At 42.2% G+C, this 56,296-nt stretch carries 52 protein-coding genes, 1 tRNA gene and 3 pseudogenes; 51 read left to right on the top strand and 5 right to left on the bottom strand.

Translation table 11 applies throughout. From position 1 onward, the window contains the following. On the bottom strand, positions 1 to 220 hold a 220-nt coding region (locus ASC42_RS10805), incomplete at its 3' end, for a transposase (RefSeq protein WP_072242741.1). Between the two features lie 156 nt (positions 221 to 376). Between ASC42_RS10805 and cccB the strand changes: the two genes are divergently transcribed. The 5 genes from cccB to ASC42_RS10780 all read left to right on the top strand — a co-directional run bounded on the left by cccB (position 377) and on the right by ASC42_RS10780 (position 5,327). Continuing rightward, a complete protein-coding gene (gene cccB / locus ASC42_RS10800; RefSeq protein ID WP_009362325.1) occupies positions 377 to 703 on the top strand; it encodes a cytochrome c551 in 327 nt (108 codons plus the stop codon). A gap of 161 nt (positions 704 to 864) precedes the next feature. After that, on the top strand, positions 865 to 1,551 hold the full coding sequence (ftsE, locus tag ASC42_RS10795; RefSeq protein ID WP_021093726.1) for a cell division ATP-binding protein FtsE: 687 nt from the start codon (positions 865 to 867) through the stop codon (positions 1,549 to 1,551). Then, positions 1,541 to 2,434, top strand: a complete 894-nt coding sequence (ftsX, locus tag ASC42_RS10790) for a permease-like cell division protein FtsX (RefSeq protein WP_055441758.1) — start codon at positions 1,541 to 1,543, stop codon at positions 2,432 to 2,434. The genes ftsE and ftsX overlap by 11 nt, the downstream gene beginning before the upstream one ends. A 19-nt stretch (positions 2,435 to 2,453) precedes the next feature. Then, positions 2,454 to 3,716: a murein hydrolase activator EnvC family protein gene (locus ASC42_RS10785; protein ID WP_055441757.1), complete on the top strand. Its 1,263-nt coding sequence runs from the start codon at positions 2,454 to 2,456 to the stop codon at positions 3,714 to 3,716. Positions 3,717 to 3,890: 174 nt separating this feature from the next. Further along, positions 3,891 to 5,327 (top strand): S41 family peptidase, encoded by a 1,437-nt coding sequence (locus ASC42_RS10780; protein WP_032101199.1) that lies wholly within the window; start codon positions 3,891 to 3,893, stop codon positions 5,325 to 5,327. Positions 5,328 to 5,367: 40 nt separating this feature from the next. Here the strand turns inward: ASC42_RS10780 and ASC42_RS10775 are convergent, their stop codons facing one another. Continuing rightward, the gene (locus ASC42_RS10775; RefSeq protein WP_055441761.1) at positions 5,368 to 5,793 is read right to left on the bottom strand and encodes a MerR family transcriptional regulator; all 426 of its coding nucleotides are present in this window, start codon (positions 5,791 to 5,793) and stop codon (positions 5,368 to 5,370) included. Positions 5,794 to 5,971: 178 nt separating this feature from the next. On the opposite strand from ASC42_RS10775, the gene ASC42_RS10770 reads away from it, so the two are divergent. From ASC42_RS10770 to ASC42_RS10640, 27 genes are all read left to right on the top strand, one after another. Continuing rightward, the gene (locus ASC42_RS10770) at positions 5,972 to 7,138 is read left to right on the top strand and encodes a PDZ domain-containing protein (protein ID WP_055441760.1); all 1,167 of its coding nucleotides are present in this window, start codon (positions 5,972 to 5,974) and stop codon (positions 7,136 to 7,138) included. A 2-nt stretch (positions 7,139 to 7,140) separates the two neighbouring features. Then, positions 7,141 to 7,365: a CsbA family protein gene (locus tag ASC42_RS10765; protein ID WP_009362318.1), complete on the top strand. Its 225-nt coding sequence runs from the start codon at positions 7,141 to 7,143 to the stop codon at positions 7,363 to 7,365. 108 nt (positions 7,366 to 7,473) lie between these two features. Next, positions 7,474 to 9,447, top strand: coding sequence for an excinuclease ABC subunit UvrB (uvrB, locus tag ASC42_RS10760; protein ID WP_055441756.1), 1,974 nt, complete (start codon positions 7,474 to 7,476; stop codon positions 9,445 to 9,447). 3 nt (positions 9,448 to 9,450) lie between these two features. After that, positions 9,451 to 12,303 (top strand): excinuclease ABC subunit UvrA, encoded by a 2,853-nt coding sequence (gene uvrA, locus ASC42_RS10755; protein WP_055441755.1) that lies wholly within the window; start codon positions 9,451 to 9,453, stop codon positions 12,301 to 12,303. A gap of 80 nt (positions 12,304 to 12,383) precedes the next feature. Beyond that, complete coding sequence (locus tag ASC42_RS10750; protein ID WP_055441754.1) at positions 12,384 to 12,713, top strand: magnetosome magnetite crystal formation protein family; 330 nt, start codon at positions 12,384 to 12,386, stop codon at positions 12,711 to 12,713. Then, complete coding sequence (locus ASC42_RS10745; protein WP_032101194.1) at positions 12,710 to 12,907, top strand: PspC domain-containing protein; 198 nt, start codon at positions 12,710 to 12,712, stop codon at positions 12,905 to 12,907. Before ASC42_RS10750 ends, ASC42_RS10745 begins: the two co-directional genes overlap by 4 nt. Then, a complete protein-coding gene (locus tag ASC42_RS10740) occupies positions 12,904 to 13,248 on the top strand; it encodes a phage holin family protein (RefSeq protein WP_055441753.1) in 345 nt (114 codons plus the stop codon). The genes ASC42_RS10745 and ASC42_RS10740 overlap by 4 nt, the downstream gene beginning before the upstream one ends. Before the next feature lie 80 nt (positions 13,249 to 13,328). Then, the gene (hprK, locus tag ASC42_RS10735; protein ID WP_021093714.1) at positions 13,329 to 14,264 is read left to right on the top strand and encodes an HPr(Ser) kinase/phosphatase; all 936 of its coding nucleotides are present in this window, start codon (positions 13,329 to 13,331) and stop codon (positions 14,262 to 14,264) included. 14 nt (positions 14,265 to 14,278) lie between these two features. Beyond that, positions 14,279 to 15,088 (top strand): prolipoprotein diacylglyceryl transferase, encoded by an 810-nt coding sequence (gene lgt, locus ASC42_RS10730; RefSeq protein ID WP_055441752.1) that lies wholly within the window; start codon positions 14,279 to 14,281, stop codon positions 15,086 to 15,088. 19 nt (positions 15,089 to 15,107) lie between these two features. Then, positions 15,108 to 16,043: a nucleoside recognition domain-containing protein gene (locus ASC42_RS10725; RefSeq protein ID WP_055441751.1), complete on the top strand. Its 936-nt coding sequence runs from the start codon at positions 15,108 to 15,110 to the stop codon at positions 16,041 to 16,043. Beyond that, a complete protein-coding gene (gene ppaX / locus ASC42_RS10720; RefSeq protein ID WP_004892553.1) occupies positions 16,033 to 16,680 on the top strand; it encodes a pyrophosphatase PpaX in 648 nt (215 codons plus the stop codon). The genes ASC42_RS10725 and ppaX overlap by 11 nt, the downstream gene beginning before the upstream one ends. Next, positions 16,677 to 17,165, top strand: coding sequence for an acyltransferase (locus ASC42_RS10715; protein WP_055441750.1), 489 nt, complete (start codon positions 16,677 to 16,679; stop codon positions 17,163 to 17,165). The genes ppaX and ASC42_RS10715 overlap by 4 nt, the downstream gene beginning before the upstream one ends. A 152-nt stretch (positions 17,166 to 17,317) precedes the next feature. Next, positions 17,318 to 18,496 carry an ATP phosphoribosyltransferase regulatory subunit gene (locus tag ASC42_RS10710; RefSeq protein WP_055441749.1) on the top strand — a complete coding sequence of 393 codons (1,179 nt, stop codon included), beginning with the start codon at positions 17,318 to 17,320 and terminating at the stop codon, positions 18,494 to 18,496. Then, the gene (hisG, locus tag ASC42_RS10705; protein ID WP_055441748.1) at positions 18,496 to 19,137 is read left to right on the top strand and encodes an ATP phosphoribosyltransferase; all 642 of its coding nucleotides are present in this window, start codon (positions 18,496 to 18,498) and stop codon (positions 19,135 to 19,137) included. Before ASC42_RS10710 ends, hisG begins: the two co-directional genes overlap by 1 nt. Continuing rightward, on the top strand, positions 19,127 to 20,404 hold the full coding sequence (gene hisD, locus ASC42_RS10700; protein ID WP_055441747.1) for a histidinol dehydrogenase: 1,278 nt from the start codon (positions 19,127 to 19,129) through the stop codon (positions 20,402 to 20,404). The genes hisG and hisD overlap by 11 nt, the downstream gene beginning before the upstream one ends. After that, positions 20,401 to 20,988 (top strand): imidazoleglycerol-phosphate dehydratase HisB, encoded by a 588-nt coding sequence (hisB, locus tag ASC42_RS10695; protein WP_055441746.1) that lies wholly within the window; start codon positions 20,401 to 20,403, stop codon positions 20,986 to 20,988. Before hisD ends, hisB begins: the two co-directional genes overlap by 4 nt. After that, a complete protein-coding gene (gene hisH / locus ASC42_RS10690; RefSeq protein ID WP_055441745.1) occupies positions 20,989 to 21,621 on the top strand; it encodes an imidazole glycerol phosphate synthase subunit HisH in 633 nt (210 codons plus the stop codon). It begins immediately after the preceding gene. Then, positions 21,621 to 22,349: a 1-(5-phosphoribosyl)-5-[(5-phosphoribosylamino)methylideneamino]imidazole-4-carboxamide isomerase gene (gene hisA, locus ASC42_RS10685; RefSeq protein WP_055441744.1), complete on the top strand. Its 729-nt coding sequence runs from the start codon at positions 21,621 to 21,623 to the stop codon at positions 22,347 to 22,349. Before hisH ends, hisA begins: the two co-directional genes overlap by 1 nt. Then, positions 22,346 to 23,104, top strand: a complete 759-nt coding sequence (gene hisF / locus ASC42_RS10680) for an imidazole glycerol phosphate synthase subunit HisF (protein ID WP_055441743.1) — start codon at positions 22,346 to 22,348, stop codon at positions 23,102 to 23,104. Before hisA ends, hisF begins: the two co-directional genes overlap by 4 nt. Further along, the gene (hisIE, locus tag ASC42_RS10675) at positions 23,101 to 23,724 is read left to right on the top strand and encodes a bifunctional phosphoribosyl-AMP cyclohydrolase/phosphoribosyl-ATP diphosphatase HisIE (RefSeq protein WP_055441742.1); all 624 of its coding nucleotides are present in this window, start codon (positions 23,101 to 23,103) and stop codon (positions 23,722 to 23,724) included. Before hisF ends, hisIE begins: the two co-directional genes overlap by 4 nt. 83 nt (positions 23,725 to 23,807) lie before the next feature. Further along, positions 23,808 to 25,256 carry a tetratricopeptide repeat protein gene (locus ASC42_RS10670; RefSeq protein ID WP_055441741.1) on the top strand — a complete coding sequence of 483 codons (1,449 nt, stop codon included), beginning with the start codon at positions 23,808 to 23,810 and terminating at the stop codon, positions 25,254 to 25,256. Positions 25,257 to 25,351: 95 nt separating this feature from the next. Next, positions 25,352 to 26,299 carry a thioredoxin-disulfide reductase gene (trxB, locus tag ASC42_RS10665; RefSeq protein ID WP_055441740.1) on the top strand — a complete coding sequence of 316 codons (948 nt, stop codon included), beginning with the start codon at positions 25,352 to 25,354 and terminating at the stop codon, positions 26,297 to 26,299. 231 nt (positions 26,300 to 26,530) lie between these two features. Then, entirely contained in the window at positions 26,531 to 26,989 is a 459-nt protein-coding gene (locus ASC42_RS10660) for an NUDIX hydrolase (protein WP_032101178.1), read from the top strand. Between the two features lie 17 nt (positions 26,990 to 27,006). Then, entirely contained in the window at positions 27,007 to 27,897 is an 891-nt protein-coding gene (gene rapZ / locus ASC42_RS10655; RefSeq protein WP_055441739.1) for an RNase adapter RapZ, read from the top strand. Further along, on the top strand, positions 27,894 to 28,859 hold the full coding sequence (locus ASC42_RS10650) for a gluconeogenesis factor YvcK family protein (protein WP_055441738.1): 966 nt from the start codon (positions 27,894 to 27,896) through the stop codon (positions 28,857 to 28,859). Before rapZ ends, ASC42_RS10650 begins: the two co-directional genes overlap by 4 nt. A gap of 12 nt (positions 28,860 to 28,871) precedes the next feature. After that, the gene (gene whiA, locus ASC42_RS10645; protein ID WP_055441737.1) at positions 28,872 to 29,834 is read left to right on the top strand and encodes a DNA-binding protein WhiA; all 963 of its coding nucleotides are present in this window, start codon (positions 28,872 to 28,874) and stop codon (positions 29,832 to 29,834) included. Positions 29,835 to 29,853: 19 nt separating this feature from the next. Beyond that, entirely contained in the window at positions 29,854 to 30,108 is a 255-nt protein-coding gene (locus ASC42_RS10640) for an HPr family phosphocarrier protein (RefSeq protein WP_032101174.1), read from the top strand. Between the two features lie 27 nt (positions 30,109 to 30,135). On the opposite strand, the gene clpP is transcribed toward ASC42_RS10640, so the two are convergent. Next, positions 30,136 to 30,726, bottom strand: coding sequence for an ATP-dependent Clp endopeptidase proteolytic subunit ClpP (gene clpP / locus ASC42_RS10635; protein ID WP_004892507.1), 591 nt, complete (start codon positions 30,724 to 30,726; stop codon positions 30,136 to 30,138). Between the two features lie 212 nt (positions 30,727 to 30,938). Between clpP and ASC42_RS10630 the strand changes: the two genes are divergently transcribed. The 9 genes from ASC42_RS10630 (at position 30,939) to eno (ending at position 39,898) form a co-directional block, all read left to right on the top strand. Further along, a tRNA-Arg gene (locus ASC42_RS10630) sits at positions 30,939 to 31,010 on the top strand. Positions 31,011 to 31,235: 225 nt separating this feature from the next. Further along, positions 31,236 to 32,516, top strand: coding sequence for an RNA polymerase factor sigma-54 (rpoN, locus tag ASC42_RS10625; protein ID WP_055441736.1), 1,281 nt, complete (start codon positions 31,236 to 31,238; stop codon positions 32,514 to 32,516). A gap of 12 nt (positions 32,517 to 32,528) precedes the next feature. Then, entirely contained in the window at positions 32,529 to 32,753 is a 225-nt protein-coding gene (locus ASC42_RS10620; protein ID WP_055441735.1) for a glutaredoxin family protein, read from the top strand. A 144-nt stretch (positions 32,754 to 32,897) separates the two neighbouring features. Continuing rightward, positions 32,898 to 33,929: a sugar-binding transcriptional regulator gene (locus ASC42_RS10615; protein ID WP_055441734.1), complete on the top strand. Its 1,032-nt coding sequence runs from the start codon at positions 32,898 to 32,900 to the stop codon at positions 33,927 to 33,929. 36 nt (positions 33,930 to 33,965) lie between these two features. Further along, complete coding sequence (gene gap, locus ASC42_RS10610) at positions 33,966 to 34,973, top strand: type I glyceraldehyde-3-phosphate dehydrogenase (RefSeq protein WP_032101170.1); 1,008 nt, start codon at positions 33,966 to 33,968, stop codon at positions 34,971 to 34,973. Between the two features lie 116 nt (positions 34,974 to 35,089). Then, positions 35,090 to 36,274, top strand: a complete 1,185-nt coding sequence (locus ASC42_RS10605; protein ID WP_055441733.1) for a phosphoglycerate kinase — start codon at positions 35,090 to 35,092, stop codon at positions 36,272 to 36,274. 17 nt (positions 36,275 to 36,291) lie between these two features. Continuing rightward, a complete protein-coding gene (gene tpiA / locus ASC42_RS10600) occupies positions 36,292 to 37,047 on the top strand; it encodes a triose-phosphate isomerase (RefSeq protein WP_055441732.1) in 756 nt (251 codons plus the stop codon). Beyond that, the gene (gpmI, locus tag ASC42_RS10595; RefSeq protein ID WP_055441731.1) at positions 37,044 to 38,579 is read left to right on the top strand and encodes a 2,3-bisphosphoglycerate-independent phosphoglycerate mutase; all 1,536 of its coding nucleotides are present in this window, start codon (positions 37,044 to 37,046) and stop codon (positions 38,577 to 38,579) included. The genes tpiA and gpmI overlap by 4 nt, the downstream gene beginning before the upstream one ends. A 23-nt stretch (positions 38,580 to 38,602) precedes the next feature. Further along, complete coding sequence (eno, locus tag ASC42_RS10590) at positions 38,603 to 39,898, top strand: phosphopyruvate hydratase (protein WP_006322698.1); 1,296 nt, start codon at positions 38,603 to 38,605, stop codon at positions 39,896 to 39,898. Between the two features lie 560 nt (positions 39,899 to 40,458). Here eno and ASC42_RS14375 read toward each other — a convergent pair. Continuing rightward, positions 40,459 to 40,584, bottom strand: coding sequence for a hypothetical protein (locus tag ASC42_RS14375; protein WP_268915863.1), 126 nt, complete (start codon positions 40,582 to 40,584; stop codon positions 40,459 to 40,461). A 678-nt stretch (positions 40,585 to 41,262) separates the two neighbouring features. Here ASC42_RS14375 and ASC42_RS10580 point away from each other — a divergent pair. From ASC42_RS10580 to ASC42_RS10530, 10 genes and pseudogenes are all read left to right on the top strand, one after another. Next, positions 41,263 to 48,198 carry a DNRLRE domain-containing protein gene (locus tag ASC42_RS10580; RefSeq protein WP_425339077.1) on the top strand — a complete coding sequence of 2,312 codons (6,936 nt, stop codon included), beginning with the start codon at positions 41,263 to 41,265 and terminating at the stop codon, positions 48,196 to 48,198. A gap of 2 nt (positions 48,199 to 48,200) precedes the next feature. Then, positions 48,201 to 48,524 carry a hypothetical protein gene (locus ASC42_RS10575; protein WP_006324135.1) on the top strand — a complete coding sequence of 108 codons (324 nt, stop codon included), beginning with the start codon at positions 48,201 to 48,203 and terminating at the stop codon, positions 48,522 to 48,524. Between the two features lie 237 nt (positions 48,525 to 48,761). After that, a pseudogene (locus ASC42_RS13775) lies at positions 48,762 to 49,538 on the top strand (RHS repeat-associated core domain-containing protein); the annotation flags it as partial. An 11-nt stretch (positions 49,539 to 49,549) separates the two neighbouring features. Further along, on the top strand, positions 49,550 to 50,008 hold the full coding sequence (locus ASC42_RS10565; RefSeq protein ID WP_042382768.1) for a DUF4304 domain-containing protein: 459 nt from the start codon (positions 49,550 to 49,552) through the stop codon (positions 50,006 to 50,008). 189 nt (positions 50,009 to 50,197) lie between these two features. After that, positions 50,198 to 51,754: pseudogene (locus tag ASC42_RS10560) on the top strand (RHS repeat-associated core domain-containing protein); the annotation flags it as partial. 23 nt (positions 51,755 to 51,777) lie between these two features. After that, complete coding sequence (locus ASC42_RS10555; RefSeq protein WP_055441729.1) at positions 51,778 to 52,575, top strand: hypothetical protein; 798 nt, start codon at positions 51,778 to 51,780, stop codon at positions 52,573 to 52,575. Between the two features lie 368 nt (positions 52,576 to 52,943). Then, entirely contained in the window at positions 52,944 to 53,492 is a 549-nt protein-coding gene (locus tag ASC42_RS13940) for an RHS repeat-associated core domain-containing protein (protein WP_055441728.1), read from the top strand. 30 nt (positions 53,493 to 53,522) lie between these two features. Then, positions 53,523 to 53,951, top strand: coding sequence for a WapI family immunity protein (locus ASC42_RS10545; protein WP_052351505.1), 429 nt, complete (start codon positions 53,523 to 53,525; stop codon positions 53,949 to 53,951). 287 nt (positions 53,952 to 54,238) lie between these two features. Further along, positions 54,239 to 54,862 (top strand): annotated as a pseudogene (locus ASC42_RS10535) (RHS repeat-associated core domain-containing protein); the annotation flags it as partial. Between the two features lie 23 nt (positions 54,863 to 54,885). Beyond that, a complete protein-coding gene (locus ASC42_RS10530; protein ID WP_055441725.1) occupies positions 54,886 to 55,539 on the top strand; it encodes a hypothetical protein in 654 nt (217 codons plus the stop codon). 556 nt (positions 55,540 to 56,095) lie between these two features. On the opposite strand, the gene ASC42_RS10520 is transcribed toward ASC42_RS10530, so the two are convergent. Beyond that, the coding region (locus tag ASC42_RS10520; protein WP_167338081.1) for an ATP-binding protein at positions 56,096 to 56,296 on the bottom strand (201 nt) is incomplete at its 5' end.

Genomic DNA, 56,296 nt, shown 5'->3' with positions numbered 1-56,296 from the left:
ATTCGACAAGAAGCTGACGATAATCCAAACGCGGAAGCGTTTCGATGACAGGCAGTTCATCGACTTGGAGTTTCTGATACGATTGATTCACCGGTTCTTCGTCATCCCAGTCTGTGAGGGACTTTCCAAAAAGTACACCTAGTAAATAAATAATGATTTGATATTGGATCTTGATTATTTGGAGCATTTTGATTAATAATTGAGGTAACAAGCTTGTCACTCCTTTGTTTTGATTGGGTGTGGGGTTACCTCAATCGTACCAAAAACAGCAGGGGTGGCAAGCTTTTTTTGTCGAAAACCGCATAAAATCAATAAAAACTTAGGGTATGTCTTTAAAACTTTTGACAATACCAAATGTTGACAAGGGGGATTTCGTATGAAGAAAAAGCTACTTAGCTTATTTGCTGGCACAGCAATCGTGTTAGCTGCCTGTGGCGGAGGGGATAGCGCGAGCGAAAAGCCGGCAAATGGTGGCGGGGACACAGCTTCAGCCGCAGAAGCCGTTTACAAAAAATCATGTGCAAGCTGTCACGGACAAAATTTAGAAGGTGGCGTTGGTCCTGCACTTGATAAAGTAGGCGGAAAATATTCACAAGACGAAATTAAAAATATTATCGCAAACGGTCGCGGCGGTATGCCAGGTGGTTTAATCCAAGGCGACGATGTTGATAAAGTAGCGGAATGGTTAGCAGCGAAAAAGTAAGAGGATGCCAATGGGAGCATCCTCTTTTCGTTTGTAACACTCTTGAAATATAACTGTAAATAAAATTCGCCCCCCCTTTTGTCGGAAATGATGATATAATGAACGAGGTAAGAATTTTGCAGGAATATGTAGAAAAACATCGAATACTTAGGTGGTTGCTTATGATTGAAATGCAAGATGTATATAAAACGTATCCAAACGGAGTGATCGCATTAAACGGGATTTCCGTTCGTATTAAGCAAGGAGAATTTGTATATGTCGTCGGTCCGAGCGGCGCTGGGAAATCGACGTTTATTAAAATGATGTATCGCGAAGAAAAACCGACAAGCGGAAAAATTATGATTAACGGCGTGAACTTAGCGAATATCAAAGATAGCAAAGTACCGTTGCTTCGCCGAAACATCGGAATTGTCTTTCAAGACTTCAAGCTTCTCCCAAAGTTAACGGTATATGAAAACGTGGCGTTTGCTTTGGAAGTCATTGAAGAATCGCCAAAAAACATTCGCAAGCGCGTCATGGAAGTGCTTGACTTAGTGCGGCTAAAACATAAAGCGCGCTTTTATCCAGATGAATTATCGGGCGGAGAACAGCAGCGCGTGTCGATTGCGCGTTCGATCGTCAACAATCCGTCGATTGTCATTGCGGACGAACCGACAGGAAATTTAGATCCGGATACATCGTGGGAAATCATGGACATTTTTGAGCGCATTAACGATCGCGGAACGACGATTGTGATGGCAACGCATAACCGTGAAATTGTGAATACGATTCGTAAGCGCGTTATTGCGATTGAACGTGGAAAAATTGCGCGTGATGAAGTGAAGGGGGAATATGGCTATGAAACTTAACACCCTTCGCCGTCATTTTCGTGAAAGCTTAAAAAGTCTCGGACGAAACGGTTGGATGACGTTTGCGTCCATTAGTGCTGTCACGGTGACGCTTTTGCTTGTCGGCGTATTTCTCGTCATTATGCTCAATATTCAACATATAACAAAACAAATTGAGCGCGACGTCGAAATTCGTGTGCACGTCGATTTAAGTGCGACAGAAGCAGATAAAGATGCGCTCAGAGCAAAGTTAGAAGCTCTTTCTGGCGTCGAAAAAGTAACGTATTCATCGAAAGACGAAGAATTGCAAAAGTTGATTGAAAGTTTCGGAGAAGACGGAAAGTCATTCCGCTTATTTGAACAAGATAACCCGTTAAGCGATGTATTTATCGTGAAAGCGAAAAATCCGCTTGATACAGAAAAAATCGCAAAGCAAATTGAACCGTTGCCATCTGTCGGCAAAGTGAAATACGGAAAAGGGCAAATTGAAAAACTATTTGCCGCAACGAAAACGATTCGCAATGTCGGATTAGCGCTTATTATCGGGTTGTTATTTACAGCGATGTTTCTCATCTCGAACACAATTAAAATTACGATTTTTGCCCGCCGTCGCGAAATTGAGATTATGAGATTAGTAGGCGCGACAAACGGGTTTATTCGCTGGCCGTTTTTCCTTGAAGGGCTATGGCTTGGCATTTTCGGTTCGGTCATTCCGATTGTTGTCGTTCTTTCCGCTTACTCGTACGTATTTGATTTATTGTATCCAAAGTTGAAAGATACATTTTTTCAACTTCTCCCATTTTATCCGTTTGCATGGCAGTTGGCAGCTGTGCTCGTCTTATTAGGAGCGTGCATCGGCATGTGGGGAAGCATGATGTCAGTGAGACGATTTTTAAAAGTATAGAAAGAGAGAGGGGTTTACGGTGCGAAACAGATGGGGAACGATCGTTGCAGCTGTAATGCTGTTTACAAGTGTCGCGGCGCCTGCATATGCGGTAACAAAGCGCGACATTCAACAAAAGAAGCAAGAAATTAAAAGCGTGCAACAAAAACAAACATCGCTTGAAAGTAAATTAGAGCAGTCGCAACAAGAAATTGAACGGTTAAAAGCAGAACAAAAGAAACTGGATGAGGAAATCAAAAAGCTCGATTTGGCGGTAGAAGAAACGAGCGCCAACATTCGGGCGAAACAACAAAGCATAGAGGAAACGAAGCAACAAATCGTTGCGCTGAAAAAAGAAATTGAAGAAGTCGTTGCCCGCATTGAACAACGTAATGAATTGTTGAAAGAGCGCGCGCGTTCATTGCAAGAAAGCGGCGGTGTCGTGAGCTATTTAGACGTCTTGCTTGGAGCGAAAAGTTTTAGTGACTTTATCGACCGCATGAGCGCAGTTGCGACTATTTTTGAAGCAGATCGTCAAATCATTAAAGAGCAAGAAGCAGATAAGGCGTTAAAAGAAGCGAAGGAACAACAATTAAACGATCAGTTAGTCAGCTTGCAAAAGCAGCTAACTGAGCTTCAACAATTAAAACAGACGTTAAACAAGCAAATCGCAGCAAAAGAAAAATTAATGGCGCAGTTAAAGGAAGAACAAAAGCATGAAGAAGAAAAACAACTCGCTTTAGAAGAAGAAAAAGAGTTGCTTGAAAAACAAGAAGCGGCGATGAAAAGCCAATTGCAAGAAATGATTCGCCGGCAAAAAGAGCAAGAAGAAGCACGAAAAAGAGCATTAGCGAGCCGCGGTTCGTCTGAAGGCGATGGAGGAAGTTTGCCTCCTGTAACAGACGGGGCGTTTATGCGTCCAGCAAACGGTCCAATTACATCGACATTTGGACCGCGTTGGGGCGAATTCCATTACGGCATTGATATTGGTAAACGTGGTTCTAGCGTTCCTGTCGTTGCGGCAGCTGACGGTTACGTCTATCGCTCATACTATTCATCAAGCTATGGAAACGTCATTTTTATTATGCATTACATTAATGGACAAGTATATACGACGGTATACGCCCACTTAGAATCGCGCCTCGTTGGTGAAGGACAAAACGTAAGCAAAGGACAAATGATTGGCTATATGGGGAATACTGGGCGTTCATTCGGTGCACACTTGCATTTTGAATTGCATCGCGGACCTTGGAATGCGTCGAAATCAAATGCGGTAGACCCAATGCAATACGTTCCGTTTTAAAGCACAGCTTATTTGCTGTGCTTTTGCGCATTAGTTGAGAAAATCAGACGTTCGGTGTAAAATAAATACATCTTTATAAGTTATGAACGGTACAAGCTATTCATATAATGAAAGCAAACAGGCATCGCACACGGTGTGATGCCTTTCATGTATCGAAGGGTGAGGAGGCACAATATGAACAAAAAAACAATCGCAGCACTAATGATTTTATCGATGTTGTTCGGCTCAGGCGTAACGTATGTTGGAATGCAGTCGCTTTCTTCCGAAACATCGACGATTACGATCGATATGCCAACGACAACGGAGAAGCCGTCGAATGAGGAATTTAAAAAAATTGAACAAGCATACAGCATGATTAAACAAAAATATGTTCAAGACGTAGATGACGCACAGCTTATTGATGGTGCGATTCAAGGAATGATTGCAACACTAAAAGACCCATATTCCGTTTATATGGATAAAGAAACGGCGGAGCGGTTTAACGAGTCGCTTGATTCCTCGTTTGAAGGCATCGGAGCGGAAGTCAGCATGGTTGACGGGAAAGTGACGATCGTTGCCCCATTTAAAGGGTCGCCTGCAGAAAAAGCTGGGCTTCGTCCAAACGATCAAATTATTAAAGTGAACGGCGAAAGTCTAGAAGGGCTTGATTTATATGAAGCGGTATTAAAAATTCGTGGAAAAAAAGGAACGGTCGCTCGTTTAGAAATCGTCCGTCCAGGAGTAAGTGGCGTACTAACGATTGAAGTCGTCCGCGATGAAATTCCAATTGAAACGGTATATGCGTCAATAAAAGAAGTAAACGGAAAACAAATTGGCTATATTGAAATTACATCATTTGCAGAAAAAACGGCTGAAGATTTTAAAAAGAAGTTATCTGAATTTGAGAAAAAAGGAATGGCTGGGCTCATCATCGACGTGCGTGGCAATCCGGGCGGCTACTTACAAAGTGTTGAAGACATTTTGAAAGAGCTTGTGCCAAAAGATAAACCGTATGTACAAATTGAAGAACGTGATGGGGACAAACAGCGCTTTTTCTCGAATGCAACGAAGAAAAAAGATTATCCGATTGTCGTGCTTATTGACAACGGAAGTGCTTCAGCATCAGAAATTTTAGCGGCAGCGTTAAAAGAAGCAGGCGGCTATATGCTCATCGGTGAAAAAACGTTTGGAAAAGGAACGGTTCAACAAGCGTTGCCGATGGATGACGGCAGCCATATTAAATTAACGTTATATAAATGGCTGACTCCAAATGGGAACTGGATTCATAAAAAAGGAATTGAGCCAGATGTAAAAGTAAAACAGCCGGACTTTTTCTATGCTCATCCGCTTCAAATCGATCAGCCTTTAGTATATGACATGAATAATGAACAAATTAAGAGTGCACAACAAATGTTAAAAGGTCTCGGCTTTGATCCGGGGCGTGAAGACGGATATTTTAGCAAACAAACCGAACAAGCTGTCCAATCGTTCCAAAAAGCAAACGGCTTACAAGCGACAGGAAAAATTGATAAACAAACGGCGGACGTATTGCAAACAAAAGTGATGGAAGCAGTTCGTGACGAACGATATGACGAGCAATTGAAAAAAGCATTACAGCTTATTGCGAAATAAAAAATCCCCCCTGTCCATTTTGAAGACAGGGGGGATACTTTTATAAGAAGAAGCTAATAATGCCACGTCGTTTTTGTTTTGGTTGCTCATGAATAAGTTTCGTTTGTTGTTGATGTTCGAGGTGAGCAATTCGTTGCTCGAGCTGTTGAATATATTGAAGCATTTCCTCTATTTCGCGGCGATGTTGTAGCAATTGAAAAGAGACAACGTCATCTGCTTTTTGATCAATTTTTCGTTCCAGTTCGTTTAATCGTTGTTCAACTTCTTCCCATTCTGCATGTTCTTTTTCTTCTTCATCGATGCCGAGAAATTTATATTTTTCTAATTGCTCGATCGCTTCGTTTGTAAATACGTAATGCCCTGCTTCATTTTTTGTGCATGGAATGTTGTATTTTTTCACCCAGCGTTGCACCGTCTTTGTCGATACACCAAGTCGTTTCGCGACCGCGCTCGTTTTTAACTCCATCGTTCCACGCTCCTTCCGAATGATATGTTGAAAAAAGTTAGACATTTTTTATGAAACTCCTTGCATGTTGACAAAACTAGTGCTTATTCGGCAAAGAAAGTGAATTTTCGTCAACCATAAACGCTTGAATTTTGTTACAATGAGAAATAGACGATCCGAAAAAATGGAGTTGATGGAAATGGAAGCATGGGGATTTGCGTGGTTGAAAGCGCTCGGAACGTTTTGGTTACAACCGTTATTATATTATGCGATCATATTTGCGTGGTTTATTGGCTGGCTGCGCGTGCAACGAGAACGGCGAGATTTTCATACGCGCGTGTACCGATCATCGCGTGAGTGGCGTGCACTTATTCGCTCGCGCAGCTGGTTTGCGCTCATTTTTTCGCTTGTGACGGTTGGGATTGGGGTCGTTCTTCCGAATGATACGCTTGTCTTTTGGACAATCGTCACGATCGTATGCAGTTTGTTTATGCAGCTTCGGTTATTATCGGCTGCGTATGTCGGGAGTATCGTCATATTTACCGTTAGTTTTTTTGCGCAAACAGAGTGGGCGCAGCCGTTTTTTACGCGTTTTTTCCCGCATATGACAGAAACGAATGTGACAGCTGTCGCGTTTCTCATCGGGTTGCTTTTGTTTATCGAAATGTGGCTCGTTGATCGGGAAGGAGCAGAGCTAAGTTCTCCTCGTCTTGTGAAGAGTAAGCGAGGGCTTGTGATCGGGGAGCAGTTCGTTCAGCGGCTCTGGCTTGTTCCGTTGTTCATCCCTGTGCCGGGGGATGGCGTGCAATCGTTTGCGGCGTGGTGGCCAATCATTTCTAGTGGCGATACGTATTCGTTCGTGCTCGTTCCGTTTTTGCTTGGTTTTTCACAACGTGTGCAAACGGGGCTACCTGTGCATTTAGCGAAATGGACGGCCAAGCGCATCGGTTTGTTAGCGTGTGTCGTCAGTTTATTGGCGATTGCTAGCTATTGGATAAAGCCGCTCGCGATCGTCGCTGCTGTAGTGGCTATTTTATGGAGAGAATGGATTGCTTTATCAGCGAAGTTATATGAACAAAAATGTCCGCCATATTTTACGAAGCGAGCGATGGGGCTTGTCATTTTAGGGGTGTTGCCGAACACGCCAGCGGATAAAATGGCACTTTCCGTTGGAGAAGTCATCGTGAAGGTGAATGGCGCACCAGTGGCGACGGAAGATGAATTTTACGCGGCGTTGCAACAAAATCGAGCGTTTTGTAAGCTAGAAGTACTAAACGAGAACGGGGAAGTTCGTTTTGCGCAAACCGCTTTATTTGAAGGGGAGCATCACGAACTCGGACTGTTATTCGTAAGAGATGAGGGGTAAACATGTGGTTTGTGTTAGCATTAATTGTGCCGGCGTTGTTAGTCATTTTTTTTACGCGGGTTACGTATAACCATTATGTCGGGACATTGCTGACTGTCGCTTTGTTAGTGGCGTCATACGTGAAAGGATATACGGATCAGTTGTATGAAATTGTTGCAGATTTGGCGTCGCTCATTGTCGGATTTTTATATGCAAAACAAATGGTCGAGAAACAAAAACGGTCGTAAACCTGTCCAAATGGGCAGGTTTTTTCATAGAATATTTGTTCGTATTTTTCGCTTTTCGTTCCGTTTATATGGTACAATACGAAGTAGAAATGAAGTGGAGGGACGAATGTGAGCGCATTTCAATTAGTATCCGCTTATGAGCCGCGCGGCGATCAGCCGAAAGCGATTGCGAAGCTTGTCAAAGGGATTCAGCAAGGGAAAAAGCATCAAACGTTGCTTGGAGCAACAGGAACAGGAAAAACGTTTACGATTTCAAACGTCATTCAACAAGTAAATAAACCGACGTTAGTCATCGCTCATAATAAAACGTTAGCGGGTCAGTTGTATAGCGAGTTTAAACAATTTTTCCCGAACAACGCTGTTGAATATTTTGTTAGCTATTACGATTATTATCAGCCGGAAGCGTACGTGCCGCAAACGGATACGTACATTGAAAAAGATGCGAGCATTAACGATGAAATTGATAAATTGCGCCATTCCGCGACGTCTGCGTTATTTGAACGACGTGACGTTATTATTATTGCTAGCGTGTCGTGTATTTACGGTTTAGGTTCGCCGGAAGAATATCGCGAACTTGTCGTTTCGCTTCGCATCGGTATGGAAATCGAGCGCGATCATTTGTTGCGCCGACTTGTCGACATTCAATATGAACGAAATGATATTGACTTCCGCCGCGGAACGTTTCGGGTACGCGGAGATGTCGTCGAAATTTTCCCTGCCTCACGAGACGAGCATTGTATTCGCATTGAGTTTTTTGGTGATGAAATTGAGCGCATTCGCGAAGTGGATGCACTCACAGGACATGTGATGGCAGAGCGAGAACATGTGGCAATTTTCCCAGCATCGCACTTCGTCACGCGCGAAGAAAAAATGAAGCTAGCCATTGAAAATATTGAAAAGGAATTAGAAGATCGGCTTCGCGAGCTGCGTGAACAAGGAAAATTGCTTGAAGCGCAACGACTAGAGCAACGGACGCGCTATGATATTGAGATGATGAAGGAAATGGGCTTTTGTTCAGGTATTGAAAATTATTCACGTCATTTAACATTGCGTCCATCAGGCTCAACGCCTTATACATTACTAGATTATTTTCCTGACGACTTTTTAATTGTCATTGACGAATCACATGTGACGTTGCCGCAAATTCGCGGCATGTATAACGGCGACAAAGCGAGAAAAGAAGTGCTTGTTGAACATGGTTTCCGTTTGCCGTCAGCGCTTGATAACCGTCCGCTCATGTTTGAAGAATTTGAACAAAAAGTAAATCAAGTCATTTACGTATCTGCGACACCGGGTCCGTATGAGCTAGAACATTGTCCGGAAGTCGTTGAACAAATTATTCGTCCGACAGGATTGTTGGATCCGACGATTGATGTGCGACCAATTGCCGGACAAATTGACGATTTAGTTGATGAAATTCAAAAGCGCATTGCTCGCAAAGAACGCACCCTTGTGACGACGTTGACGAAAAAAATGGCGGAAGATTTAACCGATTATTTAAAAGATATCGGTATTCAAGTGGCATATTTGCATTCGGAAATTAAGACGCTAGAACGCATTGAAATTATTCGCGATTTACGATTAGGCAAATACGATGTGCTCGTCGGCATTAACTTATTGCGGGAGGGGCTCGATATTCCAGAAGTGTCGCTTGTAGCCATTTTAGATGCTGATAAAGAGGGGTTTTTACGTTCTGAACGTTCACTCATCCAAACGATTGGACGAGCAGCGCGCAACGCGAACGGTCACGTCATTATGTATGCCGATACGATCACGAAATCAATGGAAATGGCGATCAATGAAACGAAGCGGCGACGCGCGATTCAAGAAGCGTATAACAATGAGCACGGCATCGTGCCAAAAACGATTCAAAAAGACATTCCAGATGTCATTCGTGCCACATTTGCCGCGGAAGAAAAAGAAACGTATGAAACGAAAGATGTCCGTCATTTATCAAAAGAAGAGCGCCTTGCGCTTATTGCCAAACTCGAACAAGAAATGAAAGAAGCAGCCAAAGCTCTTCATTTTGAACGTGCTGCCGAACTGCGCGATCTCATTTTAGAATTGAAAGCTGAGGTGTAATCGATGGATCATATTGTCGTCAAAGGTGCACGAGCGCACAATTTAAAAAATATTGACGTCGTTATTCCGCGCAACAAACTCGTTGTGCTTACCGGATTGTCTGGTTCAGGAAAATCATCGCTTGCATTTGACACGATTTATGCAGAAGGACAACGGCGGTATGTCGAATCGCTGTCGGCATACGCCCGTCAATTTTTAGGGCAAATGGATAAGCCTGATGTCGATTCGATTGAAGGGTTGTCGCCTGCCATTTCGATTGACCAAAAAACGACGAGCCGCAACCCGCGATCAACAGTCGGAACAGTGACGGAAATTTACGATTATTTGCGTTTACTGTTTGCACGCATTGGTCGACCTGTTTGCCCGACACATGGTATTGAAATTACATCGCAAACGATTGAACAAATGGTTGACCACTTAATGCAATATCCAGAACGGACGAAAATGCAAATTTTAGCTCCTATCGTCTCCGGACGAAAAGGAACGCACGTAAAAACGTTAGAGGAGATCAAAAAACAAGGGTACGTGCGTGTGCGAGTTGACGGGGAATTGCGCGATGTATCGGAAGACATCGTGCTTGAAAAAAATAAAAAACATTCCATTGAAGTCGTCATTGATCGCATCATTATGAAAGAAGGCATTCAATCGCGTCTTGCTGATTCGCTTGAAACAGCGTTAAAGTTAGCTGATGGCAAAGTGGTCGTCGATATCATCGGACAAGAAGAGCTGTTGTTTAGTGAACACCACGCTTGCCCACATTGTGGTTTTTCGATCGGTGAATTAGAGCCGCGTTTATTTTCATTTAACAGCCCGTACGGTGCGTGCCCGTCGTGCGATGGATTAGGTGCAAAGCTGGAAGTCGATCTTGATTTAGTCATTCCAAATAAAGAGCTGACGCTTCGTGAACATGCGCTTGCGCCATGGGAGCCACAAAGCTCGCAATATTATCCGCAATTGCTAGAAACGGTATGCCGTCATTACGGTATTGATATGGATATACCTGTCAAACAATTGTCGAAACAGCAGCTCGATCTTTTATTGTACGGATCAAACGGAGAAAAAATATATTTCCGCTATGAAAACGATTTTGGTCACGTGCGCGAAACGTATGTGGAATTTGAAGGTGTCGTACGCAATGTCGAACGTCGTTATCGTGAAACGACGTCCGATTACGTACGTGAACAAATGGAAAAATATATGACTGAACAGCCATGTCCAACGTGTCATGGCAATCGATTGAAAAAAGAAAGTTTAGCTATTTTCGTTGGCGGCAAACATATTGGCGAAGTGACGGCGATGTCGGTCAACGAGGCGCTTACGTTTTTTGAAACGCTTCAGCTAACGGAAAAAGAACAAAAAATCGCTCATCTCATTTTACGTGAAATTGTCGAGCGACTCGGCTTTTTAAAAAACGTTGGGCTCGATTATTTAACGTTAAATCGCGCGGCAGGAACGCTTTCAGGTGGAGAGGCGCAACGCATTCGCTTAGCAACGCAAATCGGATCGCGCTTAACGGGTGTATTATACGTGTTAGACGAACCGTCTATTGGACTTCATCAGCGTGATAACGATCGGTTAATTGCGACGTTGCAAAACATGCGCGACTTAGGCAATACGCTTATTGTTGTTGAGCACGATGAAGATACGATGCTTGCGGCAGATTATTTAATTGACATCGGACCGGGAGCAGGGGCGCACGGCGGACAAGTAGTATCCGCAGGAACACCTGAACAAGTGATGAACGATCCACATTCGTTAACCGGTCAATATTTATCGGGGAAAAAATTTATTCCGCTTCCTGTTGAACGAAGAACGCCAGACGGCCGTTGGCTTGAAGTCATTGGGGCGCGCGAAAACAACTTAAAAAACGTCGATGTAAGCATTCCGCTCGGATTGTTTGTTGCAGTAACAGGTGTATCCGGTTCAGGAAAAAGTACGCTTATTAATGAAATTTTGCATAAATCGTTAGCACAAAAGCTACACAACGCAAAAGTAAAACCGGGAGAGCATACGGACATTCGTGGTATTCATTATTTAGATAAAGTCATTGACATCGACCAGTCGCCAATCGGTCGAACCCCGCGCTCGAATCCTGCGACATATACGGGCGTCTTTGACGATATTCGCGATTTATTTGCGACGACGAACGAAGCGAAAATGCGCGGATATCAAAAAGGACGGTTTAGTTTTAACGTCAAAGGCGGTCGTTGTGAAGCATGTCGCGGCGACGGCATTATTAAGATCGAAATGCACTTTTTGCCTGACGTATACGTCCCTTGTGAAGTGTGTCACGGTAAACGGTATAATCGCGAAACGTTGGAAGTGAAATATAAAGATAAAAATATCGCTGAAGTGCTCGATATGACAGTGGAAGAAGCGCTCACGTTTTTTGAAAACATTCCAAAAATTAAGCGGAAATTGCAAACGTTATACGATGTCGGGCTCGGTTATATGCAGCTCGGACAGCCAGCTACGACGCTTTCAGGCGGAGAGGCGCAACGGGTGAAGTTAGCATCTGAATTGCATCGTCGCTCAACAGGAAGAACGTTATACATTTTAGACGAACCGACAACGGGCTTGCATGTGGATGATATTTCCCGTTTGTTACATGTTCTACAACGGCTTGTGGAACAAGGAGATACGGTGCTTGTCATTGAGCACAATTTAGATGTCATTAAAACGGCAGACTATATTATTGATCTTGGACCAGAAGGCGGCGATGGGGGCGGACAAATCGTTGCGACAGGTACGCCGGAGGAAGTCGCTCAAATCGAGCAGTCATATACAGGACGATATTTACAACCGATTTTAGCGCGCGATCGCGAACGCATGCGTCAGCGTATACCGAGCGTCTAGCACGCTCGGTTTTTTTTTGTACGAAACTTTTCTTTCAAACAATCGTATGTATTAAGTAAAGGAAAAAGGAGTTGATTTCGATGGAAGGAAATAAGTTGCTTGCGGCGTTATGTTATTTCAGCGTATTTTTTGCCCCGTTTTTATTTCCAATCATCGTTTATTTTGTCACGAAACATGAACGAGTAAAGGAGCATGCGAAAAAATCATTTTTGTCCCATCTTATTCCTCTTGCCATTGTGGTTGCTACGGGTGGGTTATTTATGATTTTCGCCATCGCAGGTGTGGACGGGTGGATTGGTCTTCCATTCATCGGACTGGTTATCGGGGGCATCGTGCATGTCGTTGTTATTGTTTGGAATATTATTAAAGGGATTCAAGTGTTACAACAGCCGGGAGGGATGTATGAATGAAAAAGCTTGTAAGGCTTCGCCATCATCGCATGCTTGCGGGCGTGTTAAGTGGATTAGCAGCTTATATGAATATGGACGCCACAGTAGTACGTTTATTATTTGTCGCGTTATTATTCATTACTGGCATTATGCCGTTTGCCATTTTATACGTGCTTGCGGTATTCATTATTCCAAGTGAGGAGAACGTCATATGAGATGGCTTGCACATATCGCCATCAACGCCGTTTTATTATTGGCGCTTGCTGGGTATTTTGATTCGATTTATTTATCAAGTGTTTGGGCAGCGCTCGTTGCAAGTATTCTTTTGTCTTTTCTCAATACGTTCGTTCGACCGCTACTTATTCTACTGACACTTCCTGTCACTGTATTGACGTTTGGGCTGTTTTTGTTCGTCATTAATGCAATCACACTCGCAATGACGGCATGGGTTATGGGAAGCTCGTTTCAAATCGGCGGTTTTACTACCGCTTTATTTGCATCGCTTGCGATTTCGCTCTTTCACTTAATCATTGAGTCGGTCAAAAAAGAAAAGTAAAACGTTCCGCTTTTGTGCGTGAACGTTTTTATTTTGACATGAAAGTGTTACAATGAGAAAAGGAAGAAGGAGGGATTGATGTGCCAAAAGTACGGACAAAAGATTTAATTGACGAGTTTCAATTTGAGCTTGTAAGCGGGGCAGAGGGGATTCATCGCCCGATTACAACGAGCGACTTATCCCGTCCCGGCATTGAAATGGCCGGTTATTTTGCATATTATCCAGCTGAGCGCGTACAATTGCTCGGTATGACAGAGCTGTCTTTTTTTGAACGATTAACGCCTGTAGAAAAACGATTACGCATGGAAAAGTTATGTACGGATATTACACCTGCGATTATCGTCTCACGCGGATTAGAAGTGCCAAAAGAACTTATTGAAGCATCGGAAAAAAAAGAAGTACCTGTCATGCGTTCAACGATGAAAACGACGAGGCTGGCTAGCCGTTTAACGAACTATTTAGAAAGTAAACTCGCGCCGACGACGGCTGTACACGGTGTGCTCGTTGATGTGTACGGTGTTGGTGTGCTTATTACAGGAAAAAGTGGTGTTGGAAAAAGCGAAACAGCGCTTGAACTTGTGAAGCGCGGACATCGTCTTGTTGCAGATGATTGTGTCGAAATTCGCCAGGAGGATGAAAATTTGCTTATTGGTAGCGCACCGGAGCTCATTGAACATTTGCTTGAAATTCGTGGACTCGGCATTATTAACGTCATGACGCTATTCGGTGCAGGAGCGGTGCGTCCGCATAAACGCATTTCGCTTATCATCGATTTAGAATTATGGGATCCAAATAAACAATACGATCGTCTCGGGCTTGAAGAGGAAAAAGTAAAAATTATTGATACCGAAGTGACAAAGCTGACGATTCCTGTTCGTCCAGGACGAAATTTAGCCGTCATCATTGAAGTGGCAGCGATGAATTTCCGTTTGAAGCGCATGGGTGTGAATGCAGCGGAAGAATTTTCTGCCCGATTGGCAGATGCGATTGGCGATGCAGAGCACGATTATGAATGAGAGGATGGGTATTCATGTTGTTACATATTGAACCGCTTGATCGCGTCTTTTTTCAACTCGGACCAATTACAATTTATTGGTACGGTGTTATTATTGCGACAGGCGTATTGCTCGGACTTTGGCTAGCCACAAGAGAAAGCGAGCGTTTAGGGATAAGAAAAGAAACGTTTGTCGATCTTGTATTAATTGCTGTGCCCATTGCGATTGTATGCGCACGCGCGTATTACGTCATTTTTCAATGGGACTACTATTCACAGCACATAAGCGAAATTCCACAAATTTGGCATGGTGGATTGGCGATTCACGGCGGTTTAATTGGTGCCATTGTGACAGGTGTCATTTTTGCGAAAAAACGGCGATTGTCGTTTTGGAAACTCGCAGATATTGCAGCACCAAGCATTATCTTAGGTCAGGCGATTGGACGTTGGGGCAATTTTATGAATCAAGAAGCGCACGGAGGACCTGTATCACGAACATTTTTAGAAAGTTTGCATTTGCCGGATTGGATCATTAATCAAATGTACATACAAGGACAATATTATCACCCGACGTTTTTATATGAATCGTTATGGAATATGCTGGGCTTTCTCGTTTTACTTGCGCTCCGGAGACGAAATTTACGACGAGGAGAATTATTTTTCACGTACATCATTTGGTATTCGATCGGGCGCTTTTTTATTGAAGGATTGCGGACAGACAGTTTAATGTTAACCGAGACGATTCGTATGGCTCAGTTCATTTCGCTTTTGCTTATTGTGTTTGCGGTCATGATGATCGTTGTGCGTCGCATGCGCGGTTTAGCGAATGAGCGGTACAACGATTAAATGAAAGGGGAGGGGCAGCGTGCTTCAAAGGGGTTTGTTTGTTGGATTGAAAACGACATGGACGCTCGGAAAAGTTATTTTTCCGATTACGGTCATTGTGACACTTTTACAATACTCCCCCGTTTTGCCGTGGGTGACAAATGTTTTAACGCCGATGATGCGGTGGATCGGTTTACCGGGAGATGCCGCGCTCGTTTTAGTGCTTGGCAATTTTTTAAATTTATATGCCGGCATTGGTGCGATGTTGACGATGGACTTGACGGTGAAAGAAGTGTTTATTTTAGCGGTGATGTTGTCGTTTTCACACAATATGCTTGTTGAATCTGCGGTTGCTGCACAAGTAGGTGTTCGTGTTTGGTGGACGGTTGCCGTCCGCGTCGGTTTAGCGTTCGTTTCCGCATGGCTCATTCACGTCTTATGGGACGGCGGACAACAAATGGCGAAATATGGACTTGTACCGCAAGCTTCAACAACGCCGAATACATGGGGAGAAATCGTTTGGATAGGAGTGGAAAGAGCGTTATACGGCATTGGACAGCTTGCGCTTATCATTATTCCGCTTATGATTGCGATTCAAGTGTTAAAAGAATTAAAGTGGCTCGACACGTTTTCAAAGTGGCTATCGCCATTTGCACGGTTGCTTGGCATTCGTGAAAACGCCTCGCTTACGATGGCGGCTGGTTTATTGTTCGGACTCGCTTACGGTGCAGGCGTCATGATTCAGGCGGTGAAAGAAGACGGGGTGTCTAAAAAAGATTTAACGTTGACGTTTTTATTTTTAGTTGCATGTCATGCGGTAGTGGAAGATACGTTATTGTTCGTGCCACTCGGAATTCCGGTATGGCCGTTGCTTGTCATACGGCTTGTCACCGCTGTTTTATTGACTGTTGCATTAAGCTTTATTTGGAATCGAATGGAACATCGAAAAAGAAAGGAAGCAACGTATGAATATTAATACGATTTTATTTGACTTAGACGGTACGCTTATTAATACGAACGATTTAATTATTGAATCGTTTTTGCATACGCTCAATCATTACTACCCAAATCAATATACGCGCGAAGATGTGCTCGCCTTTATTGGCCCGCCGTTACGAGATACGTTTGAAGCGATCGATCCAAATCGGGTCGATGAAATGATTGAAACGTATCGAGCATTTAACCATGCTCATCATGATGCATTAGTGAAAGAATATGAAACGGTGTATGATACCGTACAAACGCTACATGAAAAAGGCTTTAAACTCGGTATTGTGACAACGAAAATTCGTCATACAGTAAACATGGGATTGAAGTTAACAAAGTTAGACTCGTTTTTCCAATGCATCATTACGCTCGATGATGTCGAACATGCGAAACCGCATCCTGAGCCAATTGAAAAAGCACTCGCGTGTTTACAGGCAAAGCCGGAAGAAACATTAATGGTTGGCGATAACCATCATGACATTTTAGCTGGGAAACACGCAGGGACAAAAACAGCAGGAGTCGCTTGGACGATTAAAGGACGAGAACATTTAGCGAAATACGAACCTGATTTTATGCTTGAAAAAATGAGCGATTTGTTAAGTATTTTAGGGGTGACGCCGCATTGAGAAAAACTGAACGTCATGTTGTCGAAGGAACGAACTCCTTATGGCAACTATATCGAACCGTTTCGTTTTGGAAAGTATTAAAAAATGTCATTGTCATTTTGATCGGGCGCTATACCCCATTTTTCCCATTAAAAAACTGGTTATATCGCACATTTTTGCGCATGGACATTGGCGAACATACGGCGTTAGCGTTTATGGTCATGCCAGATATTTTGTTTCCAGAGAAAATTCATATCGGTCATAACACAATTATTGGCTACAATACGACGATTTTAGCACATGAATATTTAGTAAATGAGTATCGGCTCGGAGACGTCATTATTGGCAACGATGTCATGATTGGAGCTAACACAACCATTTTGCCGGGTGTCACGATCGGGGATCGTGCTGTTGTTTCCGCAGGTACGCTCGTGCATCGCGATGTACCAGCTGGTGCATTTGTTGGCGGCAACCCGATGCAAATCATTCGTCTTAGCGAACGCTAAGGCGTTTTTTTATGAATAAAAAAGGAATTAAGTCGAAAAAAATCGAATGAGTTTGTAGTTGACGAAACGAAAAACGAGGAGTAAACTACAAATAACAAACTTTACTTTGCTAATATATTAGCGAACTAAAGTAAAAGAAGGACGGGAAGAAAATGAGAGTATTTATGTTTGAAAAACCGCTCGGCATGCGAGATACGTTGCCAGATGTATATAAAACAAAACGTGCATTACGGGAAGCAATGATGAAAGAAATTGAAACGTGGGGATATTCGTTTATTGAAACACCGACGTTAGAATATGATGAAACGGTTGGCGCTGCATCGGCAATTTTAGATCAGCAGTTGTTTAAGTTGCTCGATCGGGAAGGGCATACGCTCGTGTTGCGTCCAGATATGACTGCTCCCATTGCTCGCCTAGCAGCATCGAAATTATATAAGGAAGGGTGTCCACTCCGTTTAGCGTATGCGGCGAATGTGTTTCGGGCTCAGCAACGTGAAGGAGGAAGACCGGCAGAGTTTGAGCAAGTGGGAGTGGAATACATTGGCGACGGCACGATGTATGCTGATGCAGAAGTAATCAGTTTAATGATTTTTGCTTTAAAGCGGGCAGGGTTGCGCGATTTCACTGTGACGATCGGTCATATCGGCTATGTGGATGCATTGTTTTTCGATATTTTGCGTCACGAACAACGTGTAGAAACGTTGCGTCGTTTTTTATATGAAAAAAATTATGTCGGCTATCGAGAGCACGTCAAATCGTTGCCACTCTCCTCGATTGATCGTGATCGCCTTTTACGTATCTTAACATTAAGAGGGGGAGAGGAAGTCGTCGCAGAAGCAAAAGCATTTGCCACAACAGAAGCGGAGCGACGGGCAGTTGATGAATTAGAACTATTATGGGCGCATATTGACCAATATGGCGTTACGGATATGGTGAAATTAGACATGAGTTTAGTGAGTCATATGAGCTACTATACTGGCGTCCTGTTTGAAGTGTATGCGAAAAACGTTGGGTTTTTACTTGGGAACGGCGGGCGATATGATGAATTACTAGCAAAATTTCACCGCCCCTCGCCTGCGACAGGGTTTAGCGTCCGTTTAGATCGCTTAATGGAAGCGCTTGGCGAAGGGCGAAACGATGAAAAAACGACGTGCATGATTTTTAGTCAAGAACGTTTTGCGGAGGCGTATGCGAAAGCAGCGGAAATGAGGCGAAAAGGAGAAAAAGTTGTATTGCAACAAGTGGCAGGTATTCAAGATATGGATCAATTTACTGCATCATTTGACGATGTAGTGTACGTATTAGGGAAACGCGGAAAGGATGAACGATGATGCTAACGGTTGCGATGCCCAAAGGACGTATTTTTACGGAGGCGCTTGCATTGTTAAAACAAGCAGGTTATGAAATTCCTGATGATTTGGAACATTCCCGAAAACTAATGATTGACGTCCCGAATGAACAGCTCCGCTTTATTTTAGCGAAGCCAATGGACGTTGTGACATATGTTGAACATGGAGTTGCTGATGTCGGCATTGCTGGGAAAGATGTGCTCCTTGAAGAAGAGAGAGATGTGTATGAAATGTTAGATTTGCGCATTAGCCCTTGTTATTTGGCGGTGGCAGGGCTCCCGAATACGCGCGTTCACCCGATTGCGCCAAGAGTCGCAACAAAATATCCAAATATTGCATCGACCTATTTTCGCGAGCAAGGGGAACAAGTAGAAATTATTAAATTAAACGGGTCTGTTGAATTAGCTCCGCTCATTGGCTTAGCTGAACGAATTGTTGATATTGTTTCGACAGGGCGAACGTTAAAAGAAAATGGGCTTGTTGAATTAGAACGAATTGTTGATGTAACATCGCGTTTTATTGTCAATCCAGTGAGTTATCGCATGCAAGATCGGGCGATTGAACAAATGGTTGACCGTTTAACATACGCGATTGAGAAAGCGGGGGAATGCAATGAAAATTGAGCGTGTAGAAGGGACAGTTTCGCTTCGACGGACGATCGAAAGCGGCACAGAAGAGCAAAGACGAGCAGTACAACAAATTATTGATGATGTGCGAAACAACGGAGATCGCGCATTAAAAAAATATACGGAGATGTTTGATGGCATTTCCTTTGATACGTTTGCTGTTACACAAGAAGAAATTGAAGAAGCATATTGGCTCATTAATGAAGAGATGGTTCATATCATTCGTGAAGCGGCACAAAATATTCGAGAATATCATGAACGTCAACGAATGACATCGTGGTTTATGACGCGTGACGATGGAACGATTCTTGGGCAAAAAGTAACACCGCTTGATGCAGTCGGGTTATATGTGCCGGGCGGAACGGCTGCTTATCCATCATCGGTGCTTATGAATGTCATTCCCGCGCAAGTGGCTGGAGTGAAACGTATTGTCATTGTTTCCCCGCCAAATGAACGTGGAACGTTGCCTGCGGCTGTTCTTGTTGCGGCATGTGAACTCGGTGTTCAAGAGATATATAAAGTTGGCGGCGCCCAAGCGATTGCAGCACTAGCATACGGTACGGAGACGATCGAGCCAGTCGATAAAATTTTTGGGCCTGGAAACATTTACGTCGCACTTGCTAAAAGGGAAGTGTTCGGTCAAGTCGACATTGATATGATTGCGGGGCCGAGTGAAATTGTCGTGCTCGCTGATGAAACAGCAAAGCCGAACGAAATTGCAGCCGATTTATTATCGCAAGCAGAACATGATGAACGATCGGTTAGTATATTGGTGACACCGTCTTTACAGCTTGCTTTAAAAGTAGAGGAAGAGGTGGAAAAACAGCTTGCTACCCTTCCGCGAAAAGAAATTGCCCAAAAAGCGATGAATGAATATGGCGTCATTTATGTGACCGATACGATGAAACAAGCGATTGACGTCGTGAATGAATTAGCACCCGAACATTTAGAAGTGATGACGGCCGAGCCGTTTGAAATATTAAGTGACATTCGACATGCGGGCGCAATCTTTTTAGGTTCGTACAGTTCTGAACCTGTAGGAGATTATTTTGCGGGGACGAATCATGTGTTGCCGACAAATGGGACGGCTCGTTTTTCGTCAGGACTAACAGTTGAGGCATTTATGAAAAAGTCAAGCATCGTTTTTTATAGCGAGCAAGCATGGCGGCAACATGCGGCAAAAATTGCGGCGTTTGCACGATTAGAAGGGCTTGAAGCACATGCACGAGCAGTAGAGGAACGATTGAAAAGGGGAGACAAATAATGCGGACAGCGACCATTCAACGAGCGACAAATGAAACACAAATTGAGCTTACGTTTGCGGTGGATGGAGAAGGAAAAGCGGAGTTAGAAACAGGTGTGCCGTTTTTAACACATATGCTTGATTTATTTACAAAGCATGGCCATTTTAATTTATTTGTTCATGCAAAGGGAGACACACATATTGACGATCATCATACGACAGAAGATATTGGTATTTGTTTAGGGCAAGCGATTCGCCAAGCACTCGGTGATAAAAAAGGAATTAGACGATACGGAAATGCGTTCGTTCCGATGGACGATGCGCTTGCGCAAGTCGTTATTGATGTGAGCAATCGTCCGCATCTTGAGTTTCGTGGGGAGTTTCCAAGTCAAAAAGTCGGGGCGTTTGACGTCGAGCTCGTGCATGAATTTTTATGGAAACTAGCATTAGAAGCGCGAATGAACGTACATGTCATCGTTCATTATGGACGTAATACACATCATATGATTGAGGCGGTATTTAAAGCACTTGCACGCGCGCTAGATGAGGCAACGATGATTGATCCACGCGTCAAATCTGTACCGTCCACGAAAGGAATGTTGTAAATGATCGGCATTATTGATTATGGCATGGGCAATTTATATAGCGTCAGCAAAGCACTAGAGCGACTAAATGTACCGTACATCGTTGAAAGCGATCAAGACAAATTGCGCCAAGCAGATGGCTTCATTTTACCAGGCGTTGGCTCATTTAAAGATGCGATGCATATTTTAACGGAAACGAAGCTGGACTCTTTCATTCACGAACAAGTCGCAATAGGAAAACCGCTTCTTGGTATTTGTTTAGGCATGCAATTGTTGTTTGAAGAAAGCGAAGAAAATGGTTTGACGTCTGGATTGCAGTTACTCCCAGGTCGCGTCGTTCGCTTTGCGGGGATGACAAAAGAAGGGAAGCGATATAAAGTGCCGCATATGGGATGGAACGAACTTGTTTTCCATCAGCCATCTCCGCTTTTTGATCACGTTGAGCGAGGACATGTATATTTCGTGCACTCGTATTATGTGCAAGCGGATGACCCAACTGTTGTGTTAGCAAGTGCCCAATATGATGTAGAAGTTCCTGCTGTCGTTGGACGTGGAACGATATTTGGTACACAATTTCACCCGGAGAAAAGCGGGAAACTTGGGATGCGTCTATTGCAAAATTATGCGAGGGTTGTAGAAAGGGAGAGGGACTAATGTTTACGATTTATCCAGCGATCGACATGCGCGATGGGAAATGTGTTCGCCTCGTCCAAGGGGATTACAATCAAGAAACGGTATATGGACATTCGCCAGTAGAAATGGCTCGCTCGTTTGTTTCACAAGGAGCAACATGGATCCATATGGTCGATTTAGATGGGGCGAAAGAAGGAAGACGTGTGAATGACGCGTTTGTCGTTGAAGTGGCACAAACGCTTGCGGTGAACGTTCAAATTGGCGGCGGCATTCGTACAGAAGAAGATGTGGCGTATTATTTAGAACAAGGTGTGGCACGCGTCATTTTAGGGAGTGCTGCGATTTCGAATCCTTCATTTGTGAAAGCGATGCTTCGCACGTACGGTGAGCGCATTGTTATCGGTATTGATGCAAAAAACGGGTTTGTTGCAACGGAAGGTTGGACGCATACGTCGACGATCGAAGCCGTTGAGCTCGGCAAACAGCTCGCGGACGCTGGAGCAGAAACATTTATATTTACAGATATTGCGACAGATGGGATGTTATCAGGACCAAATATCGAGGCAGTCGTTCGGTTAGCCAAAGCGACGAATAAACGTGTTATCGCCTCAGGGGGGATTCGTTCGCTCGATGATTTACGTGCCTTAAAGCAATTCGAAAACGAAGGAGTGGCTGGAGCGATTGTCGGTAAAGCGCTATATACAGGGAAGTTTACAGTTGCTGAGGCGTTAAAGGCGGTGGAACAATGATCACAAAGCGAATTATTCCTTGTTTAGACGTGAAAGATGGACGCGTTGTCAAAGGTGTGCAATTTGTTTCGTTGCGCGATGCGGGTGATCCGGTAGAGCTTGCTCGCGTGTACGATGAACAAGGAGCTGACGAACTTGTTTTTTTAGATATTTCTGCGTCACACGAAGGTCGAAAAACGATGGTGGATGTCGTTCAGCGTGTTGCTGCGCAGCTTGCCATTCCGTTTACTGTCGGCGGTGGCATTAGTACGTTAGAAGATATGAAAACGATTTTGCGTGCTGGAGCGGACAAGGTGTCGGTCAATACTGCGGCACTATTGCGGCCGGAGTTGATTACAGAAGGAGCGAATTTTTTTGGTTCGCAATGTATCGTCGTGGCAATTGATGCGAAGTACGATCCAACGATGCAGTCGTGGCGCGTGTATACGCACGGTGGCCGCCGTCCGACAGATTGGGAAGTTGTCGCGTGGGCGAAAGAGGTTGTCAAGCGCGGAGCAGGAGAAATTTTACTAACGAGTATGGATCGCGATGGTGGAAAAGACGGTTTTGATTTGGCATTAACGAAACAAGTGAGTGAAGCAGTGTCTGTTCCTGTCATTGCATCAGGAGGGGCAGGATGCGCGCAACATTTTGTTGATGTGTTTCAAGTCGCTCAAGCGGATGCGGCGTTGGCGGCCTCTATTTTTCATTATAAAGAGACGTCTGTCCAACAAGTGAAACAGTACGTGCGTAAACAGGGGGTAAATGTTCGATGAATGTAAAAGCGGTACGATTTAATGAACAAGGACTTGTTCCAGCGATTGTCCAAGATGCGCACAGTAAAGAAGTGCTGACGTTAGCATATATGAACGAGCAGTCGCTACAAAAAACGTTACAAACGAAAGAAACGTGGTTTTATAGTCGCTCCCGTCAAACGTTATGGCATAAAGGGGAAACATCAGGAAACGTGCAAAAAGTTGTTGATATTCGCTACGACTGCGATGCGGACGCACTCCTGATCCTTGTTGAACCAAAAGGGCCAGCTTGTCATACAGGGGAGTATTCTTGTTTTCATCATCGTTTAAGCGATGAAAAACCTATAGCGAAGCCAAATCGCTTTGCCATTTTAAACGTGTTAGAGTCGGTCATTGCGGAGCGTGAGGCAAAACGTCCTGAAGGATCGTATACGACATATTTATTTGATAAAGGAATTGATAAAATCGCTAAAAAAGTTGGGGAAGAAGCAGCTGAAGTCATTATTGCCGCTAAAAATCGCTCAAAAGAAGAACTGCGATGGGAAGCGGCGGATTTATTGTATCATTTGCTCGTTTTGTTGCGTGAACAGCGCGTGTCGCTTGATGATGTTCTTTCCGTATTAGCTGAGCGTCATCGGTAACGCTTTTTTACCCATCCATGTTGTTCTGAAGCGAAAATGTGGTATACTTTCTTTCGGTGAAAGAAATCAACATGGAGGGTTCGATGGAAAAACATTTGCAAAAACGTGTCGGAAAAGTCATCCCGTTTATTCAAGACGGTACGTACTTTTTTAATAAAGGTGTCACATGTTATCGCCGCCGCGATTTGCGTAAAGCGAAAGCATATTTGCAACGTGCGGTGCAACTCGAGCCAGAACAAAGTACATTTGCTTGCCAACTGGCGATTGTATTGTCAGAATTGGGGGAATATGCGCAATCGAACGAATGGCTATTGCGCATTATTGAACATAATGATGATTTAACGGAATGTTTTTATTTTTTGGCTAACAATTATGCCCATTTAGGATTGTTTGGCGAGGCGACGAAATATGCGGAACAGTATATGGAGCGCGAGCCGGATGGGGAGTTTGCCGATTATACGCTCGATCTATTAGACATTTTAACAATTGAGCAAGACGATGATGAGTGGCTGAATTACGATGATATGTTAATGAAGCAAGAACAAGCTCGTGCGTTGCTTGAAAAAGGTGAGTTTCAAGAAGCGATTACTTTGTTTGAAGAAATGATCGAACAACATCCAGAGCATTGGGCAGCTTACAATAATTTAGCACTAGCTTATTTTTATCAAGGAAACGTCGGGAAAGCGAGACAAACGATCGAATACATTTTGAAGCAAAATCCAGGCAATTTGCATGCTCTTTGCAACGATGCGGTGTTCTCGTATTATTTACAAGAACAAGAGCGGTTATTTTCACTTACTCAGTCGTTACAGCGCGTATATCCGATTTCATTTGAACATCGGTATAAGCTTGGGGTGACATTTGCAATTGTCGGGCGCTACGATTTAGCGTTCCAATGGTTGCGGCAATTACAACGCCGTGGTTTCGAAGGGGATGCCCCATTTTATTATTGGTACGCATATGCGGCATATCATGTGGGATATCGCATGTTGGCGGAGTCGATGTGGAACAAATTCATTGCGCTTCATCCAGATAAAAAAGGGAGCGAACCGTGGCGTTATCGGGAACAGACGATCGAACACATTCAGTCGTTATTTGCAAAACAAGATGTCGCTTCTTCCTTATATGCTTTATATTTAATCAGCAAATCGTTTATGACAAATGATTGTCCGTTTCCAAAACAGTCATGGTCTCATCCACTTCTACAGCAATGGAACGACTACGTATATGGCCATGACCAACAAGTGCCGACATATATTGTCGATGCCCATCGTATTGTGACGTTGCTTATTCAACATAATGGGTTTGAATATGAGCCGTTATACATTGCTTGGTTTTCTTTTTTTGTCGAGGCGATGAAGGGGATCGATTCATTTTCTAATCATCAAGCGTGGGCGGCGGCATTTGAATATATGTTTCGCAGACAGCGCGGTCAACGTGTGACACAGCGCATGCTTGCGGAGCGTTACGGTTTATCTGTTGCGACGGTTGGAAAGTATGTAAAAATCATCAAACAACAGTGGCACGAATGAGCAAGTTAATGGACGCCTTTTCTTTTGTTGTATTACGATAGAAATATGGAAACGATAAAATGGAGAGCTATGTATAAAGAAAGGGTGGAAGAAACGTGTCACAAGAAAAAATTTATGACGTCATTATTATTGGCGCAGGACCTGCAGGAATGACAGCAGCAGTATATACTTCTCGGGCGAATTTATCAACGCTTATGATCGAGCGCGGTGTTCCTGGTGGTCAAATGGCAAACACAGAGGAAGTGGAAAACTACCCAGGTTATGACCATATTCTTGGACCAGAACTGGCGACGAAAATGTTTGAACATGCGAAAAAATTTGGTGCTGAATATGCATATGGTGATGTAAAAGAAGTAATTGATGGAGAGGAATATAAAACAGTCGTAACAAGTAATCAACAATATAAAGCTCGTGCCATTATTATTGCGACAGGAGCGGAGTATAAAAAGCTTGGCGTTCCTGGTGAAAAAGAATTAGGGGGACGCGGTGTTTCATATTGTGCGGTATGTGACGGAGCGTTTTTTAAAGGGAAAGAACTTGTCGTTGTAGGCGGTGGAGATTCTGCAGTTGAAGAAGGTGTATATTTAACGCGTTTTGCAAGTAAAGTGACGATCGTTCACCGTCGCGACCAGTTGCGTGCGCAAAAAATTTTACAGCAACGAGCGTTTGCGAACGAGAAAATTGATTTTATTTGGAATCATACAGTCAAGCAAATTAACGAGAAAGATGGCCGTGTTGGCAGTGTGACACTCGTTCATACACAAACAGGGGAAGAGCGTGAATTCCCATGTGATGGCGTGTTCATTTACATCGGAATGGTACCGTTAACAAAGCCGTTTGCTTCACTTGGCATTACGAATGAAAATGGCTACATTGAAACGAATGAACTAATGGAAACAAAAGTACCGGGCATTTTTGCTGCGGGGGATGTTCGTGAAAAGTCGCTTCGTCAAATTGTTACAGCAACAGGTGATGGTAGTATTGCGGCGCAAAGCGCACAACATTACGTGGAAGAACTAAAGGAAAAGCTTAACATTCAGTAACGAAAACGTAATGTTGCTTTAATTGAACTGTAACACGCTTGAAATAATAAAAGAGTATGATAAAAGTAAGTAATTGACCCCCTTTTTATATACACTTGTTGGCACGGGCTTTCGTCCCGTGCTTTCTTTTTTGCTCATGGTCATGAAAACGTTTCAAAATTTATACTTTGTGACCTTTTGTAAGAAATAGTATAATGGAAAAAACATATTCATTATTGAGGTGAACGGACGTTGCAACGAGTGACGAACTGTGTATTAGTAAAAGACGGACACGTTCTTTTGTTAAAAAAACCTCGGCGCGGTTGGTGGGTAGCGCCCGGTGGGAAGATGGAACAAGGAGAATCGATACGTGAAGCTTGTGTGCGAGAATATCGTGAAGAAACAGGCGTTTATTTGAAAAAACCTCAATTAAAAGGGGTATTTACGTTTGTAATGAAACGAGGGGAAGAAGTCGTTTCCGAATGGATGATGTTTACGTTTTTTGCGGAACATTTTGACGGCGAAAACGTATTACAATGTGAAGAAGGGGAGCTCGCTTGGCATCCAATTGAACAGATTCCAACGTTGCCGATGGCGCCAGGCGATTATCATATTATTGATTATGTCATTAAGGGAACAGGAATCATGTATGGCACGTTTACGTATACGGAGGAATTTGAGTTGTTGTCTTACCGGCTTGATCCGAGTTAAAGAAAGGAGAAAGGGCGATGAGCACAGGTTCAGCACATGTTCAAATGGTTATTATTACAGGGATGTCGGGGGCAGGAAAAACGGTCGCCATTCAAAGCTTTGAAGATTTAGGTTATTTTTGTGTCGACAATTTACCGCCAACGTTGTTACCGAAGTTTCTTGAATTAATTCGGGAATCAGGCAATAAAATGAATAAAATTGCACTCGTCATGGATTTACGGAGCCGTGACTTTTTTGACCGTCTTTTTGCCGCACTTGATGATTTGGCAGAAACGTCATGGGTAACCCCACAAATTTTATTTTTAGATGCAAATGATGCTACGCTTGTGAGTCGTTATAAAGAAACGCGTCGTTCACATCCCCTTGCGCCTAGCGGATTGCCACTTGAAGGGATAAAGCTTGAGCGCCAGTTACTTGAAGAATTAAAAGGGCGTGCTCAAATGATTATTGATACGTCCAACTTAAAGCCGCGTGAACTGCGTGAAAAAATTGTGCAAACATTTGCGACACCTGCAACGACAACTTTTTCTGTCAATGTCGTTTCATTCGGTTTTAAATACGGTCTGCCGATTGATGCGGATCTCGTTTTTGATGTTCGTTTTTTACCAAACCCACATTATATCGAGCATATGCGTCCGAAAACGGGGCTAGATGAGGAAGTATCATCTTACGTTTTGAAGTGGACGGAAACGCAAAAATTTATTGAAAAAGTAACAGATTTGCTTTCGTTTATGCTTCCACATTATAAACGGGAAGGAAAAAGCCAAGTTGTTATTGCCATTGGATGCACAGGTGGACAGCATCGTTCCGTTACGTTAGCAGAGTATATTGGACGCCATTTTGCTGACGAGTATACCACACACGTATCACATCGAGATATTGCAAAAAGAAAGGATATACATCGATGAAAAAAATTGTTGTTATCGGTGGGGGGACGGGTCTTCCTGTATTGCTTCGGGGACTCAAACAATACGACGTCGATTTAACAGCGATTGTTACTGTTGCAGATGACGGTGGAAGTTCGGGAAGGTTGCGCGATGAACTTGATATGCCCCCACCTGGAGATATTCGTAATGTGCTTGCTGCTCTTTCTGACGTAGAACCGCTTATTATCGAATTGTTTCAACATCGGTTCGAAAACGGAAATGGGTTGTCAGGTCATTCGCTTGGGAATTTAATTTTAGCAGCGATGACGTCAATTACTGGCGATTTTGTGCATGCGGTTCGCGAAATGGGAAAAGTGTTGAATGTGCGTGGAAAAGTGTTGCCGGCAGCCAATGAAAGCGTTGTGTTGCATGCGGAAATGGAAGATGGGACAATTGTATCAGGTGAGTCAAAAATTCCGTATTCGGGGAAAAAAATTAAACGTGTATTTTTAACCCCGCAAAATATAGAACCGCTTGAAGAAACGGTTACAGAATTACGGACGGCAGACTTAATTGTTATTGGACCCGGCAGTTTATACACGAGCATTTTACCGAACTTACTCGTTCCTAAAATTGGCGAAGAGGTATGTAAATCGAAGGCGAAAAAAGTATATATATGCAACGTCATGACCCAAGCAGGGGAAACGTTAAACTATACGGCGAGCGATCATGTACAAGCGCTTTATGATCATATGGCGTGTGCATTTTTAGATGCCGTCATTGTTAATGATGCCCCGATTTTGCCAGAAACAAAAGAGCGATATGCGAAAGAATTTGCCGCACCGGTCGTTTGTGATATACGAGAGTTAGAAGCGCTCGGTTTACAAGTCATTTGTGATGCGCTCATTGATGAACGAGATGGAACGGTGCGTCATGATACGAAAAAAATAGCGGCGTTGCTCGTTTCGCTTCTTGCACCTCCTTCGCACGACACACATGTATAGGAGGTGGAATCGTTGTCGTTTGCATCAGAAACAAAGAAGGAATTAACGGGTATCGAAGTGAAGTCTTGTTGTTTAAAAGCAGAGTTATCTGCTTTAATTCGAATGAACGGTTCCATTTCATTTTCAAACCGACGTTTATTGTTAAATATTCAAACAGAAAATGCTGCAATCGCAAGGCGTATTTATACGTTATTGAAAAAAGGATATAACGTAGCAGTCGAGTTACTTGTGCGTAAAAAGATGCGCTTAAAGAAAAACAATGTATATATCGTACGTGTTGTCGAAGGAACATCTGAATTGTTATCGGATTTAAAAATTATGGAAGAAGGATTTTCGTTTGTCCATTCCATTTCACCGGGGCTTGTTCAAAAAAAATGTTGCAAGCGTTCGTATTTGCGCGGGGCTTTTTTGGCAGGGGGATCTATCAACAATCCAGAAACATCGTCTTATCATTTAGAAATCTTCTCTCTATATCGTGAACATAACGAATCGCTTTGTGAACTGATGAACACGGCTTTTTATTTACATGCGCGCACGTTAGAAAGAAAAAAAGGGTTTATTACGTATTTAAAAGAAGCAGAGAAAATTGCTGAGTTTTTAAGCATTATCGGAGCGCATCAAGCGCTACTCCGCTTTGAAGATGTGCGCATCGTGCGGGATATGCGCAACTCCGTGAATCGGCTTGTTAATTGCGAAACGGCGAACTTAAACAAAACAATTGGAGCAGCTTTACGCCAAGTGGAAAATATTCGTTATATTGATGAGACGATTGGACTTGATCAACTCCCGGAAAAACTTCGTGAAATTGCAAAATTGCGCATTGAATATCAAGATGTGACGCTAAAAGAGCTCGGAGAAATGGTTTCTGGCGGGAAAATTAGCAAATCTGGCATTAACCATCGTCTGCGCAAATTAGATGAAATTGCTGAACGACTTCGTGCCGGTCAGCCTATTGATTTTCATAAATCTTTATAAACTATGGGAGGAATGCATGATGGTAGAAAAGCAAGTGGAAGTACGGTTAAAAACAGGATTGCAAGCGCGTCCAGCTGCGTTGTTTGTTCAAGAAGCAAACCGCTTTTCAGCTGATATTTATATTGAAAAAGACGGTAAAAAAGTGAATGCAAAAAGTATTATGGGTTTAATGAGTTTAGCCATTCATACAGGGGCAGTAATCACGATTTATGCTGACGGTCCAGATGAGCAGGAAGCGCTAAACAAGCTCGTGAAATACGTTGAACAAGAATAAAACAAGGCGGTCGCACCGCCTTGTTTTTTATTTTTCATCGACGCGCGTTAATACGCGGTCAATTAAACCGTATTCTTTTGCTTTTTCTGCTGTCATAAAGTTATCGCGATCTGTATCGCGCTCGATCACTTCGATCGGTTGCCCTGTATTTTCAGATAAGATGCGGTTTAATTTGTCGCGCAAGAATAAAATACGTTTCGCTGCAATTTCAATTTCTGTTGCTTGACCTTGCACACCACCGAGCGGTTGGTGAATCATGATCTCACTATTTGGCAATGCGAAACGTTTTCCTTTAGCGCCAGCTGCAAGTAAAAATGCTCCCATAGAAGCTGCCATACCGATACAAATCGTTGATACGTCTGGCTTAATAAATTGCATTGTATCGTAAATCGCCATGCCTGCTGTAATCGAACCACCAGGGCTGTTAATGTAAAGGGAAATGTCTTTTTCAGGATCTTCGGCTGCTAAAAATAAAAGCTGAGATACGATTGAGTTTGCTACATGATCGTCAATTGGACTTCCTAAAATAATAATGCGGTCTTTTAATAAGCGAGAGTAAATGTCATATGCGCGTTCTCCACGGCTCGTTTGTTCAATGACTGTAGGAATTAAGTTCATGCTCTTCCTCCTCCGATAGATCGTTTTTTATGTACTTTTATCATACAAAAAAGGTCAATAAAGGTCAAATGAAATACCTTTTATTTATATGTATTCGCTTTTTTTCTTCTGCATCCCTTCTTTCATCGTTTCCGCTTTTTGAAATTTTAAACGTCACTGCTATTGCATTTTTTTTTCTTCTTCACTATAATGGTAAGTGCATTTATCATTATGCCCTCGTAGTGTAGTGGATAGCACGAGAGATTCCGGTTCTCTTAGCGTGGGTTCGAATCCTGCCGAGGGCGTCAGTCACCCCCTGCTTGCATAACAAGCAGGGTTTTTTACATAAAAAATAAAGTCCGGTGAGCCACACCGGACGAATAGATGAATTTTGCGAGGCTTGCTCGCTTGTTCTATAAGAATGATAACATGCCATCGGTGCATATGCATAGTAGAAAAAACATCCAATATGTTTTTATCGTCTCTCCTTTAAAGAGATGATAAAATGAGGATGAAGGGAGATGGCATGAATGGAGATGCAATTAACGCAAAGGCAAGAGCTAAAAGTTGCGTTGACAAAAGAGCTTGTACAGGCGATTGAATTGTTGCAATATTCGACGCTAGAGCTACAATCGCTTTTACATGAGCAGGCGCTTGAAAATCCATTTATCGAGCTACGCGAACGAAAACGAACGGTTAATAAGCGACGAGAACGAACGGATCAGAAACATTATATCGAAAATGTAAGCGCTTTTAATCGTTCACTCGCTTCTCATCTGCATGCCCAACTTGTCGGAATGTATATATGTGACAAAGAGAGAAGAGCACTTGATTATTTAATTGCGTCACTTGATGAATATGGTTATTTGCATACAACAATTGCAGAGGCGGCTTGCCATCTTCAAATAGAAGAAACGATTGTGTCGCGGGCACTTCATATGTTACGTTCACTTGATCCTGCGGGGGTAGGAGCGGAAAATTTGCCGCATTGTCTATATTTACAACTCATTCGTCTTCCTCAAAGGGATGAGCTAGCAGAGACGATTGTGACGGAGTATTTTGAGCCATTTGTTCATAAAAAATGGAAAGAAATGAAAGCAAAACTAGGTGTGGAGTTAGCAGATTTACAGCGAGTGTGGGAGCTTATTCGTACGCTTCATCCACGCCCAGGAAGTTTGTATAACGATGAACAAATGACGTACATTGTGCCCGATGTCATCGTGTCATATAGTAATGGGGCATGGAGTGTAACGATCAATGAAGACATCATTCCAACAATCGTATGGAATGAATCGTACGAACGAAAAGTACAGACGGATGATCCGCGTGTTCAAAAATATATTGAAGAAAAAAGACAACAGTTTCTTTGGATTCAACGTTGTTTAACTCAGCGAGCCACGACGATTGAGCAAATTGCATGTGAGCTCGTTTATCGACAACGCGATTATTTTGAGAAAGGTTCGCTCCATATGAAGCCACTTACGATGCGCGAAGTTGCAACGGCACTAAACATTCATGAATCGACCGTCAGTCGTGCGGTGAAAAATAAATATATGCAAACGCCCCACGGTTTAATTGACATGCGCCGCTTTTTTACAAGTGGTGTAGATGAACATGCGTCCCAAGAAAAAGTAAAACGTTTAATTGCGGAATTAATTAAGCAAGAAAATGGGCAAAAACCTCTCTCTGATCAAAACATTGCCGACTTACTCCAGCAACGCTACAATATTTGTGTAGCGCGGCGAACGGTTGCGAAATATCGTGAACAACTTCATATTCCGCCAGCTTCGAAACGAAAGCAATATGCATAAAGGGGACAAAACATGAAAGTCGTCGTATATTCGAAACAAAACTGTTGTCTTTGTGATGAGGCGAAAGCGATTCTTCGAGAGTTACAAGTGGAATGGGAAGAAGTCGATATTTACAAAGACGAACAATTGCTTGAGCAGTATCATCTCATCATTCCGGTCATTGAAGTCGATGGAGAGATGATTGCATATGGCCGCATTCACAAAGATGTCATAAGAAAGCGATTACAACAAAAATGAAGCAGTTGAACAATGTTTCACTTCCTGTTACAATGAAGTTGTAGCAGGGGTGAATTTTTTTGAACCAAGTGGGACACAATATGACATAGCGGGACTTAAATAGTCCAGATAGAGAAAAAAGTGAGCAAAAAGGAAGAATAAGTCATGCGACAATGGATTGATGTTCAACGAAAATTGTTGCCTGATCTTCTCGCCATTATGCAAAAACGATACGAAATTTTGCAACATATCCGCTTAATGCAACCGATCGGGCGCCGAACATTATCAATAAACTTGGGTATTAGCGAGCGCGTTTTGCGGTCGGAAGTGCAGTTTTTAAAAGAACAAAACTTAGTTGATATTACATCTGCAGGCATGAGCGTAACGTCGGAAGGAAATGATGTGCTCATGCAACTTGAAGACATGATGCGAGAAGTGTTAGGGCTAAAAGAGTTGGAAAGAAAAATAAAAAAGAAACTTCCTGTCGAAGATGTCATTGTCGTTGCTGGTGATAGCGATCAGTCTCCTTGGGTGAAAAGAGAGATGGGAAGAGCTTGTGTCTCACGTATAAAGCACTCACTAAAAGGAAATGACATTGTAGCAGTAACTGGTGGAACAACCCTTGCTGCGGTTGCTGAAATGATGACACCTGATGTCAAATACCGCGATGTACTATTTGTTCCAGCGCGCGGTGGGCTTGGAGAAGATGTAACAAATCAAGCAAACACGATTTGTGCGCGCATGGCTGAAAAAGCAATGGGACATTATCGTTTGCTACATGTTCCTGATCAATTAAGTGCTGAAACGTATCAATCAATCATTGAAGAACCGGCTATTAAAGAAGTGCTTGAATTAATTAAGTCATCAACAATCGTCATTCATGGTATAGGTGACGCGAAAACAATGGCGGAGCGAAGGAAAACCCCTCCAGAAGAAATGACAAAAATTGAGCAAAATAAAGCGGTGGCGGAGGCGTTTGGATATTACTTTAATCAAGATGGAGAAGTTGTTCATAAAGTAAATACAGTTGGTATTCAACTTGAAGATGTACGCCACGTTCCTTGTGTCATTGCAGTCGCAGGAGGAGCTTCGAAAGCAAAAGCAATTCAAGCGTATATGAAACAGGCAAATCGGTGCATCTTAATTACAGATGAAGGTGCAGCAAAACAGTTAGTACGGGATGATTCATCCCTCTAAAATATATCCCTACAATTCCAAAGGAGGACAAAAACGATGGCAGTAAAAATTGGTATTAACGGTTTTGGTCGTATTGGCCGTAACGTATTTCGCGCAGCATTAAAAAATCCTGAAATTGAAGTGGTTGCAGTTAACGACTTAACAGATGCAAAAACGTTAGCACACCTTTTGAAATATGACTCTGTTCACGGCACGTTAGATGCAGAAGTGACAGTAAACGGCAATAACATCGTTGTCAACGGCAAAGAAATTATCGTAAAAGCAGAGCGCGACCCAGCAAACTTAGGATGGGGCGAGCTTGGTGTCGACATCGTTGTTGAATCAACAGGACGCTTCACAAAACGCGAAGACGCAGCGAAACATTTAGAAGCAGGTGCGAAGAAAGTGATCATTTCTGCACCAGCAACAAATGAAGACATTACAATCGTCATGGGTGTAAACCAAGACAAATATGATCCAGCAAACCATCATGTCATTTCAAATGCATCTTGTACAACAAACTGCTTAGCGCCATTTGCGAAAGTATTACATGAAAAATTCGGTATCATCCGTGGTATGATGACAACTGTTCACGCGTATACAAACGACCAACAAATTCTTGACTTACCACACAAAGATTTACGTCGTGCACGCGCAGCAGCAGAATCCATCATCCCAACATCAACAGGTGCAGCAAAAGCGGTAGCGCTTGTTCTTCCTGAATTAAAAGGAAAATTAAATGGTATGGCGATGCGCGTACCAACACCAAACGTATCTGTTGTTGACCTTGTTGCTGAACTTGAAAAAGAAGTAACTGTTGAAGAGGTAAACGCAGCGTTAAAAGCAGCGGCAGAAGGTGAATTAAAAGGCATTCTTGCTTACAGCGAAGAGCCACTTGTTTCTCGTGACTACAACGGTTCAACAGCTTCTTCGACAATCGATGCGCTTTCAACAATGGTCATGGAAGGTCGCATGGTGAAAGTTCTTTCTTGGTACGACAACGAAACAGGATATTCTCATCGTGTTGTTGACCTTGCTGCATACATTGCATCAAAAGGCTTATAATTTTTTGGATTGTTTGCCCAAAACGGTTTATAATGAATAGTTGGACATACCGAGAAGGGGAGCGGGGATCATCCCCACTCCCTTTCTATGTATCACACGAATAAGGAGGCCTTTCCATGAACAAAAAAACCGTCCGTGACATTGATGTGAAAGGAAAACGTGTATTTTGTCGCGTCGATTTCAACGTGCCAATGCAAAACGGTGTCGTCACTGACGATACGCGTATTCGCGCCGCGCTCCCAACGATTCAATATTTAATGGAGCAAGGAGCAAAAGTCATTTTAGCGAGCCATCTTGGTCGTCCGAAAGGAAAAGTCGTTGAAGAGATGCGCTTAAATGCTGTGGCAGAACGTCTGAGCGAACTGCTCGGCAAACGTGTCGTGAAAACAGATGAAGCGTATGGCGATGCGGTGAAAGCTGCGATTGCCGAAATGAATGAAGGCGATGTGTTGTTGCTTGAAAACGTACGCTTCTATCCTGGCGAAGAGAAAAACGATCCAGAATTAGCAAAAGCATTTGCGGAACTGGCAGATGTATATGTAAACGACGCGTTTGGTGCAGCACATCGTGCCCATGCATCGACAGAAGGCATTGCTCACCATTTGCCTGCGGTAGCTGGATTTTTAATGGAAAAAGAAATTGAAGTGTTAGGAAAGGCGCTATCTAATCCAGATCGTCCGTTTACGGCAATCATTGGTGGGGCGAAAGTAAAAGATAAAATTGGCGTCATCGAAAACTTACTAGATAAAGTTGACAATTTAATTATCGGTGGCGGATTAGCGTACACATTCGTGAAAGCGCTCGGTCATGAAATTGGAAAATCGTTATTAGAAGAAGATAAAATTGAATTAGCGAAATCGTTCATGGAAAAAGCGAAAGAAAAAGGCGTGAACTTCTACATGCCTGTGGATACAGTTGTAGCTGACGATTTTTCAAATGACGCGAATAAAAAAGTAGTGAACATCGACGAAATTCCAAGCGACTGGGAAGGGCTTGACATCGGTCCGAAAACACGCGAATTGTATCGCAACGTCATTTTGAAATCGAAACTTGTTATTTGGAACGGTCCAATGGGTGTATTCGAAATGGACGCGTTCGCTGAAGGAACAAAAGCTGTCGCACAAGCGCTTGCTGACGCGAAAGATACGTATACAGTCATCGGCGGCGGTGATTCAGCAGCAGCAGTTGAAAAATTTGGACTTGCAGACAAAATGGATCACATTTCAACAGGTGGCGGGGCGTCGCTTGAATTTATGGAAGGTAAACAACTTCCAGGTGTCGTAGCTTTAAATGATAAGTAAGAAAGGAGCTAAAAGCGATGCGGAAGCCGATTATTGCAGGAAACTGGAAAATGCATAAAACGTTAAACGAAGCGCTTCAATTTGTGGAAGAAGTAAAACATGCCGTTCCTTCAAACGAGCAAGTGGACACGGTCGTATGTGCCCCAGCGTTATTTTTAGCCCATTTAGTTGAGGCAACAAAGGGAACAAATGTGAAAATTGGTGCGCAAAACATGCATTTTGAAGAGCAAGGTGCTTTTACAGGGGAAATTAGTCCTGTTGCGTTAAAAGATCTCGGAGTTGAGTATGTCATCATCGGGCACTCCGAACGCCGTGAAATGTTTGCTGAAACAGATGCAACAGTCAACAAAAAAGTAGTTGCTGCGTTTAAACATGGACTTGTACCGATTGTTTGTTGCGGAGAGACGTTAGCAGAGCGCGAAAGCAACCGCACAAACGAAGTCGTTGGTGCACAAGTTGAAAAAGCGCTTGAAGGCTTAACAGAAGAACAAGTAAAGCAAGTCGTCATCGCCTATGAGCCAATTTGGGCGATTGGAACAGGAAAATCGTCCACAGCAGACGATGCAAACAACGTATGCGGCTACATTCGCCAAGTCATTGCGAACAAATTTTCACAAGAAGCGGCTAATGCGGTACGCATTCAATACGGTGGTAGCGTAAAACCGGAAAATATCGGTTCATTTTTAGCGGAAGAACATATTGACGGTGCCCTCGTTGGCGGTGCAAGCTTACAACCACAATCGTTTTTACAACTCGTGGAGGCAGGAAAATGAGCAAAAAACCAGTAGCACTAATTATTTTAGACGGCTTTGCTCTTCGTGAAGAAACGTTCGGTAACGCAGTTGCACAAGCGAAAAAGCCAAACTTCGATCGGTATTGGAACGAATATCCGCATGCGACATTGACAGCTTGCGGCGAAGCAGTAGGCTTACCGGAAGGACAAATGGGGAACTCAGAAGTCGGCCATTTAAATATCGGGGCTGGACGCATTGTGTATCAAAGTTTAACGCGCGTCAATATCGCTATTCGCGAAGGTGAGTTTGAGCGCAATGAGACGTTTTTAGCAGCGATGGACCATGTGAAAAAACACGGAACAAATTTACACATCTTTGGTCTTCTTTCGGACGGTGGCGTGCATAGCCATATTAATCATTTGTTTGCCCTCTTGAAGCTCGCTGCAAAAGAAGGCGTAAAAAACGTGTATATTCACGGCTTTTTAGACGGACGTGACGTCGGTCCCCAAACAGCGAAAACGTACATTCAACAGTTAAATGAACAAATCGCACAAATCGGTGTCGGTGAAATCGCGACATTATCGGGTCGTTATTACTCGATGGACCGCGATAAACGTTGGGAGCGTGTCGAAAAAGCATATCGTGCGATGGTATACGGCGAAGGTCCATCATACCGTGATCCGCTTGCGTGCATCGATGATTCATACGCAAACGGTATTTACGATGAGTTCGTCTTGCCGTCTGTGATCGTCCGTGAAGACGGAACGCCAGTCGCAACGATTCAAGATAATGATGCAGTCATTTTCTACAATTTCCGTCCTGACCGTGCGATTCAAATTTCAAACACGTTTACGAATGACGATTTCCGTTCATTCGATCGTGGACCGAAACATCCGAAAAACTTATTTTTCGTATGCTTAACGCACTTTAGTGAAACAGTAAAAGGGTACGTGGCATTTAAGCCGACGAACCTTGATAATACGCTCGGTGAAGTATTGTCACAAAACGGGTTAAAACAATTGCGCATTGCCGAAACAGAAAAATATCCGCACGTTACATTCTTTATGAGCGGCGGACGTGAAGAAAAGTTCCCGGGCGAAGAGCGTATTTTAATTGACTCGCCAAAAGTAGCAACATACGACTTAAAGCCAGAAATGAGCGCATACGAAGTGACAGAAGCGCTATTAAAAGAAATTGAAGCAGACAAATTCGATGCGATTATTTTAAACTACGCAAACCCTGACATGGTCGGTCATTCAGGAATGCTCGAGCCAACGATTAAAGCGGTCGAAGCGGTCGATGAATGTTTAGGGAAAGTCGTGGACGCGATTATTGCCAAAGGCGGTATTGCGATTATTACTGCAGACCATGGCAACGCCGACGAAGTCACGAATCCAGACGGAAGCCCAAATACGGCGCACACGACGAATCCAGTGCCGGTAATTGTCACGAAAAAAGGCATTACGCTTCGACAAGATGGTATTTTAGGCGATTTAGCGCCGACGATGCTTGATTTACTAGGACTGCAACAACCAAAAGAAATGACAGGAAAAACATTAATTCAAAACTAACATTGTAAAAGGAGAGATGGATGATGCCAACAATTATCGACATTTATGCTCGTGAAGTATTAGACTCTCGCGGCAATCCGACAGTAGAGGTAGAAGTATACACAGAATCAGGTGCATTCGGACGTGCCCTTGTACCGAGTGGAGCGTCAACAGGTGAGTATGAAGCGGTTGAATTGCGTGATGGCGACAAAGGTCGCTACCTTGGTAAAGGTGTATTACAAGCAGTGAAAAACGTAAACGAAGTCATCGCGCCAGCATTAATTGGTAGCTACGATGTGACAGAGCAAGTTGCTATCGACCGTGCATTAATTGCGTTAGACGGTACAGAAAATAAAGGAAAATTAGGTGCAAACGCAATTTTAGGCGTTTCAATGGCTGTTGCACGCGCAGCTGCTGACTATTTAGGCGTTCCTCTATATCAATATTTAGGCGGATTTAATGCAAAAACGTTGCCTGTTCCAATGATGAACATTTTAAACGGCGGTGCGCATGCGGATAACAACGTCGATATTCAAGAATTTATGATTATGCCAGTTGGCGCACCGAACTTCCGTGAAGCGCTTCGCATGGGAGCAGAAATTTTCCATAGCTTAAAATCAGTATTAAAAGCAAAAGGTTACAACACAGCAGTTGGTGATGAAGGCGGATTTGCGCCAAACTTAAAATCAAACGAAGAAGCGCTCGAAACAATTATCGAAGCGATTGAAAAAGCTGGCTACAAACCAGGCACAGAAGTGATGCTTGCGATGGACGTGGCATCTTCTGAGCTGTACAACAAAGAGACAGGCAAATACCATTTAGAAGGCGAAGGCGTTGTGAAAACGTCAGAAGAAATGGTTGCTTGGTATGAAGAACTTGTCAACAAATATCCGATCATTTCGATCGAAGACGGCTTAGATGAGAACGACTGGGCTGGTCATAAGTTATTAACAGAGCGCCTTGGCAAAAAAGTGCAACTCGTCGGTGACGACTTATTCGTAACAAATACGAAAAAATTAGCGCAAGGTATTGAGCAAGGTGTCGGCAACTCGATCTTAATTAAAGTCAACCAAATCGGTACGTTAACCGAAACATTCGAAGCAATCGAAATGGCGAAACGCGCAGGCTATACAGCAGTAATTTCTCACCGTTCTGGTGAAACAGAAGATAGCACAATCGCCGATATCGCCGTCGCAACAAACGCAGGCCAAATTAAAACAGGTGCGCCATCACGCACAGACCGCGTCGCAAAATACAACCAATTGCTTCGCATTGAAGACCAATTAGGCGAAACAGCAGTGTACGATGGAGTAAAAACGTTCTACAACTTGAAGAAGTAAAAACGCAAACAAGGATGCCTCATGTGGGCATCCTTTATTTCTAGTTTTGGATTATTGTAGTACAATCACGATAAATATGAGAAAAAGTAGCACATCAATAATCCAATCGAGAGAATATGTTTTTAAAAAATCTTTTGCGGTACTTTTTATGATTAATAATAAAATACTAATGATTAACCCTATGATAACGCCTGTCATGGTAGTAAATATAATTTTTGCTTTACTCATTTTGGTATCCCTCTGTTGAATTTATATATGGTTTTATCAAATAAGGATATCTTAGAATCAGGATTAATTTTGTTTTTGTATTTTGTTGAAATTTCAGACTAGACAAATGAGTGTTTCTCATGGTCAACAAGTTAAGAAAGCAGGTACACAGTCCTAGCTTCTGAAAGTAGTGAAGCCTTGAGTCGGGTAGTTCCAAGGCTTCACTGAAAGACATGAAGCTGTTTTTGATAACACCAGTGGAAGCTTGATTTGCTTCGTAACGAGCTTCAATGGAATCGGGTACATGTCTCCTGTGTTAATGAATTTACCCATTTATGATGTCTAAAGTATAGTTATTTCTGTTTTAATGCTCTAAATACAAGAATACCAACTAAAACCGATAATGGCACAGTTACCGAAACAATTGTTATAGGTAACCAGTCAGTTATAAAAGATGAATAAGTTGTCGTTTCAGCCATAGATACCCCCGCCTTTAATAGGATAACTGTCAAAAGCTTTAAAGACAGTCTCTAAATTTCTGTTGATTTTCTGCTGTTCTAAACAAAAAAGCTTGCCTCCCCCGCTGTTTTTGATGCGATTAAGGTAATTACATATCATTCAAACAAAACAAAGAAGTGACAAGCCTCCGAGTGTACTACATGAACGAGAGGTTAAGATGTGAATTTAGATGTACATAGTACCCTAGGCACCTTAAATCCTTTCACCTAATGTTGGTGATATTTTTCCTATAACATTAGAATCTATTCCGTGTATTGTCAATGGGGATTCTATCAAATCAAGTACATCAAAATATGCGAAATTGGAGCCCAATCTAAAAGATTTGTCCTCAGCGGAGTCATCAGTAGGCACGGTTAATGTCTCATTGTACTTTTCTTGAATAAGTGTAATCAAATCCTCTAAAAAAATCATTAATTGTTCATCTACTCCTCACATTTCTCATAGCGGGATGTTCGTACAAAACAATTGAAAAAAAGACCGTTATCGCTACTGTCTGAAAGGTTAAGTGATAAAATCGATTTCTGTCGAATAATGACGAAATTTGTTTGTCGAAAAATATTGCGAGTATGTTTTTTATAGCATAAAATCTCCTCGTGCAGCTCGAATTAGACAACTTAGGATTGATAAGGAGAGAAAACATGAGACATCTAAGAACATGGTTTGTTTGGTGGTTAGTATTTTTATTAGTTTTTACGAGTATTCCTATGGAGGGATTGGCGGAGTTCGTCTATTCTAAATCTGACAATGCGATGAAACAATCACCTCTTAAAGTACCAGAAGCACCCAATATCAACCTGAAACCGGGAGAGATTATAGAAGAACGAACAGAGAATACGAAAGTGTATTACAATGGTGACGGTACGTTCACCAAGAAAATCTACTTTGAGCCGATTCATATTAAGAAAAAGAACGAACAACAATTTGAAGAAATCTCCACTGGACTCATCGATCATCCCCATCACGCGAATGAGGTCCAAGCAGAGAATACCATTTTGGAACCCCGTTTTTACAAGAAGATGGTGGATGGGGAATATGCAGAATTTCTCTATAACGAATATTCCATTTCGTATTCTATTTTAGAGACATCAGGGGACGGGCTGAAGCCGATCCAAGCGAAAGATGTTCCCGCTACGTATAAGAAAAAAGAAAATAAGATTTTGCATCAAAATATTTTTCCAAATATAGACTTGCAAAATATCGTATTTAATGAATCAACGAAGGAAGATTTAGTTCTTCACGCTTTTACAGGCTATCACATTTTTAAATTTCGTTTGAAAACCGATTTGCATGCCGATCTTCAAGAGGATGGCTCCATTTTATTTACAACTAAAGAAAATGAAAAAGTATTTGAACTCCCTAAACCATTTATGGTCGATTCGAATATCGACGAACACTCGGGAGAAGCACAGCGCTCGGAAAATGTAACATACGAACTTCAACAGGATGAACAAGGGTATATTTTAACGGTTAAAGCCGATCCGCAGTGGCTGAAGGATCCTAAACGTGTATACCCTGTTTATATTGATCCGAGTACTTCCATTAATGTGTCTACCGATGCATTTGTAATGAGTGCTTATCCGACAACCAACTATAGTTCCTCATCAAGTAAGTGGGATTCGGCGCAGGGACAATACGTTTTGAAAGTTGGTTATTATGATGGAACAACAGGTACTTGCTATGGCTTTTTGAATCAAGATCTATCGAGCATCAAGAATATGAATGTGACGAGTGCCACATTCAATGTATATGTCACCCATTCGTATTATGCAACAACACCAACAGGTCTATGGCTCGATGTGGTAAACAGCTCATGGTCCGCGAGCACTTTAACATGGAATAATAAACCTTCCTCCACGAACATTGGCAAAGTCGATGTGGCAAGAGACCAATGGGCACAATTTGATGTGACGAGTACTGTCAAAGCGTGGGCATCCGGAACGAAACCCAACTATGGATTGAAACTTCATACGAATGGAAATGGGCAAACGTATTGGAAAAAAGTTGTTTCTGCGACCAACAGCAGCTACAAGCCTTACTTGTCTGTGACGTATACGATCCCTATTCCTGATGTACCGACGGGAACGGCTTTTAGCAACGGAGATGGGACAGGATATGTCAACCTATCTTGGGATCCGGTTCCTGGTGCTACGGGTTATAAAGTTTGGATTTATAACGGGAAATCATATGAAGCGTTTGATGTAGGCAATGTCACTTCCTGGAGTACAAAGGGGAAAAAAATCTGGCCGACCCCTTCTGAAATTAGCGCTGGAAGATACGACCTGCACCAAGATCAGTTAGGGACGGAGCTTCCTGTCGATCCTTCCCCGGTCTATCGAAATTCAGGTGGAAGTTATCCGAATAGCAAGAACTACTGGTTCCGAGTCAGCGCCATTTTCCCTCAAGGCGAAAGCGCCATGTCAGGCGCGTATATGCCGACCATTCCGAATTTGGCAAAACCATCTGCTCCGACGGGGGGAAGTTATACAAACGGAAATGGAACAGGATATATCGATTTCAAATGGAATCCTGTGAGTGGAGCGACGGGGTATAAAATTTGGATTTTTAACGGTTCCTACTATGAATCGTTAGATGTCGGGAACGTCACTTCTTGGACAACGAAAAACAAAAAGTATTGGCCAACATCCACGGAAATTAATGCAGGTAGATATAAGTTGCATTTAAACGATGGTCTTGGCACAGAATTAGCTGTTGATCCGTCTCCGGTCTACGCTAATGCAGGAACAAAATACGCAACGGCTACCAACTACTGGATTCGAGTAAGTGCCTATAACTCTCAAGGGGAAACCGTCTTTTCTGATGCGTATATGCCTAGTATTCCAGATTTGCCAGTGCCGCCAGCACCTTCTGGATTTGCTTACAGCAATCAATCGGGGAGCAACTCTGGCTATGTCATGTTAAACTGGGATAAGATTCCTGGAGCGACAGGGTATAAAGTGTGGATTTTCAATGGACTTTACTATGAAGCATTTGATGTAGGAGACGTGGACCATTGGACGACACAAAACAAAGGAATTTGGCCAACTCCGGAGGAAATCCAACAGGGGGATTCCAGCACCTTAACGTTGCATCATGATGGAAAAGGATTGGAACTTCCGAAAGATCCTTCCCCAATGTATGAGAAAATGGGGACAAAATACGCCACAAGCACCAATTACTACTTCCGACTCAGTGCATACAATGCGGATGGGGAAACAGTATTTTCCAGCAATGCCTTGACGGTGAAAATTCCGGAGGCGAATGAGTATTTAGGAAAAGAAGAGTACTGGTCCATCATTGATGTTCCGTATGGCAGCGTGAATGCCGCTACCGGTAATCTGATTATAGACGAAGACGATGTTTCGATTTCCGGAAGAGGACCGGGGCTTGAAATCACAAGAACTTACAATAGTTTATCCACATCGGTTGGATTGTTTGGAAAAGGATGGCATAGCGATGCGGAAATGAACATCGTTGCCCAAGGAAATGAAGCAAGATTTACGGATGAAGATGGCACGCTCCATATATTCACGAAATTATCCGACGGCACGTATAAAGCCCCGACAGGTGTTTACTTGGAGTTAAGCGAAACAACCGATGAATATATACTGACGACAAAAGATCAAACGAAAATCCACTTTCAAAAAAGTGACGGCAAGTTAACTAAAATCGTAGATGGACATGGAAATGCCACTACCTACGGTTATGCGAACGGAAAGCTGGTGTCGGTGACCGATGCATCGGGCAGAAAGCTGAGTATCGAGTATAATACAGACGGCAGAATCAAAAAAATTACCGACCCAATGAATCGGGTGATCCAGTATGAATATGACAATGATTTATTAACCAAAGTAACCCAGACGGGCGGGGAAGTAACGAGATACCAATATAATGAACTTGGTCGATTAGAGAAAGTATTGGAACCGACGCATACGGAAGCAAAACCGGTCGTTAATCAGTTCATTTATCATGGCGACAGGCTAAGCCAAGCGATTGATCCTGAAAACCGCATCTATACGATGAACTATGACCAAACAAAACGACAACTTGTCGTAACGCAACCGAATGGCCGTAAAATTCAGTATACCTTTAATGAAGCGGCGAATCCTATTCAAATCATTGAGGACGTAGATGGCTTAAACATTAAGACAAGCTACGTTTATGAGGGAAATAATCTAGTAGAATCACGGGATCCGAATGATCAAAATGCAGCGAATCCTACTGAATCATATACGTATGACGCCAAGGGGAATGTGTTAACGGCGAAAGATAGTTATGGTACGGAAACATACGAGTATAACAAAAATAATGATGTCATCTCCATGACAGATACGGAAGGCGATACAACCACGATTGCCTATGATGGCTTAAATCCTGTATCCGAAACGGATCAATCGGGAAAAACGTCTTCTGTATCGAAGTACGATGCCTATGGGAATATCATTGAAGAAAGCGATACATTAGGCAGTGCCACGAATTTGCTCTCTAATAGCGGCTTTGAACAAGGAATCACAGCTTGGAATCTTCTCAGTCATTATGATTCTGGGCAATTACTGGAAGACACGAATGTATATAATGGATTGACAGGGAGAAAAACGTTAAAAATCGCCGCTGACTCTACTTCGCCAGGCACGGAACTTGGCTATGTGGCAGCTACCCAAGAAATCACAGTGAAACCAAATACCACGTATACGTTAAGCGGGAAGATCAAAACGAATTTAACGAAAGCCAATGCCTTTTTCAATGTTCAATTCATGAATAGTCAAAATCAAACGATTTCTTGGGCGGATCATCGTTATAGCCAACTTACAGGCACAAGACCTTGGACAGAGCGGCAAGTTACGTTTACTACTCCTTCGAATGCAGCCAAAATTCGCGTCTATTTAGAGGTCGATCATAAGTCTCCAGATGCTTCCGGAGAAGCCTGGTTTGATAATGTTCAATTGGAAGAAGCGCAGGTTTCTTCCAGCTACAACCCAGTTGTAAATAGTAGTTTTGAAGGAACCACCACGAATTGGAGTGGAACAGGAGGAAGCGTAGATTCTACGCAATCATTTGATGGAGGGTACTCACTAAAAATATCTAGAACAAGCACCACGCAATCGGCAAGTGAGTATAAGCAGACCATCATCGTTGGCCAAACATCTGGTGATGCACCAATTAACCTTACGCTTACTGGGGTTTCGAAAGCTGAAAATGTAAAAGCCAATGGCACAGTGAGCGCAAGCGATTATTCCATTACGGCTAAAGTATACTTTGTGGATGGAACGACCCAAACGTATACCGCCGATTTCCCTACTGGCAATCAAGATTGGAACCGTGCCGCCGTTTCGATTCAACCTTCCAAGCCAATTGATAAAATCGACATATCCGCTGTCTTCCGTGGCAATTACACGGGAACGGTATGGTTTGACGCGATCCGTTTAATGGAAAGAAACGTGGTGACGAAAAACAAGTATGATGCAAGCGGAAATTATGTCACGGAAGAAGTGGATGAAGAAGGCTATGTGGCGAAAAAGAATTATGATGCCGTAGGAAACCTGTTAAGCGAGTACGATAAGAAAGGAAATAAGAAAGAGTACAAGTATGACGCATCAAATCGTTTAAAACAGCTCCTATTGGCGAATGGAACGTCCGTCAACTACGATTATGACTTAAATGGCAATATGACTTCAAAAGTCATTCGAACCAGCGACGGCCAGTCTCAAACATTTGCCTATTCTTATGATGCGACCGGTAAACTCATTAAAACCGTCGGTCCGTTGAATGATGTGACAACGAATGAATATGATGCCAACGGAAATAAAATCAAAACGGTTTTGCCGAAAGGAAACACGATTCAATGGACGTATGACGGGGCCGAAAGAGTCAAAACTGTTTCCTACAACAACGTCTCGTATTACGAATTTAGTTACGATAAAAACGGAAATGAACTTTCTGTAAAATACTTAAAGGACGGCACGACCAAGACAAGAACCTTTGATAAAGCAAATCGGGTCATCGAACAATCTGACCGTGGAGGGGTACAAAAGTGGACCTATCCGACGACATCGGATAAATTACAACAGTTCATGTTCTCACATGGGTCCTTTAGCCAAACGATCAATTACCAATATAATGCATTGGATCAAAATACGGTCGTCCAAGATGGAACGTATACGTACCGCTTTGACTATGACGAGAGAGGAAACGTTCGCACCTTCACGACAGGAAATGGGGCCGGTTCAACCTTTACGTATGATGACCGCGGCTTAGTGGAAAGCGTTTCGATCGGTACGGCGGACGGAAAAGAAATTTTATCGGAAACGTACCGTTACGATGAAAACGGCAACCGGACGAAAGTGGAATCCCCAACGGGGGAAACGACCGTCTACCGTTACGATGCCCTAGACCAATTAGTGGAAGAGCAGCTTCCAGATGGTACAAAAGTCGAATATGCCTATGACGGATTCGGAAACCGGAAGCAAATCGTGAAAACCAAGGATGGGCAGTCGACGACGACCAATGCCGATTATAACGCTGCCAATCAGTTGGTTCGTTTTGGAACAGAGACAATCTCTTATGATGCCAACGGCAACCGTCTCGAAGATGGAAAATATCAATACGAATGGAACGAAGCGGACCAATTGGTTTCTATTACGAGAAAAGGAGAAAGCACTCCTTTTGTGACGTACAAATATGATGAAGACGGCCGGCGCATCCAAAAGAATGTAAATGGCGTCATTACGAACTACCATTACCAAGGGGATAGCCTAAACGTTCTGTATGAAACCGATGCGGATGGAAATGTGGTAAGATCATATATATACGGAGAAAACGGGCAACTCCTTACCATGAAAAAAGGCAATGCGACGTATTTTTACCACTATAACGCGCATGGGGATGTCATCGCCCTGACGGATGAACAAGGAAACATTGTTGCCCGCTATCAATACGATGCGTGGGGGAATATTCTTTCCCAATCCGGTGCCTTGGCGGACGAAAACCCATACCGATATGCGGGGTACCAATATGACAACGAAACGGGTCTATACTACCTGATTGCCCGATACTATCATCCAACGCATGGCGTGTTCCTTTCTTTGGATCCAGACCCAGGGGATGAAGATGATGTTTTAACTCAAAATGGCTATAATTACGTAAGTAATAATCCTGTAATGCTAACGGATAGTGATGGGCGTAATCCTTACCTTATAGTTGCTGCTTATGTTATTGTTAGAGTAGGTACTAAGTATGTTGTTAAAAAGGTTATTAAAAAGAAAATACCTAAAAAAATAAAGGTAAATAAAGGAATTTACAATCGTAAAAAACATTACGGAAATGGTACTAGAAAGAGTGTAAGAGATGCAGTTTTAAAGAGAGATAATTATACTTGTCAGTATTGTGGTAGAAAAGGGGGTAAACTAGAGGTCGATCATAATCCATCATTAAAGCAGCATTATTATAAGAAAGGGTATGCCATGTCTAGAAAGGCACGTATAAAATATGCCAATAATCCAAAATATCTAAAAACTGCTTGTCAAAGATGTAATCGTAGTAAACAGGAAAGATATTATCCTGATGAATGGAGGCCATGATAATGAACGACTATGAAATACTTTTTCAAAAATATGTAAAAGAATTAAAAGAGGCAATTGAAGAAGAAAAGGAATTTTTAGATCCGAATCTTGACAAAGAGAGATATGAATACGAATTAAGTATTAGCGGAAGAGTAATTGCCGTATTTAGGAAATATTGGTTTGAGTGTGACAAGTTAAACGATAATGAGGAAAATGAATACTATGTAAATCCAAAAGATTTTTGTGTTGATTGGTTGTCAGGTGAACATGAGGAGCTATTTAGAATTATTGAAAAAATGCCATATTATCCAATAGGAATAGACGAACATGGAAATTATGTTTAAAAAAACAGCTGTAATATGGGCTATCTCATGATTTATGAGATAGTCTTTTTATTTTTATGTGAAAAAAATGAATAGAAAACAAAGAAAAAATTTAGGTATATAGGTTGTAATAAAGAATTTCCGATCTCCATGTCCCGTCTTTATCACCTGACAAGCTGGCACGGTGACAAGAAGAGCGAACAATGCCATGTAAAACAAAATTGCAACTTATATAGTTTCTCATCACAAAAAAGTACTTCCATGTATTTTTACCACTATAACGCCCATGGCGATGTCATCGCCCTAACGGATGCGCAAGGAAACATCGTGGCCCGTTACCAATACGATGCGTGGGGGAACATTCTTTCCCAATCCGGTGCCTTGGCGGATGAAAACCCATACCGATATGCGGGATACCAATATGACAAAGAAACGGGTCTGTACTATCTGATCGCCCGGTACTATCATCCAACGCATGGCGTGTTCCTTTCTTTGGATCCAGACCCAGGGGATGCGGATGACATTCTCACGCAAAACGGATATACGTATGCGAACAACAATCCGGTGATGTTGGTGGATCCGGATGGGCATTGGGTATGGTTGGCCATCAATGCTGGGTTTGCGGTTTATGATGGGTATAAGGCGTATAAAACCGGAAGAGGATGGATGTATGTCGCCAAAAAAACGGCTCTTGGCGCGATTGGTGGGGGAAAGCTTAAACTTGTTAGAGGCGCAGGGAAGTATATTGTTAAGGTTGGAAGGCAGTACACAAAATCTAATTTCAAACTTGGTCGACAGATGCATAAAAAATATATGGCACATTTGCATGATGAATTAAAGGGAAGAATTAAAGAATATAAAGGGATAAAAGGTATTCGTCCAGATTTTGTGGACTTCAATACGAGAACCATCTATGAATTAAAACCGTATAATCCTAGAGCCATTGCTCGAGGGAAGCGACAGTTAAAAAAATATAAGCGAATATTTGAACAAGAACATGGAGGAAAATGGAAAACAGTCTTGCATGTTTATTAAGGGGTGATAGAATGGATAAATCCGAATTTGTAAAATATTTAGATGAGTTGTTTAAAGCCCATTCTTTTAAAAAGAAGGGAACCCAGTGGAGCTTTAGCAATGATGAGATTATAAAAATAATTAAATTATCAAAATCAAATTATGGTAATTATTATCATATCGATTATGGGTTTATTATAAAAAACCTTGAGCTAGGCCGCCTTGTGATGCATATTTATCATAGACTAAGTTCCTTGGATCAGGGGGAAAGTATAAGAATTAAGGAGCTATTAGATTTTGAGATTCCTATCCCTGACGAAGATCGAAAGAACGAACTGAAAAAGTTTATTGAAAGGGAAATATTTGGAATGTTCAACAAGATTCATACGGAAGAAGATCTGTTAATGGAACTAAAGAAACGCGACCATTTAAATGATATTCCATTACGCGTGAAAAAATATTTTGGATTAGAAGATGCCGATGAATGTTAAGGGTTTTGAATTTCGAATGAGAATGAAGTAACAGGTATATGTTAAGTATGCCAACCTTAGGAGAGTCTATATCTCTCTTAAGGTTTTTCTCTTTTTCAAGAAAAGTTTGACCCAATGGGGCTTATGGAAGGAAATCTACGAGTGGCAACCAACCGTATTTTGATTGAAAATGAAATTTAGAAAAAGACGAAAAGCATTTATCCGATAACCTCGGATAAATGGAAGAAATTCCAATTCTCACATAGTTCCTTTAGCCAAACCATCACCTATCAATACAACGCCTTGGACCAAAATACCATCGTCCAAGACGGAACGTATACGTATCGCTTTGATGATGACGAGAGAGGACACGTTCGCACGTTTACAACCGGAAATGAAGCGGGTGCCACCTTTACGTATGACGACCGCGGCTTGGTGAACAGTCTGGTGGTGGGAACGGCGAACGGAATCGAGTTATTGGCAGAAACGTACCGTTACGACGAAAACGGCAACCGGACCCGCATCGAAGCGTCCAATGGGGATGTGACGATCTATGAGTATGATGAACTGGATCAGTTGAAAAGTGAACAACGTCCGGATGGAACGACGATCGAGTATACGTACGATGGATTCGGGAACCGGACGAAAATCGTGAAAACGAAAGAGGGACCATCGACGACGACCACGGCCGATTATAATGCGGCGAATCAATTGGTTCGTTTCGGCGATGAAACGATCACGTATGACGCGAACGGCAACCGGACCGAAGACGGAAAATATCAATACCAATGGAATGAAGCGGACCAATTGGTTTCTATTACGAGAAAAGGAGAAAGCACGCCGTTTGTCACGTACAAATACGATGAAGACGGCCGCCGCATTCAAAAGAATGTGAATGGCGTCGTGACAAATTACCATTACCAAGGCGACAGCTTAAATGTTCTGTACGAAACCGATGCAAGTGGAAATGTGGTAAGATCGTATGTATACGGAGAAAACGGTCAGCTGTTGGCGATGAAAAAAGGTGGTGCCACGTACTTCTACCACTATAACGCCCATGGCGATGTCATCGCCCTGACGGATGAACAAGGAAACATCGTTGCCCGTTATCAATATGATGCATGGGGGAACATTCTTTCCCAATCTGGCGACTTGGCTGACGAAAACTCATATCGATACGCAGGATACCAATATGACCAAGAAACGGGTCTCTATTACCTAATTGCCCGGTACTATCATCCAGAACAAGGAGTGTTCCTTTCTTTAGACCCAGACCCAGGTGATGAGGACGATATCCTCACACAAAACGGCTATACGTACGCGAACAACAATCCGGTGATGTTGGTGGATTTGGATGGGCATTATGCTCATATTGTTATTATAGCTGGAGTGGGGGCTTATAGAGTTTATAAGATTTATAAGGTCTACAAGAAATATAGAAAGATTTCAAAAAAATATCATTCGAATAGTAAAAGAAATCCTGCGATACATCATGGATATGAAATTTATGATAAAAAAACTAATAAAGTAGTCAAAGTTGGTATTAGTGATGGAAGGATTTCTAAAAAGGGAAAATCATATCGCGCTGAAAGGCAAGTTAGAAAGTGGAATAAGCGATACAAGACAGATCGGTATGCTTCACGAATAGTAAAAACTAACATACGTGGTAGGTATAATGCACTGAGATGGGAAAAAAGGCATACGGAATACATTAATAGAATCCAGCCTAACAACAAATTATCACCTCCATTTCACTATCGCCCATAAATTTAATAAAAGGAAGTGAAAAAATGACTGTTATAAGGGATATTCAACTTTCTATTCCAAGTGATATAAACTATTTTGATCATACTGTAATAGTTGACTATGATACTGGTGAGACAAGCCCCTTTACCGATTATAGGCAAAGCAAGTCCGCCATCTTTCATTATGAAACAAGATGTATTACATCACTTTATACTCGTCTTTTGCCCGAAATTCATACAGATGGGGAAAAGGGAGTTATCATTCAATGCGTACCGGATCTATCTAAATTAAGCGAGAAAGAAATTGAAATGGAAATGGTACCCGATTTTATTACTGTTTATGTTGAAATGGATTATAATCAATACTTCTCTCTTACGGATGACTTGGAAAAAAAGAAAATGGCATTAGAAGTGTTACAAAAGGGTATGGAAAAACTTGCTGATGAGCGAGGATGGGATAAGCAAATTTTTCGTGAAATATACAACAAGATAAAAGAATTAAATTACAAAAATACATTTATCTATAAGAAAAAGAGCAGTCCTAATCGTAGATATATATGTAGCATTATATGTGAACACGAAGTCTCTTATGTAGATATATATTTAGAAATAAAACGTCAAAAAGGAAATAAGGTTTTAAAGAAAGAAAGATTAGTAAGAGTAGACAGACCACACGAATCTTTTTATTGGAGATATTTAGGTGATTTAACATGGACACTAAATCATAAGGTGACATTTACTGATCGTTTACATCATTTCGGGTGGGTTGTAACTTTTTTAGAAAAAGAAAACGAAACACAGATTATATGGAAAGTAAATAAAGTGTCTTATCTTTCTTCATAAACTCAATGAAAAACAGGAAAACATTGTGATAAAATATTGATTAAGGTGAAGGAAATCAGACATATTAAATAAAATATTGATTAGATAGGTCGGATTATTTTTGTAATTGTAGAACCTTAGGAGAAACGCTCTCTCCTAAGGCATTTTTTTATAATTAAAACTTTGAAAACCTTTATTAATATTAAGGGTTTTGTCTTACTTTCTGTAAGAATAAATCAGACAAGCTCGACTGTTAAGGGATGAGGCAGCGTATTTCCCTGCTCCGGTTGGAAGTAAGGCAACTCATGCATGTATATTTTTGAACTTCTATTAAGCGGATATTTCTCATTACCCGGTACTATCACCCGGAGCATGGCGTGTCCCTTTTCTTGGATCCAGACTCAGGGGATGCGGATGATATTCCCACGCAGAATGGGTATGCGTATGCGAACAACAACCCAGTGATGTTGGTGGATCCGGATGGGCATTGGGTATGGTTGGCCATCAATGCAGGGTTTGCGGTTTATGATGGATATAAGGCATTTAAAAAAGGTGGATGGAAGGCTGCGGCAATTGCTGTAGGTGTAGGGCTTATCGGGGGAGTTGGATTCAAAGCAGGTAAGGCACTATATCGAGCTTATAAAGTGAAGTCAATTGCTAAAAAAATGATATTTGATAGCACGGCGTTTAAACATATGCAAAATTCGGACCGCTATGTTCCGAGACAGATTTTAGCAAGAGCAATTGTCTATGGTAAGAAATCCAGAGATGGGGCTAAAGGCTATAATAAATATACTATAACCATGCATAAGTTAGAAAAAGCAAGACATTCCATAGGTGATCCCAGAAATTACAAGTATAAAAAATATCAGTTAACAGTTGTATATAATAAGAGAACCAAACGGGTACGTCATTTCCACTATGAGCCATATAAGTAACCAATATAACTGGTAGAAAGGATGCAAAGCATGAAAGTATTTGTATGTGAGGAAGACGCAGATCGAAGCCTAGAGCTAATTATCACGGACTTTGAAAATGAAGGGGATCCGTTTTTTGGTGGATGCTACTTTACAGGAAAAGTGAAGCTAAAAGGTAGTGGCTTTATAGCTGAAACGGTTCACTTTCATTTTGACAATCATGATATCTTTCATTTCTATGAAAGTTTAAAGAAAATATACAGAGAACAAGAAGGTAAAGCAGTTTTTCATTCAGAATCTAAGGAACTAAATGTTGTAGTGCAAATCCACAATAGTGGAGGAGGAATTGTTCAGGTTCAGTTTAAGGATTTACACAGCGAGGATTTTTTTAGTAGCAGTCTGCATATACACATTTCTACATTACCGTATATGCTTGACCAACTGCGGCACCATTTAGATATTTTTAAATACTGCTCATAGTTATATCCTTACTAACCCCCTGATGAAATTGGACACTCGATAGTTGTGTTTTATAATCGCAGTGACCAAATGAAGGGGGTTTTTGATATATAAGAACGGGGAAAAACAATTGAAAGAACGGAAGATTAAAGGGGAAAGAAGCATTAGGGATTGGGAATAGGACATTATAAGATAAGCCTAAATCTAGTTCAGCAATGAGTGTTATCAAGAAAGGAAACTCCATAAAATATTTGCTCTCCTTCTCTTCAGATGGAGTAAAAAGCTGTAGCAGGGAATTAACCATTTAAGAAGTGGCTCTCTATTACTTAATTGCCCGATACTATCATCCAGCGCATGGCGTGTTCCTTTCCTTGGATCCAGACCCAGGAGATGCGGACGATATCCTTACGCAGAACGGATATACGTATGCGAACAACAATCCGGTGATGTTGGTGGATCCGGATGGGCATTGGGTCTGGCTGGCCATCAATGCAGGGGTTGCGGCTTATAGTGCGTATAAGGCATACAAGTCAGGAAAAGGATGGAAAGGTGTCGCAGCTGCGGCGGCTATCAATTTTGTTGGTTTTGGTGGCAAGTTCAAAGCTGCTAGTAAAATTATTAAAGCTGTGCATGGTAATAGTCGATTCTCAAAGAGGATTCATCATGGGTATGAAATTTATGAAATAGTTAACGGTAAAAAACGTATAGTTAAAGTAGGTATTAGTGGTGCTAAGCTAAACAAAAACGGTACATCACCTAGGGCTAACCGTCAGGTCAATAAGTGGAATAAAAAAGCGGGGTATCAAAGATACTATGCTCGGATTGTTAAGAGAAATATTTATGGAAGAGAGAAAGCTCTAAAGTGGGAGAGAGGAAGAGCTTATGCAGTGAGAAAAGCTGGGGGTAATATGTATCTTCATGTCAGACCGTGATAACATAAAGAAAGGGGTAAGCTATGTTGCTGAAAACATTTCTATTATTAGGAGAAGAAGGGATATCCGACGTTAAAAAAAGTTTTTCTTTTCAAACTAGATGTATTACCAAATTGTATGAACGGGTCTTTGATAAAAAATATAAAACCGCTGATTGTAGGCAGTTAAATTTCCATTGTGGTAATTACTCCGAGATGAAACTATTAGGATGTTTTGATGGTTTTTGTCAAGTCTTAGTGCCATATAATATTCAAGAATTTCTAGAGTATCCAGATAACAAAAAAAAAATAGAGATCCTAGAACTGTTGAAAAATAGCCTCGATTTTGTTATTAGAGAAAAAAATTGGGATCCTAATCCTTTTCAAGGAGCTTATGAGAGAGTAAAGGAGTTAAACTATATTAATGAGTTTATTTGGAACAAGCCTAAATTAAGTCCAAATAAAAAATACAAAGCTGAGGTACATTGTAATCACGATCTGTATGATTTTACAATAAAGATGGTGATTAAAGATAGAAAAGATAAAGTATTACTTGAAAAAAAAATAGTGTCAACTGAACCCGATGAACTTATTTACGATAGGTTTTTAGGTCATTTAATGTGGATAAGTGATGATGAAATAGCGCTTTACGAGAAAAATTCAAAGCGTTATACCTCTGTAAAATTAAGAGAGGCATAATGAATAGCTCTAAAATATTATCAAAGTTGAATCATTTTTCACCAGATTGACAGTTTAAAATTTTTCTTCAGAAGGACGCAAATTCGTCCTTCTGTTTTTTTATCCTATGGGGTTCCGTTAAGCAGCTTTCTTATTGTCTAGGGCACGGTGTGTTCCCTTCCTTGGATCCAGACTCAGGGGATGCGGGTGATATTCCCACGCAGAATGGGTATGCGTATGCGAACAACAACCCAGTGATGTTGGTGGATCCGGATGGGCATTGGGTATGGCTGGCTATCAACGCGGGATTTGCGGCGTATGATGGGTATAAGGCGTATAAAACCGGAAGAGGATGGAAATATGTCGCTAAAAAAGCGGCCTTAGGTGCGATTGGTGGAGGAAGGTTTAAACTTGTTAGAAATACGGCTAAGTTGTTTTTGTCAATAATAAATTGAGCCAGAGCGATCACTTCAAAAGTGAGCCACTTTTAGAATCAGAGTTCCCATAAATGGGAGAGGGTGGGTGTTTGGATGACTTGCCCCTAGGGGCAAGTCATCCAAACACTTCGCGCATCTGGCTACCACTCCCCATTTTCCCTCTGTTTCATACTTTGACGGAATCGATAAGATTCTCCGTTTAGAAGAAGAATGTGCGAACGGTGAGTGAGCCGATCAAGCAACGCTGCTGTCATCTTTTCATCCCCAAAAATGTTCGTCCATTCTACAAATTCAAGATTTGTTGTAATGATGACACTTGCACGTTCATAGCGATTGGAAAA

It is taken from the genome of Anoxybacillus suryakundensis (assembly GCF_001418025.1).
GTDB classification, from domain to species: Bacteria; Bacillota; Bacilli; order Bacillales; family Anoxybacillaceae; genus Anoxybacillus; species Anoxybacillus tengchongensis.
Note: the sequence above shows the minus strand (reverse complement) of the source record. Positions and strands in the feature narration are given on the sequence as shown.

Coding starts and splice junctions, on each gene's coding strand:
- rapZ (WP_055441739.1), top strand. CDS start 27,007: ATGAGCACAGGTTCAGCACATGTTCAAATGGTTATTATTACAGGGATG.
- ASC42_RS10780 (WP_032101199.1), top strand. CDS start 3,891: ATGAACAAAAAAACAATCGCAGCACTAATGATTTTATCGATGTTGTTC.
- rpoN (WP_055441736.1), top strand. CDS start 31,236: ATGGAGATGCAATTAACGCAAAGGCAAGAGCTAAAAGTTGCGTTGACA.
- hisIE (WP_055441742.1), top strand. CDS start 23,101: ATGAATGTAAAAGCGGTACGATTTAATGAACAAGGACTTGTTCCAGCG.
- eno (WP_006322698.1), top strand. CDS start 38,603: ATGCCAACAATTATCGACATTTATGCTCGTGAAGTATTAGACTCTCGC.
- cccB (WP_009362325.1), top strand. CDS start 377: ATGAAGAAAAAGCTACTTAGCTTATTTGCTGGCACAGCAATCGTGTTA.
- gpmI (WP_055441731.1), top strand. CDS start 37,044: ATGAGCAAAAAACCAGTAGCACTAATTATTTTAGACGGCTTTGCTCTT.
- clpP (WP_004892507.1), bottom strand. CDS start 30,726: ATGAACTTAATTCCTACAGTCATTGAACAAACGAGCCGTGGAGAACGC.
- ASC42_RS10750 (WP_055441754.1), top strand. CDS start 12,384: ATGGAAGGAAATAAGTTGCTTGCGGCGTTATGTTATTTCAGCGTATTT.
- ftsX (WP_055441758.1), top strand. CDS start 1,541: ATGAAACTTAACACCCTTCGCCGTCATTTTCGTGAAAGCTTAAAAAGT.
- ASC42_RS10545 (WP_052351505.1), top strand. CDS start 53,523: ATGAAAGTATTTGTATGTGAGGAAGACGCAGATCGAAGCCTAGAGCTA.
- ASC42_RS10770 (WP_055441760.1), top strand. CDS start 5,972: ATGGAAGCATGGGGATTTGCGTGGTTGAAAGCGCTCGGAACGTTTTGG.
- ASC42_RS10565 (WP_042382768.1), top strand. CDS start 49,550: ATGGATAAATCCGAATTTGTAAAATATTTAGATGAGTTGTTTAAAGCC.
- lgt (WP_055441752.1), top strand. CDS start 14,279: ATGTTGTTACATATTGAACCGCTTGATCGCGTCTTTTTTCAACTCGGA.
- ASC42_RS10710 (WP_055441749.1), top strand. CDS start 17,318: ATGAGAGTATTTATGTTTGAAAAACCGCTCGGCATGCGAGATACGTTG.
- hisA (WP_055441744.1), top strand. CDS start 21,621: ATGTTTACGATTTATCCAGCGATCGACATGCGCGATGGGAAATGTGTT.
- ASC42_RS10740 (WP_055441753.1), top strand. CDS start 12,904: ATGAGATGGCTTGCACATATCGCCATCAACGCCGTTTTATTATTGGCG.
- ASC42_RS10640 (WP_032101174.1), top strand. CDS start 29,854: ATGGTAGAAAAGCAAGTGGAAGTACGGTTAAAAACAGGATTGCAAGCG.
- ASC42_RS10650 (WP_055441738.1), top strand. CDS start 27,894: ATGAAAAAAATTGTTGTTATCGGTGGGGGGACGGGTCTTCCTGTATTG.
- ppaX (WP_004892553.1), top strand. CDS start 16,033: ATGAATATTAATACGATTTTATTTGACTTAGACGGTACGCTTATTAAT.
- hisF (WP_055441743.1), top strand. CDS start 22,346: ATGATCACAAAGCGAATTATTCCTTGTTTAGACGTGAAAGATGGACGC.
- gap (WP_032101170.1), top strand. CDS start 33,966: ATGGCAGTAAAAATTGGTATTAACGGTTTTGGTCGTATTGGCCGTAAC.
- ASC42_RS10615 (WP_055441734.1), top strand. CDS start 32,898: ATGCGACAATGGATTGATGTTCAACGAAAATTGTTGCCTGATCTTCTC.
- ASC42_RS14375 (WP_268915863.1), bottom strand. CDS start 40,584: ATGGCTGAAACGACAACTTATTCATCTTTTATAACTGACTGGTTACCT.
- uvrA (WP_055441755.1), top strand. CDS start 9,451: ATGGATCATATTGTCGTCAAAGGTGCACGAGCGCACAATTTAAAAAAT.
- hisG (WP_055441748.1), top strand. CDS start 18,496: ATGCTAACGGTTGCGATGCCCAAAGGACGTATTTTTACGGAGGCGCTT.
- hisD (WP_055441747.1), top strand. CDS start 19,127: ATGAAAATTGAGCGTGTAGAAGGGACAGTTTCGCTTCGACGGACGATC.
- ASC42_RS10775 (WP_055441761.1), bottom strand. CDS start 5,793: ATGGAGTTAAAAACGAGCGCGGTCGCGAAACGACTTGGTGTATCGACA.
- ASC42_RS10605 (WP_055441733.1), top strand. CDS start 35,090: ATGAACAAAAAAACCGTCCGTGACATTGATGTGAAAGGAAAACGTGTA.
- ASC42_RS10555 (WP_055441729.1), top strand. CDS start 51,778: ATGACTGTTATAAGGGATATTCAACTTTCTATTCCAAGTGATATAAAC.
- ASC42_RS10530 (WP_055441725.1), top strand. CDS start 54,886: ATGTTGCTGAAAACATTTCTATTATTAGGAGAAGAAGGGATATCCGAC.
- ASC42_RS10670 (WP_055441741.1), top strand. CDS start 23,808: ATGGAAAAACATTTGCAAAAACGTGTCGGAAAAGTCATCCCGTTTATT.
- tpiA (WP_055441732.1), top strand. CDS start 36,292: ATGCGGAAGCCGATTATTGCAGGAAACTGGAAAATGCATAAAACGTTA.
- ASC42_RS10745 (WP_032101194.1), top strand. CDS start 12,710: ATGAAAAAGCTTGTAAGGCTTCGCCATCATCGCATGCTTGCGGGCGTG.
- hisH (WP_055441745.1), top strand. CDS start 20,989: ATGATCGGCATTATTGATTATGGCATGGGCAATTTATATAGCGTCAGC.
- ASC42_RS10620 (WP_055441735.1), top strand. CDS start 32,529: ATGAAAGTCGTCGTATATTCGAAACAAAACTGTTGTCTTTGTGATGAG.
- ftsE (WP_021093726.1), top strand. CDS start 865: ATGATTGAAATGCAAGATGTATATAAAACGTATCCAAACGGAGTGATC.
- ASC42_RS10765 (WP_009362318.1), top strand. CDS start 7,141: ATGTGGTTTGTGTTAGCATTAATTGTGCCGGCGTTGTTAGTCATTTTT.
- ASC42_RS10575 (WP_006324135.1), top strand. CDS start 48,201: ATGAACGACTATGAAATACTTTTTCAAAAATATGTAAAAGAATTAAAA.
- ASC42_RS10580 (WP_425339077.1), top strand. CDS start 41,263: ATGAGACATCTAAGAACATGGTTTGTTTGGTGGTTAGTATTTTTATTA.